The organism is Paraburkholderia panacisoli (assembly GCF_008369935.1).
Classification (GTDB): Bacteria; Pseudomonadota; Gammaproteobacteria; order Burkholderiales; family Burkholderiaceae; genus Paraburkholderia; species Paraburkholderia panacisoli.
Genome location: NZ_VTUZ01000008.1, coordinates 173,015 through 230,120, shown reverse-complemented (window position 1 = coordinate 230,120; position 57,106 = coordinate 173,015). Strand labels below are relative to the sequence as shown.

Annotated in this window: 52 protein-coding genes and 1 pseudogene (2 of these 53 cut by a window edge); 34 read left to right on the top strand and 19 right to left on the bottom strand. The window is 64.5% G+C overall.

Annotation, left to right across the window (positions count from 1 at the left end):
* A protein-coding gene (locus FVF58_RS14725; RefSeq protein ID WP_149670639.1) for an FAD-binding and (Fe-S)-binding domain-containing protein crosses the window boundary here: on the top strand, positions 1-234 show its end. It extends 2,787 nt beyond the left edge of the window; only the last 234 of its 3,021 coding nucleotides appear in the window; its start codon lies off the left edge, out of view; its stop codon occupies positions 232-234.
* A 24-nt stretch (positions 235-258) separates the two neighbouring features.
* Here the strand turns inward: FVF58_RS14725 and FVF58_RS14720 are convergent, their stop codons facing one another.
* Positions 259-1,149 (bottom strand): AraC family transcriptional regulator, encoded by an 891-nt coding sequence (locus FVF58_RS14720; protein ID WP_188130826.1) that lies wholly within the window; start codon positions 1,147-1,149, stop codon positions 259-261.
* A gap of 187 nt (positions 1,150-1,336) precedes the next feature.
* Between FVF58_RS14720 and FVF58_RS14715 the strand changes: the two genes are divergently transcribed.
* From FVF58_RS14715 to FVF58_RS14680, 8 genes are all read left to right on the top strand, one after another.
* A complete protein-coding gene (locus FVF58_RS14715) occupies positions 1,337-2,239 on the top strand; it encodes a DMT family transporter (RefSeq protein ID WP_149670637.1) in 903 nt (300 codons plus the stop codon).
* Positions 2,240-2,836: 597 nt separating this feature from the next.
* A complete protein-coding gene (locus tag FVF58_RS14710) occupies positions 2,837-3,553 on the top strand; it encodes an ABC transporter permease (protein WP_149670636.1) in 717 nt (238 codons plus the stop codon).
* Entirely contained in the window at positions 3,550-4,446 is an 897-nt protein-coding gene (locus FVF58_RS14705) for a glycine betaine ABC transporter substrate-binding protein (RefSeq protein WP_149670635.1), read from the top strand. Before FVF58_RS14710 ends, FVF58_RS14705 begins: the two co-directional genes overlap by 4 nt.
* A 14-nt stretch (positions 4,447-4,460) precedes the next feature.
* Positions 4,461-5,114, top strand: a complete 654-nt coding sequence (locus FVF58_RS14700) for an ABC transporter permease (RefSeq protein ID WP_149670634.1) — start codon at positions 4,461-4,463, stop codon at positions 5,112-5,114.
* Positions 5,111-6,322 carry an osmoprotectant ABC transporter ATP-binding protein OsmV gene (locus FVF58_RS14695; RefSeq protein WP_149670633.1) on the top strand — a complete coding sequence of 404 codons (1,212 nt, stop codon included), beginning with the start codon at positions 5,111-5,113 and terminating at the stop codon, positions 6,320-6,322. The genes FVF58_RS14700 and FVF58_RS14695 overlap by 4 nt, the downstream gene beginning before the upstream one ends.
* Before the next feature lie 393 nt (positions 6,323-6,715).
* Positions 6,716-8,896, top strand: a complete 2,181-nt coding sequence (locus tag FVF58_RS14690; RefSeq protein WP_149670632.1) for an NHL repeat-containing protein — start codon at positions 6,716-6,718, stop codon at positions 8,894-8,896.
* A gap of 106 nt (positions 8,897-9,002) precedes the next feature.
* Positions 9,003-9,260 carry a hypothetical protein gene (locus FVF58_RS14685; RefSeq protein ID WP_149670631.1) on the top strand — a complete coding sequence of 86 codons (258 nt, stop codon included), beginning with the start codon at positions 9,003-9,005 and terminating at the stop codon, positions 9,258-9,260.
* 205 nt (positions 9,261-9,465) lie between these two features.
* Positions 9,466-10,062, top strand: coding sequence for a LysE family translocator (locus FVF58_RS14680; protein ID WP_149670630.1), 597 nt, complete (start codon positions 9,466-9,468; stop codon positions 10,060-10,062).
* A gap of 21 nt (positions 10,063-10,083) precedes the next feature.
* Here the strand turns inward: FVF58_RS14680 and FVF58_RS14675 are convergent, their stop codons facing one another.
* The 9 genes from FVF58_RS14675 to FVF58_RS14635 all read right to left on the bottom strand — a co-directional run bounded on the left by FVF58_RS14675 (position 10,084) and on the right by FVF58_RS14635 (position 20,506).
* The gene (locus FVF58_RS14675; protein WP_149670629.1) at positions 10,084-11,307 is read right to left on the bottom strand and encodes a winged helix-turn-helix domain-containing protein; all 1,224 of its coding nucleotides are present in this window, start codon (positions 11,305-11,307) and stop codon (positions 10,084-10,086) included.
* A gap of 123 nt (positions 11,308-11,430) precedes the next feature.
* A complete protein-coding gene (locus tag FVF58_RS14670) occupies positions 11,431-11,706 on the bottom strand; it encodes a hypothetical protein (RefSeq protein WP_149670628.1) in 276 nt (91 codons plus the stop codon).
* Between the two features lie 251 nt (positions 11,707-11,957).
* Complete coding sequence (locus FVF58_RS14665) at positions 11,958-13,685, bottom strand: FAD-dependent oxidoreductase (protein ID WP_149670627.1); 1,728 nt, start codon at positions 13,683-13,685, stop codon at positions 11,958-11,960.
* Between the two features lie 90 nt (positions 13,686-13,775).
* Positions 13,776-14,768, bottom strand: a complete 993-nt coding sequence (locus FVF58_RS14660; protein ID WP_149670626.1) for a DedA family protein/thiosulfate sulfurtransferase GlpE — start codon at positions 14,766-14,768, stop codon at positions 13,776-13,778.
* Positions 14,769-15,110: 342 nt separating this feature from the next.
* Positions 15,111-15,362 carry a hypothetical protein gene (locus tag FVF58_RS14655; protein ID WP_149670625.1) on the bottom strand — a complete coding sequence of 84 codons (252 nt, stop codon included), beginning with the start codon at positions 15,360-15,362 and terminating at the stop codon, positions 15,111-15,113.
* A 314-nt stretch (positions 15,363-15,676) separates the two neighbouring features.
* Positions 15,677-16,258, bottom strand: coding sequence for a DinB family protein (locus FVF58_RS14650; protein WP_149670624.1), 582 nt, complete (start codon positions 16,256-16,258; stop codon positions 15,677-15,679).
* 344 nt (positions 16,259-16,602) lie between these two features.
* Complete coding sequence (locus FVF58_RS14645) at positions 16,603-18,282, bottom strand: methyl-accepting chemotaxis protein (protein ID WP_246217056.1); 1,680 nt, start codon at positions 18,280-18,282, stop codon at positions 16,603-16,605.
* A 280-nt stretch (positions 18,283-18,562) separates the two neighbouring features.
* Positions 18,563-18,964 carry a RidA family protein gene (locus FVF58_RS14640; protein ID WP_149670623.1) on the bottom strand — a complete coding sequence of 134 codons (402 nt, stop codon included), beginning with the start codon at positions 18,962-18,964 and terminating at the stop codon, positions 18,563-18,565.
* Positions 18,965-19,105: 141 nt separating this feature from the next.
* Entirely contained in the window at positions 19,106-20,506 is a 1,401-nt protein-coding gene (locus tag FVF58_RS14635; RefSeq protein WP_149670622.1) for a GntP family permease, read from the bottom strand.
* 312 nt (positions 20,507-20,818) lie between these two features.
* Between FVF58_RS14635 and FVF58_RS14630 the strand changes: the two genes are divergently transcribed.
* The 7 genes from FVF58_RS14630 (at position 20,819) to FVF58_RS14600 (ending at position 30,279) form a co-directional block, all read left to right on the top strand.
* Complete coding sequence (locus FVF58_RS14630; RefSeq protein WP_149670621.1) at positions 20,819-22,303, top strand: sigma-54 interaction domain-containing protein; 1,485 nt, start codon at positions 20,819-20,821, stop codon at positions 22,301-22,303.
* An 88-nt stretch (positions 22,304-22,391) separates the two neighbouring features.
* Entirely contained in the window at positions 22,392-22,652 is a 261-nt protein-coding gene (locus FVF58_RS14625) for a hypothetical protein (RefSeq protein ID WP_149670620.1), read from the top strand.
* Positions 22,653-23,201: 549 nt separating this feature from the next.
* Positions 23,202-23,405: a hypothetical protein gene (locus FVF58_RS14620; protein WP_149670619.1), complete on the top strand. Its 204-nt coding sequence runs from the start codon at positions 23,202-23,204 to the stop codon at positions 23,403-23,405.
* A gap of 110 nt (positions 23,406-23,515) precedes the next feature.
* The gene (locus FVF58_RS14615) at positions 23,516-24,715 is read left to right on the top strand and encodes a serine hydrolase domain-containing protein (RefSeq protein ID WP_149670618.1); all 1,200 of its coding nucleotides are present in this window, start codon (positions 23,516-23,518) and stop codon (positions 24,713-24,715) included.
* Between the two features lie 130 nt (positions 24,716-24,845).
* A complete protein-coding gene (locus FVF58_RS14610; RefSeq protein WP_149670617.1) occupies positions 24,846-25,142 on the top strand; it encodes an H-NS histone family protein in 297 nt (98 codons plus the stop codon).
* Between the two features lie 804 nt (positions 25,143-25,946).
* On the top strand, positions 25,947-27,548 hold the full coding sequence (locus FVF58_RS14605; protein ID WP_149670616.1) for a peptide chain release factor 3: 1,602 nt from the start codon (positions 25,947-25,949) through the stop codon (positions 27,546-27,548).
* 334 nt (positions 27,549-27,882) lie between these two features.
* Entirely contained in the window at positions 27,883-30,279 is a 2,397-nt protein-coding gene (locus FVF58_RS14600) for a bifunctional acetate--CoA ligase family protein/GNAT family N-acetyltransferase (RefSeq protein WP_149670615.1), read from the top strand.
* A 202-nt stretch (positions 30,280-30,481) separates the two neighbouring features.
* Here the strand turns inward: FVF58_RS14600 and FVF58_RS14595 are convergent, their stop codons facing one another.
* Entirely contained in the window at positions 30,482-31,027 is a 546-nt protein-coding gene (locus FVF58_RS14595; RefSeq protein ID WP_149670614.1) for a hypothetical protein, read from the bottom strand.
* Between the two features lie 129 nt (positions 31,028-31,156).
* Positions 31,157-31,945 (bottom strand): IclR family transcriptional regulator, encoded by a 789-nt coding sequence (locus tag FVF58_RS14590; protein ID WP_149670700.1) that lies wholly within the window; start codon positions 31,943-31,945, stop codon positions 31,157-31,159.
* Between the two features lie 265 nt (positions 31,946-32,210).
* Between FVF58_RS14590 and FVF58_RS14585 the strand changes: the two genes are divergently transcribed.
* From FVF58_RS14585 to FVF58_RS14545, 9 genes are all read left to right on the top strand, one after another.
* Positions 32,211-33,260 carry a sugar ABC transporter substrate-binding protein gene (locus tag FVF58_RS14585; protein ID WP_246217055.1) on the top strand — a complete coding sequence of 350 codons (1,050 nt, stop codon included), beginning with the start codon at positions 32,211-32,213 and terminating at the stop codon, positions 33,258-33,260.
* Complete coding sequence (locus FVF58_RS14580; RefSeq protein WP_149670613.1) at positions 33,257-34,780, top strand: sugar ABC transporter ATP-binding protein; 1,524 nt, start codon at positions 33,257-33,259, stop codon at positions 34,778-34,780. Before FVF58_RS14585 ends, FVF58_RS14580 begins: the two co-directional genes overlap by 4 nt.
* Complete coding sequence (locus FVF58_RS14575; protein ID WP_149670612.1) at positions 34,770-35,825, top strand: ABC transporter permease; 1,056 nt, start codon at positions 34,770-34,772, stop codon at positions 35,823-35,825. The genes FVF58_RS14580 and FVF58_RS14575 overlap by 11 nt, the downstream gene beginning before the upstream one ends.
* A gap of 25 nt (positions 35,826-35,850) precedes the next feature.
* The gene (locus tag FVF58_RS14570; protein WP_149670611.1) at positions 35,851-36,177 is read left to right on the top strand and encodes a UxaA family hydrolase; all 327 of its coding nucleotides are present in this window, start codon (positions 35,851-35,853) and stop codon (positions 36,175-36,177) included.
* A gap of 42 nt (positions 36,178-36,219) precedes the next feature.
* Positions 36,220-37,530, top strand: a complete 1,311-nt coding sequence (locus FVF58_RS14565) for a UxaA family hydrolase (protein WP_149670610.1) — start codon at positions 36,220-36,222, stop codon at positions 37,528-37,530.
* A 143-nt stretch (positions 37,531-37,673) separates the two neighbouring features.
* The gene (locus tag FVF58_RS14560) at positions 37,674-38,714 is read left to right on the top strand and encodes an aldo/keto reductase (RefSeq protein ID WP_149670609.1); all 1,041 of its coding nucleotides are present in this window, start codon (positions 37,674-37,676) and stop codon (positions 38,712-38,714) included.
* A 7-nt stretch (positions 38,715-38,721) separates the two neighbouring features.
* Positions 38,722-39,552, top strand: a complete 831-nt coding sequence (locus FVF58_RS14555) for an amidohydrolase family protein (protein ID WP_149670608.1) — start codon at positions 38,722-38,724, stop codon at positions 39,550-39,552.
* Positions 39,553-39,625: 73 nt separating this feature from the next.
* Positions 39,626-40,369 (top strand): SDR family oxidoreductase, encoded by a 744-nt coding sequence (locus FVF58_RS14550; protein WP_149670607.1) that lies wholly within the window; start codon positions 39,626-39,628, stop codon positions 40,367-40,369.
* 52 nt (positions 40,370-40,421) lie between these two features.
* A complete protein-coding gene (locus FVF58_RS14545) occupies positions 40,422-41,270 on the top strand; it encodes an ureidoglycolate lyase (protein ID WP_149670606.1) in 849 nt (282 codons plus the stop codon).
* Positions 41,271-41,386: 116 nt separating this feature from the next.
* Here FVF58_RS14545 and FVF58_RS14540 read toward each other — a convergent pair whose 3' ends face one another.
* Complete coding sequence (locus FVF58_RS14540; RefSeq protein WP_149670605.1) at positions 41,387-42,739, bottom strand: pyridoxal phosphate-dependent decarboxylase family protein; 1,353 nt, start codon at positions 42,737-42,739, stop codon at positions 41,387-41,389.
* 293 nt (positions 42,740-43,032) lie between these two features.
* Positions 43,033-43,467 (bottom strand): PaaI family thioesterase, encoded by a 435-nt coding sequence (locus tag FVF58_RS14535; protein WP_149670604.1) that lies wholly within the window; start codon positions 43,465-43,467, stop codon positions 43,033-43,035.
* A gap of 264 nt (positions 43,468-43,731) precedes the next feature.
* Here FVF58_RS14535 and FVF58_RS14530 point away from each other — a divergent pair, with 264 nt between their 5' ends.
* On the top strand, positions 43,732-45,354 hold the full coding sequence (locus FVF58_RS14530) for a methyl-accepting chemotaxis protein (protein ID WP_149670603.1): 1,623 nt from the start codon (positions 43,732-43,734) through the stop codon (positions 45,352-45,354).
* A 112-nt stretch (positions 45,355-45,466) separates the two neighbouring features.
* On the opposite strand, the gene FVF58_RS14525 is transcribed toward FVF58_RS14530, so the two are convergent.
* The 3 genes from FVF58_RS14525 to FVF58_RS14510 form a co-directional block, all read right to left on the bottom strand.
* Positions 45,467-45,670, bottom strand: a complete 204-nt coding sequence (locus FVF58_RS14525) for a cold-shock protein (protein ID WP_102632542.1) — start codon at positions 45,668-45,670, stop codon at positions 45,467-45,469.
* A 614-nt stretch (positions 45,671-46,284) separates the two neighbouring features.
* Positions 46,285-46,608 (bottom strand): HNH endonuclease, encoded by a 324-nt coding sequence (locus tag FVF58_RS14515; protein WP_149670698.1) that lies wholly within the window; start codon positions 46,606-46,608, stop codon positions 46,285-46,287.
* A gap of 59 nt (positions 46,609-46,667) precedes the next feature.
* Positions 46,668-47,777 carry an AGE family epimerase/isomerase gene (locus FVF58_RS14510; protein ID WP_149670601.1) on the bottom strand — a complete coding sequence of 370 codons (1,110 nt, stop codon included), beginning with the start codon at positions 47,775-47,777 and terminating at the stop codon, positions 46,668-46,670.
* A 310-nt stretch (positions 47,778-48,087) separates the two neighbouring features.
* Here FVF58_RS14510 and FVF58_RS14505 point away from each other — a divergent pair.
* The 7 genes and pseudogenes from FVF58_RS14505 to FVF58_RS14480 all read left to right on the top strand — a co-directional run bounded on the left by FVF58_RS14505 (position 48,088) and on the right by FVF58_RS14480 (position 53,842).
* Positions 48,088-48,761: pseudogene (locus tag FVF58_RS14505) on the top strand (MgtC/SapB family protein).
* Between the two features lie 132 nt (positions 48,762-48,893).
* Positions 48,894-50,273 (top strand): hypothetical protein, encoded by a 1,380-nt coding sequence (locus FVF58_RS14500; RefSeq protein WP_149670600.1) that lies wholly within the window; start codon positions 48,894-48,896, stop codon positions 50,271-50,273.
* A gap of 197 nt (positions 50,274-50,470) precedes the next feature.
* Complete coding sequence (locus FVF58_RS51420; protein WP_188130816.1) at positions 50,471-50,629, top strand: hypothetical protein; 159 nt, start codon at positions 50,471-50,473, stop codon at positions 50,627-50,629.
* A 457-nt stretch (positions 50,630-51,086) separates the two neighbouring features.
* Complete coding sequence (locus FVF58_RS14495; protein WP_149670599.1) at positions 51,087-51,386, top strand: hypothetical protein; 300 nt, start codon at positions 51,087-51,089, stop codon at positions 51,384-51,386.
* A 112-nt stretch (positions 51,387-51,498) separates the two neighbouring features.
* Positions 51,499-52,458: a 3-hydroxyacyl-CoA dehydrogenase family protein gene (locus FVF58_RS14490; protein WP_149670598.1), complete on the top strand. Its 960-nt coding sequence runs from the start codon at positions 51,499-51,501 to the stop codon at positions 52,456-52,458.
* 182 nt (positions 52,459-52,640) lie between these two features.
* Positions 52,641-53,252: a flavin reductase family protein gene (locus FVF58_RS14485; RefSeq protein WP_149670597.1), complete on the top strand. Its 612-nt coding sequence runs from the start codon at positions 52,641-52,643 to the stop codon at positions 53,250-53,252.
* A 155-nt stretch (positions 53,253-53,407) separates the two neighbouring features.
* The gene (locus tag FVF58_RS14480) at positions 53,408-53,842 is read left to right on the top strand and encodes a cupin domain-containing protein (RefSeq protein ID WP_149670596.1); all 435 of its coding nucleotides are present in this window, start codon (positions 53,408-53,410) and stop codon (positions 53,840-53,842) included.
* An 84-nt stretch (positions 53,843-53,926) separates the two neighbouring features.
* On the opposite strand, the gene FVF58_RS14475 is transcribed toward FVF58_RS14480, so the two are convergent.
* On the bottom strand, positions 53,927-55,411 hold the full coding sequence (locus FVF58_RS14475; protein ID WP_149670595.1) for a polyhydroxyalkanoate depolymerase: 1,485 nt from the start codon (positions 55,409-55,411) through the stop codon (positions 53,927-53,929).
* 218 nt (positions 55,412-55,629) lie between these two features.
* Here FVF58_RS14475 and FVF58_RS14470 point away from each other — a divergent pair, with 218 nt between their 5' ends.
* Positions 55,630-56,283, top strand: coding sequence for a glutathione S-transferase family protein (locus tag FVF58_RS14470; protein ID WP_149670594.1), 654 nt, complete (start codon positions 55,630-55,632; stop codon positions 56,281-56,283).
* Between the two features lie 131 nt (positions 56,284-56,414).
* On the opposite strand, the gene FVF58_RS14465 is transcribed toward FVF58_RS14470, so the two are convergent.
* Positions 56,415-57,106, bottom strand: partial view of a methyl-accepting chemotaxis protein gene (locus tag FVF58_RS14465; RefSeq protein ID WP_149670593.1) — the 3' end only. 1,282 nt of this gene lie beyond the right edge of the window; 692 of the gene's 1,974 nt are visible here — the last part of the coding sequence; its start codon lies off the right edge, out of view; its stop codon occupies positions 56,415-56,417.

Genomic DNA, 57,106 nt, shown 5'->3' with positions numbered 1-57,106 from the left:
GTATCGACGGTGGAATCGTCGTGCTGCGGAATGGCGGGCAGCTTCGGTTACGAAGCCGAGCACTATGCGACTTCGCAGGCGATGGCGGAACTGTCGCTGCTGCCGGCAGTGCGCAAGATCGACGGCAATACAGTGATGGTGGCCGACGGCACCAGTTGCCGGCATCAGATCCACGATGGCGCGGGTGTCGACGCGATCCACGTGGCGCGCGTGCTGGCGATGGCGTTGCAATAATCACGCTGGCGACGCCAGCCGCGCTCAAACGCCGACGATCTGCCGGAACACCGTGGGCGCCACGCCGACACTCTTGCGAAAGCGATGGCTGAAATGGCTGGCGTTCGCATAGCCGCATTGTTCGGCGACTTGCGCGAGAGGCAGCGTCGTCGTGCGCAACAGCGTGCGCGCGCGTTCGAGCCGCTGCTGCGCGATCCACGCGGCGGGCGGCAGGCCGAACGACTCGCGGAACATGCGCGCAAGATGAAACTCCGACAACGCCGCGACGCCGGCCAGCTCGCCGAGCGTGAACGGCTGCGCGAGATGGCTTTCGATGTAATCGCGCAGACGCCGCCGCGTCGCCACCGACAAACCGCCTTTCAACGACACGTCCGTGCGGCGCACGCCTTGCGCGCGCAGCAGCAGGCTCAGCACTTCATGCGCTGTTTCGTTGGTGCGCAGCAGACCGTCGGGACTCTGCCACTCTTCGTTGACGAGCGTTTGGCACAAGCTGGCGATGCGGGCGTCTTCGAAATAGGTGCGATCGGCGAGCGTCAGTTCGCGCGGTTCGCGGTCGAGTTCCTGCACGGCGCGCTGCGTGAAGTGCTCGGGTAGGAAGTACAGATGCATGAAGTGCATGTAGCCGCGCACCCACCAGCGCGATTCGTGTTCGCCAGGCAGCGCGCAAAGCCGCGACGGCGCGCCATAGTGGCCCGGCATTTTCTGACGCTCGGTGCGATAGCCGCCATCCAGATAACACGACAGCGTGTGATGGCCGGGCCGCTCGTAGACGGTCTCGGTTTCTTTCGTGTCGCGCGTCCATAGCGCGATCGCGAGCCCGTCGCCGAGCCACGCGAAGCGGTCCAGATGCGCGTCCGCGCTGCTCAGCGTGTGACACACCGACTGAAGGCCGAACGGCGTTTCGGTAGCGGGCATCACGAGGACGGGCGGGCTGGCGTTCACGGCAAAAGGGCAAACGGCTTCGATGGCTGGATGACCACGAGTATACGTGCGCGCCTGTGCGGCGGATCATCGGCGCGAAAAAGTGCGCAAGCCTGGACAAGTGCGGCGGCTCGCGCGGCCGCACAGTCGAGCTTCCGACTCTGCTGCCGCAACCTCGACTATGAATCTTCTGCTTTATGTCACCACTGTTCTGATCTGGGGCACCACGTGGCTCGCGATCAAATGGCAACTCGGCGCGGTGCCGCCGCCGGTGTCGATTGCGTGGCGCTTCTGGATCGCGGCGCTGTTGCTGTTCGCGCTGCTGCGCATCATGCGCCGCCCGATCTGGCCGCCGCGCGCCGCGTGGCGCTTTCTGTTCGCGCAAGGCTTCACGCTCTTCTGCCTGAACTTCCTATGCTTTTACTACGCCGAGCAGACGGTGCCGAGCGGGCTGGTGGCCGTGGTGTTTTCCAGCGCACCGCTGCTGAACTCGATCAACGGACGCCTCTTCATGGGCCGGCCACTGCAACCCACGGCGATTGCCGGCGCATTGCTGGGCCTCGTCGGTATTCTGTGTCTCTTCGTTCAGCAGATGGCGGGACACCTCGGCGATCGCACTGAGTTGATCGGACTCGGAATCGCGTTTCTCGGCACCCTGTGTTTCTCCACCGGCAGCCTGTTGTCGAGCCGGATGCAGTCGATGGGCTTGCACCCGTTTGTCACCAATAGCTGGGCGATGCTGATCGGCGCCAGCATCCTGACGCTCGGCAGCCTTGTGGCGGGCTTTTCGTTCGCGGTCGAGCCATCGGTACGTTATCTCGGCGCGCTCGCGTATCTCGCGGTGTTCGGCTCGGTGATCGGCTTTACCGCGTATCTGATGCTCGTCGGCCGCATGGGCCCCGAACGGGCCGCGTATTGCACGGTGCTGTTTCCGATCGTGGCGCTGGCGGCATCGACGGTATTCGAAGGTTACCGGTGGTCCGCGTTGGCGGTGGTCGGACTGTTGCTGGTAGTGGCCGGCAATCTGGTGGCGTTCGATTTGACGCGGCGGATTTTTACGCGGCGAACGCTGGCGAAATCTTGATGCAGCACATCTCCGCCGGCGTCGCCTGACGCAACACGCAACCACGAAGAATCGTATGCGGCGGCTGTTTCAGGTGAGGATTTCCGGGAGCCGCCCGCGCACAAAAAACTGCAATGGTGAGCGTTTCCGGGAGCCGATTCTCCCGCCCACGGGCTGCCCGGCTGCCCATAAATTAACCACATGGGTAGACGAACGCCCTGTCCGCCCGTATAATCCTTGCTCCCTAACCGCAAAATCGCAGCCAAATAGGCTAAGTTAGAAGGGGTTGAATGCAAATGAGTGCCACCTTGCATCCAGCCCATCGCCGGTAAAAGACCTGCATTCCGAGGGGCTCCCAAACCCCCGTCGGACAAGCGACCCAGCGCCGCTGTCCACCTCATCGAAGGATCTGGCGCCAGTTTTGCTGACTGGTTAGCCACCGAGGGCACGAGCAGTTCATCGCACCGCCCTCGCGCCGGGCAAACCACACAGTCCCGGCATCACTCGGTTCAACTCGCGGCACCTGCCGCGTCCCGAACTTCCCATTCGCAGCGTCGTTACGACGCCTGTGCGGCGCGGCTGTTTCTGCGCGTCGCCCGAACAAGGAGGCGCATCTTCATGATTCATCGTCCTGCCAGACTGATCGGCAGTCTTGTAGCCATCGGCTTGGTCGTCGCTTTGCTCAGCCACGCGATCGACCCCGGCGCATTGCAGCAATACGCGCCCGATCTCGTCTACTACACGAAACGGCACCTGCTGCTGGTCGGCTACTCGATGGCCCTCGCCCTGCTGGTCGGCATACCGGCCGGCATTTTGCTGAGCCGTCCATCGTTCGCGCGTCACGCCGAACGCTTCATGCAGATCTTCAACATCGGCAACACTATCCCGTCGCTTGCTGTACTGGCCATCGCGCTCGGCATCTTCGGCATCGGCGATATTCCGGCGCTCGTGGCGCTGTTCCTCGCCTCCTTGCTGCCGATCACGCGCAACGCCTACGAAGGCATGAAGAATGTGTCGCCCGCGCTGCGTGAGGCGGCGCGCGGCATCGGCATGACCGGGTGGCAATCGCTGCTGCGCGTCGAGCTGCCCAACGCAATGCCGATCATCATCGGCGGCGTGCGTACCGCGCTCGCGATCAACGTGGGCAGCGCACCGCTCGCGTATCTGATCGGCGCGGACAGTCTCGGCACGCTGATTTTCCCCGGCATCTACCTGAACAATCAGCAGCAGCTTCTGCTCGGCGCCGCGGCGACCGCGATTCTCGCGCTGGTTCTCGACGGCATCGTTTCGGCCGGCAGCCGCTACCTGCTCGCACGACGCGGGGTGACGGCATGATGAATCTGTTCAAACACAGCCGCTGGATCGCCACGGGTGCATTGCTCGTCGCGAGCTTGCACGCGGGCGCATCGACGCTCGTCGTCGGTGGAAAAAATTTCACTGAGCAGTACGTTCTTACTGAGATCACGTCGCAATACCTGAGCTCGAAGGGCTACACGATCGACGCGCGCGCGGGGCTCGGCAGCACGCTCATGCGCAGTGCGCAGGAGAACGGCCAGATCGACGTGGTCTGGGAATACACGGGCACGGCCGCGCTCGTCTACAACAAGATCACCGAGAAGCTGGACGCGAAGACGATGTACGAGCGCGTGAAGGAACTCGACGCGAAACGGGGCCTCGTCTGGCTCGACGCGTCACCGCTGAACGACACCTACGCGCTTGGCTTGCCGCAGCAGTTGGCGCAGCAAACCGGCATTCGCACGATTTCGCAACTCGCCGCGAAGCTCGCGGCCGAGCCGAAAAAGAAGCACGTGTTCGCGATGGATGCGGAGTTCGCCAATCGTGCCGATGGCCTGAAGCCGCTCGAAGCCGCCTACGGCATGGAGTTCAGCCGCGCGGAAACGCGTCAGATGGACCCCGGTCTCGTCTACACCGCGTTGCATAACAACCAGGTGCCGATCGGTCTGATCTACACGACGGACGGCCGCGTGAAGGGCTTCGACATCGTGCCGCTCGAAGACGACCGGCACTATTTCCCCGCATACAACGCCACGCCGGTGGTGCGCAAGGCGATTCTCGACCAGAACCCGCAGCTCGCGGCGCAACTGAACGCGCTCTCCGGCGTCCTGAACAACGACGCGATGCTGGAGATGAACAAGCAGGTCGACATCGACGGCAAGCCGGTGCGCGAAGTCGCGGCGGATTTCCTGCGCACGCACAAGCTGCCCTGAGCGGAGACCTTTCTATGACTGTATTCGACTATCTATCGGCCAACTGGGCCGAACTGCTGCAACTGACCGCGCAACACGTGTGGCTGGTGGGGATCGCGGTGGGTTGCGCGATCATCGTCGGGGTTCCCCTGGGGATCCTGATCAATCGCCACGAGTGGCTGGCCGCGCCGTTGCTGAGCATCGCCACCGTGGTGCTGACCTTGCCGTCGATCGCGCTGTTCGGCCTGATGATTCCGGTGTTCTCGCGCTTCGGCCAGGGCATCGGCGCGGTGCCGGCGATCACCGCCGTGTTTCTCTATTCGCTGCTGCCGATCATGCGCAACACCTACCTCGCGCTGCGCAACGTCGACGCCGGCATCAAGGAAGCCGGCATCGGCATCGGCATGACCGTATGGCAACGGCTGCGCCTCGTCGACTTGCCGCTCGCGGTGCCAGTGATTCTCGGCGGCGTGAGGACGGCCGTGGTGATGAACATCGGCGTGATGACGATCGCCGCGGTGATCGGCGCGGGCGGCCTCGGCACGCTGATCGTCCGCGCGATCGGCCAGAGCAACATGATGAAACTGTTGGTGGGCGCGGTGCTCGTGAGCTTGCTCGCGATCGTCGCCGACCTGCTGCTGCAAGCGCTGCAACGCCTGCTGACACCGAAGGGAGTGCAAAAGACATGATCGAACTCGACAAACTGACAAAGACGTTTACGCAGAAGGACGGCCAGCAGGTCAAGGCGGTCGACTCGGTGAGCCTCACCGTCGGCGCAGGAGAAATCTGCGTGTTCCTCGGGCCGTCCGGTTGCGGCAAGACCACTACGCTGAAGATGATCAACCGTCTGATCACGCCGACCTCGGGCCGCGTGCTGATCAACGGCGAGGACACCTCAGGTCTGAACGAAGTCGAATTGCGCCGGCACATCGGCTATGTGATCCAGCAGATCGGCCTGTTCCCGAACATGACGATCGAGGAGAACATCACGGTCGTGCCGCGTCTGCTCGGCTGGGACAAGAAGCGCTGCCGCGAGCGCGCCGTCGAGCTGATGTCGATGGTCGCGCTCGATCCGAAGCAATACTTGAAGCGCTATCCGCGCGAACTGTCGGGCGGGCAGCAGCAGCGCATCGGCGTGATTCGCGCATTGGCCGCCGATCCGCCCGTGCTGCTGATGGACGAGCCGTTCGGCGCGGTCGACCCGATCAATCGCGAGTCGATTCAGAACGAGTTCTTCCAGATGCAGCGTCAGCTGAACAAGACGGTGATCATGGTGAGTCATGACATCGACGAGGCGATCAAACTGGGCGACCGCGTGGCGGTGTTCCGCCGCGGTCAGCTGGTGCAATACGATCATCCGGACACGCTGCTTGCGCGTCCGCGCGACGAGTTCGTCGGCGCGTTCGTCGGCCAGGACAGCACGCTGAAGCGCCTGTTGCTGGTGAAGGCCGGCGACGCCGCCACGCAGCCGGACACCGCGCGCGCCGATATGCCGGTGGCACGCGCCTTCCAGATGATGGACGACAGCGACAATCGCTATCTGACCATTGTCGACGACAACCAGCAGGCGCTCGGCTATGTGACGCGCCGCGCGGCGCGCGCGGGCCAGGGCGTGTGCGGCGATCATCTCACCGCGTTCAAGGCCAGCGTCAATCCCGACGAGCATCTGCGTATCGTGCTGTCGAAGATGTACCAGTTCAATTCGTCGTGGATGCCGGTACTGGACGGCGATGGCCGTTATATCGGCGAAGTCACGCAGGATTCGATCGCGGATTATCTGAGTTCAGGCCGTTCGCGTGGGCAGGCGGGGCAACCGGCGATCGTGTCGCCTGCGGTTATCGCTGCCGAAGCGGCTGCCGCGCAAGCGGCGCTCGTGGAGCACGCCGAGCATTCGTAACGTTGTCATGCAGTACACGGGCCTTCGCTTCGCTTCGCCATTTCGTTGCGAAGAAGCGGAGGCCCGTTCATTTCGCCAGAGTCACCGCGCTCGCCCAGATCATCCAAAAGCCATTCCCCGTCATACCCCGTAATGCCATGCGCCGGCGCGGTGACATGTCGATTGAATCCGCATATAAAACTCAAACAGCAAGTTATTACCGCGTAATCCTATGCGCATCGTATTAATTGACGTGGCTAAAAGCTTATCAAGGATTTTTTTAGAATTTATTTACGCATTTTCTATGAGAGGATAAAACGTCAACATTGACGTATGCGCATGAACCAGTGTCTGCGCATATCCGTGAAAGCGCGCCTACCATGCGCGCTTCGCGACTCGCAAGGAAATACCGTCGTGAAACTCCTCTCTCGTCTGGGTCTGGCCGTGGTCTTATTCCATAGCCTTATTCCGCTGAATGCGTCCGCGCAATCCCAACTCAGCTACACCACTTCATGGATCGGCAATAGCTTCGGTTTCGGCGACAGCAAATGGATGCAGCAGGATATTCAGGCCATTAGCGTCGGCGCCGACGGCACCGTTTATACCAATGCGCCTTGGGACGAGAGCGGCAGCGAAATTGCCGCCTACCGCGCGGGCGACAAACTCGCGGTGGCCGGTTCGACGCATGGCTGGGGCGCGGCCGGCGGTGACGCGGTCGCGGTGAATCATCAGTACCTGTATGCGGCGATGTCGATCGGCAACGAGAGCAACGCGCTGGTCGGCGCGGACTATCCGCCGGCCAATCAGACCTGGTACGGCATCACGCGCCGCACGCTCGCGAATCTGGCGAGCGGTGCGCCGTTCAGTGGCGGCATCGGCAATAGCGCGAATGCGACGAAGAACAGCTTCCTGGCGCTCGACACGGTGACGACCGGCACCGACGCGAGCATTCGCGGCCTGGCCGCCACCGATGCCGAACTGTACGTGGCCGACACCTACGGCAACCGGATCGTCGTGTTCGACGCGGAGTCGATGCAGCCTTTGCGCTCGTGGAACGTGTCGTCGCCGGGACGCATCGCGGTGGACACCGATTCGACGCTATGGGTGATGAGCGGCATTTCATCCGGAACCCTAACTATTGGGCACTACGCCACCGACGGCACCGCGCTCGGCGCGTTGACATTGCCCGCCGGCACGGTGCCGTCCGATATCGCGGTCGCACCGTCAGGGCAAATACTCGTCGCCGACAATGGGCCGTCGCAGCAGATTCTCGTCTTCAACAAGGACGCCAGCGGTCAGCCGCAGGCCGGCACGGCGATCGGCACGCGCAATGGCCTGTTCCACGCGGTCAAAGGCGTGCCGGGCAACGTGCGCTTCAACGGCATCACGGGTATCGGTGTCGATCCGGCGGGCAATCTGTATGTCGCGCAAAACGGCGAGGGGCCGCGCGCGTTCGGTTCGGCGTCGGTCGGGCAGGGCGCGGTGCTCGAAAGCTACGTGTTCAGCTCGCATGCGTTCAACTGGCGGCTGTACGGCCTGACGTTCGTCGACAGCGCCGCGTTCGATCCGGCCACGCCCAACTCCGTCTACACGGGCTCGAAGCGCTTCACGCTCGATTACAACCAGCCGGTCGGCCACGAATGGTCGTATGCGGCCTTCACGCTGGACCGGTTCGATTATCCCGACGACCCCACGTTTCACGAGCCGCGCGGTGTGCGTGGCGAGCCGATGGTGCGCCGGATCAACGGTCAGCCGTTTCTCTATACGCTCGATCCGGGCGCGCATTATCTGAACGTTTATCGCTTCGACGCGGCGCATGGCGAAATGGCGATTCCATCGGGTCTGCTCGCGCAGAATCCGCTGCCAGGCACGTGGCCCGCCGGCCAGCCGACTTACGGCGAATGGCTGTGGCGCGACAGCAATGGCAACGGCACCGTCGAGGCCAGCGAAATCAGCGGCAATCCTTCGACGGGCAGCACGGTCGGCAACGGCTTCTGGTGGGTCGACACGCCGGGCAACGTGTGGCTTGCGACGCCGTTGAGCGGCATCCGCGAGATGCCATTGCAGGGGCTCGATTCCGCCGGCAATCCGATCTACACGTACGCGAGTTCGACGATGTTCGCGATGCCGCAACCGTTCACGCGGCTCGCGCGGCTCGTCTACATCGCGAAGACCGACACCATGTATCTGTCCGGCTTCACGAGTGCGATTCCGTGGGACGCGACCCACTGGAAGGAAGCGGGCCCCGTGCTCGCGCGCTACGACAACTGGAGTTCCGGCACCCCGACGCAACAGTACGCGATCTCGCTGCCGTGGAATACGCAGAACAATCCGCAGACGACCACGGTCGGCGTCGCGGTGGCGGGCAACTACATTTTCGTCGCGGAGCTGTACACGGCGAAAGTCGATGTGTACGACGCGCGCACCGGCCAGGCGGTCGGCTACATGACGCCGGGCGCGAGCGTCGGCAGCACGAGCGGCTGGGTCGACGTGTACCTCGGCATCAGCGCGGCGCAACGCGCCAACGGCGAGTACGTGGTGCTGCTGGAAGACGACGCTCGCGCGAAAATCCTGATGTATCGCTGGACGCCTTGATGTGCGCCGCGTGCGCGTCGATCACGAATAGACGGCGGCGCACGATCGGTATATAACAAACGTGAAAGGCTTGTTCACGTTGCATCAACCGGAGCGATGTTCGATCATGACGCAAGACGTTTCGCCAAAGCCGCCCACGGGCGACCGGCCCGATCTGGAAAACCTCGACGCAGCGCTCAGTCACGTGGATCAGCAGGTATCGTCCGGCAGCATTGCATCGGGCGCAGCAAAGGGCATTCTGTACAGCCTGATCGAAACGCTCGGCGCGTTAGTGGGCGATCCCGATCTGCCGGAGCACGCGCGTTCGGGCTACGACGGGCTGCTCGAAGCCGCACGCGAATTGCGCGCTAAGCTGGATCGCTGAAGCAAGCGCGCGTCGCCGAGTGTGGGCGGCGCGGTTTGCATCGGCATCAGTGTCGGCATGCGTGCCGATGTGGAGCGCGCGTAGCCGTTGCAAGCGGCGCTTGCGATACATCCGCGCATCAGCCGTCAATTCACTCGCCGCCGCGTGACGGCGATTCCCCTATCTGTGATAAAAGGCGCACTGTGTCCAACATTGCGCCATTTCTATGCTCTCTGCGACTGCAATCGCGTTGCTGGCTGTCGGCATCGTCGTCGTGCTGATTACGCCGGGACCCACCAACACGCTGCTGGCGGCGGCCGGTTTGCGTCATGGCGTGCGGCGCTCGTCGCCGCTGATCGTCGCCGAACTGGCGGGCTATCTAGTGTCGATTTCCGTATGGGGACGCTTTCTCGCGCAGGCGGCGCATGCGCTGCCGTGGTTGCCGTCGCTGCTGCGCGTCGCGGCCGGTCTTTACATCGCCTTTCTGGCCGTCGATATGTGGCGTGCGGCGGTCGCGTTGCCCGATTCCACAAAGCGCACGGGCGGCATGCGCACGCTGTTCGTGGCGACGCTGCTCAATCCGAAAGGGCTGCTGTTCGCGGGCACGATCTTTCCGGCCGTCGCCTTCACGCAGATGCCGGCTTATGTGTTCACGATGCTGGTGTTCGCGTGCCTGGCCGTGCCGATCGCGCTCGCGTGGATCGCGTTCGGGGCGGCGCTCGGCAGCGGCAAGCTGTGGCTCGATCCGGTGAAAATGCAGCGCGGGGCGTCGATTGTGTTGGGCGTGTTTTCGCTGTCGCTTGCGTGGGCGGCGTTGCATTGAGCGCGCGTTTGCGTCGTGTCGTTACGCTTCTACGTTGTTGTCGGCGCTTAGCGCTTCGAGCCAAGCGGGCGGCGCCGATGTGATCGCCAGTTGCGGAGTGCCGTGCCAGTCCGCGCAACGTTGCAATGCGCGGCGCAGATCGCCGGCGAGGCGAGCGCTCAGACGCACGCCCGGCTCGATGTGTAGCGACTTCAGCTCGAACACGCGCTGGGCCCGATGCGCTTTCGCATCCACGCGGCCAACCAGCTTGCCCCGGCTCAGCAGCGGCAACACGAAGTAGCCATATTTGCGTTTGGCCGCGGGCGTATAGCATTCGATTGCATAGTCGAAGTCGAACAGCGCGGCGGCGCGCTTGCGGTCCCACACCACCGGATCGAATGGCGACAGCACCGTCGTGACGGTCGACGCGAGCTTGCCGCTCGCGGCGTCGTCGAGCATCGGCACGAAGTCTCGATGGACGAACGTGTCCTGCTTCCAGCCTTCCACTTGCACCGGAATCAGCTCGCCCGCATCGGCGAGCGCATGCAGTTCGTCGCGGTAGGGGCGGCGTGGCAGCCGGTAGTAATCCGCGACCCAATCGGCGCGCGCGGCGCCGAGCGCGCGGCAGGTGCGGCGCAGCACTTCGGTCGTGACCATGTGGGCCGGCGGCAAATCGCGCGCGTCGTCCCAACCAGGCAACACGCGCTCGGTCAGATCGTAGACGCGGTGGAAATTGCGGCGCTCCGCCACCATCAGTTGCCCGATCGCGAACAGCACTTCAAGGTGACGTTTCTCCGGCTTCCAGTCCCACCAGCCGTTGCTCGCGCCCGTCTCACGGACGAAATCCGCCGAGCGCACCGGACCCGCCGCACGGATATGCGCGAGCAACGTGTCGATGTCCTCGCGATGCCTGGCGTGCCACTCGGTCGCGTATTTCCAGCCCATCCCGCTCGGGTCGAGCATCCGATGACGCAGCAGGCCGTAGTCCTCGATCGGCAGGAAGCAGGCTTCATGTGCCCAGTACTCGAACAGTTTGCCTTCGGCGAGATGTTCGTCGAGCCACTGCTGCGGATACGCGCCGAGCCGGCTGAACAGCACGAGATAAGGGCTGCGCGCGACGACGTGGATCGTGTCGATCTGCAACTGCGTCATGCGGCGGATCGTGTCGAGCACGTCGGCCTTCACGGCCTTGCGGCGCGGCGGCGTCAACAGGCCTTGCGCGGCCAGATGCAGGGTGCGGGCTGCGGATAGCGGCAGAGTCTTCACGCGAGCGTCGGTCAGTGGGTGACGGCGAGTGGGACGGGCACGAGGCCCGACCTCGATTAGCAGCCGCTACTGTAGCGTGAATGGAGAAGATGGACCGGACGCGGCGCGCAGCGCGAGACGTGCTTACCAGCCGCGCCCATGATGCCGTTCCCAACCGCGATGGCGGCCATGGTCGTGATGCCAGCCGCGGCCGCGATAGTAATCGTCGCGGTATCCGTAACCATAGACGGGCTGCGGCGCGTAGACGACCGGCGGCGGCGCGTACACCACGGGTGGTGCGGCGTACACCGGGCCGGGCGTATTGACGAACACGCCGACGTCCACCCGCGCGAGGGCGACAGTCGATGCGCAGGCGGCGGCAAGGCCGAAGGCGGCGAATACGATGGCGCGTTTGATCATGCGTGTCTCCAGTGTCGATCCGGAGTTGGCGTGTTAGCGCTTACTCCGGTCCCGTGCAAAAGGGCTGGCCGTTCGCTGTCGAACGGCTGACGATAATCTTACGAGACAGAAAGGAACGCAGGTGCAACGAGTTGAAGGGGTGTGTAACAGGTGGTTACCCGCCGGGTCATGGGGCCTACTCCCCGGGGCCTAGGGCTCCGAGCGTGGGGCGCTGGCGATCCGAAGGCCCGGCGAGTTGCTTGATGATGGCTTTAGGCGCCCAGCGCGACCGCTTCCCCAGCGGAAGCCGCGAGCAGTTGATGGATCTGCGCGACCACCGCCGCGCCTTCGCCGACCGCCGCCGCCACCCGTTTCGTCGAGCCGGCGCGCGCGTCGCCTATCGCGTACACGCCTTCGACCGTCGTCGCGAGATCGCAGGCGGCCACGCCGTCCGCGCCGGTGCCGGTCAACACGAAGCCCTTGGCGTCGAGTTGCACGCCGCAGGTGCGCAGCCAGTCGGTGTTCGGGTCCGCGCCGGTGAAGAGGAACAGATGCCGCGTGTCGAAATGATCGACGCCATCGGGCAAAGGTTTTTTCAGGCCGACCGATGCGAGCCCGCTCTCGTCGGCTTCGAGCCGGCCGACCTCCGAATTCGGATGCACGAACACATTCGGCAGCGAGCGGATACGGTCGATCAGATAACGCGACATGGTGGCCTCAAAGCCGCTCCGGCGGATCAGCACATGAACCTTGGCCGCGTGCGAGGCCAGATAGACGATCGCCTGGCCGGCCGAATTGCCACCGCCCACCAGCACGACTTCCTGACGCTTGCACAGCTTGGCTTCGACTGGCGACGCCCAGTAGTAGACGCCGCGTCCGTCGAAGCGGTCGAGGCCTTCGAGCGCGGGCCGCCGGTAGACCGCGCCGCTCGCGATCACGATGGTGCGGGAAGTGATCTGCCCGCCGCACTTGAGTTCCAGCCGATACGGCGACTCCGCGCACTTCAGCGCCGTCACGTGAACCGGAATCGCGACGTGCGCGCCGAACTTCTGCGCCTGCACGAACGCGCGGCCCGCCAGCGCCTGGCCGGAGATGCCGGTCGGGAAGCCGAGGTAGTTTTCGATCCGCGAACTGGCGCCCGCCTGGCCGCCCGGCGCGCGGCTGTCGAGCACGATGACCGACAGTCCTTCCGACGCCGCGTACACCGCGGTCGCGAGTCCCGCGGGTCCGGCGCCGACGATCGCGACGTCGTAGACATGCGAATCGTCGAGATCGGGCAGCAGGCCGAGGCAGGTGGCGAGTTCCGGCGTGCTCGGATGACGCAGCACCGAGCCGTCCGGGCAGATCACGAGCGGCATGTCTTCCTGCTGTGCGGCGAACTGCTCGATCAGACGCAGCGCGTCTTCGTCGCGCTCGTCGATCACGGAATGAGGATGGCCGTTGCGCGACAGAAAGCCTTGCAGCATCACGAGCTGCGCGTCGCTGCTGTTGCCAATCAGGATCGGCCCGCCCGCGCCCTTTTCGATCAGCGACACGCGCCGCAGGATCAGCGCGCGCATGATGCGCTCGCCGAGTTCGGCTTCGGCGACGATCAGCGCACGCAGCCCGGTGGGCGGAATCAGCAGCGCTTCCACCGCACTGAGCGCCATGCCGTTCACCAGTGCGGGCCGTCCCGACAACTGACCGACCTCGGCAAGAAAATGCCCCGCGCCGTGTTCGTTGATCAGGACTTCGCGTCCAATGCCGTCGCGCTGATAGATCTTCACGCGTCCTTCAAGCAGTACGAACATGCCGGGCCCGGTATGACCCGTCTCGAACAGCAATTCGCCGGCCTTCCAGTGGCCGATCTCGCCGAACCGGCGCAGGCGGGCGATTTCCGCGCTGGTGAGCGCGGGGAACATCTGATGCATGCGCGTCGAGAGAGACGAAAACGGCGCGTCGGCGACAACTGTCTGCTGTCCTTCAACTTCCTGAGTCGAAACTTCCTGAGTCGAAAGCATTGAACCGCTCCTTCGGTGTTCATTGATGGATTGAACGGGAGGCGAAGCGGCGCGGCGCACGAGGCGCACTGATGCAGATGCGCTGCCGCGCTATACGGCCTTCGGCGCGATGTCGTCGACCGCGACTTCCGGCGGCGGCATGTGGGCCAGCGCTTCGACTGGCTTGCCCTTGTCACGCCAGGCTTCCATGCCGCCGCGCAGCGGCAGCACGTCGGAGAAGCCGGCCTCGTTCAGTTGCTTGGCCATCCATGCCGCGGAAATTTCATTCGGGCAGGAACAGTAGATCACCAGTTTCTGATCGTGCGGATAGGTTGCGACGATTTCGTCGAGTTGCCGCTCATCGGCGAATTGCGAGCCCGGAATCACGTACGGATCGAGCTTGCGCTTCTCCTGCGACCGGATGTCGAACAGCACCGGCGATTTGCCCGCCGCGAACAGCTTCGCGAGTTCCTCCACTTCGATGCGCGCGGACGCGAGCTTCGAAATCAACTGACGGCGCCGGAACCACCGATACCCCGCGTACAACAGCAGTAGCGCGACCGCCACGAGCGCGGCAGTGCGGCCGAGTCGCCCGGCAATCGCGAACAGCATGTCGATCTGCCGCGCGAACAAGGCCCCGATAATCAAGCCCGTGCCGGACCACAACGCGGCGCCGATGCTGTCGTAGGTGAGAAAAGTGCGGTAGCGGGTGCCCATGGCGCCGGCCATTGGAATCGACACGATCGACAGGCCCGGCACGAACTTGGCCACGGCCAGCACGCGCACGCCCCAACGGCCGAAAAAGCGCTCGGTCTTTTTCACGCAGGTGTCACGCGAGAGCGACAGGCGGCAAATCGTCTTCAACGTGTTGCCGCCGTACATGCGACCGGCGAGATACCACGCACTGTCGCCGATCAGCGTGGCGAAGATCGACAGAATCAGTACCGGCAGCAATTGCGTGCCGACCGAGCCGGGATGCATTGCCGCCATCGCGCCGAACAGCACGAGCGACGGCATCGCCGGCACGGGTAGCCCGATTGAGGCGGCCAGCACGTTGGCGAAGACGAGCGCCGGCCCATATTGCTCGACGAGATCATGTAGCATTGGCTTAAAACCGCGGCCCTTTCGGGCGCGGCACGGGTAGCAAAAGCAAAGGAGAATGCAAGGATTATGGACGCATTTTCAAGACGTGCAAACGGCTTGAAAAGGTGCCCGATATTCGGGCGGTAAAAGCGCTATTGCGGCACGTTGAATGATTCAAAGCGCGGATTAGTGTCGCAAGTGAAACAAACAGAAAAAGATTGAAACCCGCCCGGCATGCAAGCACGCGAACCATGCCCATTGGAGCGCTGCGAACGTCGCGTGCCCGTATCCCGCCACTCTTAGCAGTCAGAGCCGGTAAAACATGCGGCATTCGCGCGCGAGCGCAATACCGCATGCGTTATTTCATTGACGATGATTGTGCTGTTCGCCCGGCAATTCAGCGCCATGCGCACGAATCGCGGCAATCAGCTCGGCAGGCGTGATTTCGTAACGCACCTCGCGGTGTATGCCCGCTTTGCGCTCGTCGACCTCGATCAGAAGAATGCCTTTGCCGTCTTCTGTCGATTCGAGGCGCAGCGAGCGGAGTTCGCGCGCCGTTGCTTCGTCGTATTCGGTGAGCAGGGCCATTGACCCGGAGGACCCGGTAGTGCGCATCGAAGTTGTCCTTGTTCCGTTGTTGATCGAACCATTGTACGGGCAGGCTGGCGCGCCGTCTTTCACGCGATTGCCGCGCGTTGCATGTGGCCTGCGCGCCCGCCCGCCTGACAAGGATGCCGCCGCCCGCATATTGTCCCGAACGTCGCCCGGCGCGGTTCGCCGGGCAGTGCGTGCCGTGACATCCCAAGCGTTGCAACCAGTTTAACGCGACTCCCCGCCACGACGGATGCATTTTTCGTGCCCCGTGGCACCGCGGCTCTTCTCCCTGGCTGTCATGTTGCTGACGCACGTTCCGGTTAAGAGCGCGCGGCTTAGCGCGGCGCGCTCATGCGCTCCAGCTCGCGTAGTTCGGCGGTGCGCAGCGGCGCGTCGGCGGCGAGAAAAAACTCGTCGAGCTGTGGCGGGGCGGCCGTGGTGCCGCTCAGCATCGCGTGGACCTGGCCGCGATGATGAATCTGATGGACGAACATATGTGGCAGTACGCTGCCGACGGCTTCATGCTGAATGCCGACTAATGGGCCGCGGTCGATCTGGACGTCGCGTTGCAGATCGCCGTCGGCGAGCGACTCGCAGAAGGTGATGAGCCGCTGGTCGCTCCGCGCTTGTGCATCCCACAAGTCGGCTGCGCGCGAATAGGGCAACTCGTCGTCAAAAATGGTGAGCCCCTCGCCGCCGCCGGTCAGCGCGTCGAAGTAATACCGGTCCACCAGCAGGATGTGATTCAAAGTGAGCTGCAGCGATGGGAAGAAGCTCACCCGGCGCTCGGCGAACGCGTCGTCGGTCAACGTGAGGCACGCCCGGTAGAGGCGCAGATTCGACCACGCGTTGTTGCGCGCCATCGCGACGAAGTGCGCGGCAAGCGGGTTGGCGCGCGGAGAGTCGGAAGGGGTCACGTCGGCCTCCTGGCGTTGTAGTCAGCATAGGGCGCAGTCCTCAAGTGTGAGCGCGCTGGCGGCGCGCGGCAACCGCGTGGACGACGGCTCCCGTATTGGCTCACCTTTGCCGGGTTATTCCGCCGCAACGCAAACTCGGCTCGCGAGCCCGACAGGCCCCGGCTTCAATCATCCGTGGACGCACAACCATGCAGGCAAAAAAATAGCCCGTCCGGAAAGGGACGGGCTGCTAAACGCCGTTGTTACTCGGGTCAAACTGCCCATCCAACCGGTGGGCGCTGACGGTTGCATCCTCACGCGCCAATAGTCGGCTGTCGAGGTGGGAGTAATGCCGATCTATCAGATCAATGTGGCTTCTTCCTGCTCGGCGGCAGGTGTGCTGGCGTGAAGTGCGGGCGCCGCGCGGTTCGCCGCGTCGGACCCGACGTGCGCTGCTCGCCGCTCGCACCGCGCGGCGCGGACGCGGCCTCGGCGACCGTGAACAGACGCACCGCTGCATCAAGCACGTCGGCCTGTTCCGCGAGACGTTGCGCGGTGGCCGCCGCCTGCTCGACGAGCGCGGCGTTCTGCTGGGTCGCGCCGTCCAGATGCGAGACCGCCTGATTGACCTGGCGAATCCCCTCGGCCTGTTCGCTGCTCGCGTTCGCCACTTCGACGATGATCGACGATACGCGGCCCACCGCCTCGTCGATCGCGCGCATCTGCGATGTGGTGCGTGCGACCAGCTCGGTGCCCGCGGCGACTTCGCTCGCGCTCGCCTCGACCACCGATTTGATTTCCTTCGACGACGCCGCGCAACGTTGCGCGAGCATCCGCACCTCGCTCGCGACGACCGCGAACGAGCGGCCCGCTTCGCCCGCGCGCGCCGCTTCGACGGCGGCGTTCAGCGCGAGGATGTTGGTCTGGAAGGCGATGCCGTCGATCACGCCGGTGATGTCCGCGATCCGCCGCGACGCCGCCGTGATGCCGGCCATGGTCTGCTCGACCTGGCCCGCGATCTTGCCGCCTTCGGCCGCCGCCGCCTGGGCGTCGCGCGCCAGGTCGAGCGCGCGCACGCTCGCATCGGCGTTGGCTTGAACGGTGGTGGTCAGTTCGTCCATGGTGGCGGCGGTCTCTTCGAGCGACGCCGCCTGCAATTCGGTGCGGCGCGCGAGATCCACGTTGCCGCTGGAGATTTCGCGCGCGTTGTCGAGCATGCCGGTGATCTGCGTGCGCACGTCATAGACGATGGCCGCGAGATTCGCCTTCAGCTGGTTCAACGCCTGCAGCACGTCGCCGAGGTCGTCGTGACGGGCGATCTCCAGATCGGTGGTCAGATCGCCAGCGGCGAGACGGGTCGCGAAGCCCGACATGTCGTCGATCGGCGCGGCGAGCTGGCGCGTCAGCACTCGCCACGACACGACGCTGATCGTCGCGGCGACGCCGAACGCAATCCAGAACGGCGCGGGCGGAGTGCCTTGCCATGCGGCGAGACCGGTCAGCAGCAACGCCAGCGGCGTGAGCGCGTAGCCGGCCGCTGCGCGCGTCGCAACCGGCAGACGCATTAGCGCCTGCAGACGTCCGCGCAAGCCGGTGCGCACCACCACGCCGTTGCGCAGCATCAGGCCGCGCGACTCGCCCGTGCGCATGCGCGCATACAGCGATTCGGCGACGCGCACCGCATCGCGTTGCGGCTTCACGCGCACGCTGAGGTAGCCCACCACCGCGCCTTTCTCGACCACCGGCGTGACGTTCGCGCGTACCCAGTAGTGATCGCCGTTCTTGCGGCGGTTCTTGACGAGGGCGGTCCACGGGCGGCCTGCGCGGATCGTCGCCCACAAGTCGGCGAACGCTTCGCGCGGCATGTCCGGGTGACGGATCAGGTTGTGCGGCTGGCCGATCAGCTCGTCGCGCGTAAAACCGGACACGGCAATGAAGGCCGGATTGCAGTATTGGATGCGGCCGGTCAGATCGGTCGCGGAAACAAGCATGTGGGACGACGGGAATTCGTACTCGTGCCCAGTGACAGGCTGGTTGTTGCGCATGGCTTTCCTTGCAGATGCTGTCGCGCGTGGGCGCGGTGCTGACTTGTTCGCAAGGAATAACGGCAATTAACCCCGCAGTCTTTAGGGTCTCCCAGTAAACCACTCAGGATTGTGAGGCGTCTCGCCGTTAATGCAGGGTTGTGTTCGATGGGGCCGGGTTGCCTTGGCGCGTAAGGGTGCCGGACGAGTCCCGCGCGAGTCTGCCGGTGTTGGCCTTCGGCGCGCGCGTGGACGCCGATGATTCGCCGCGCCGACGTGCCGCGACGCGTGGCGGATCAGGTCAACCCGGCCGCTTCGCGACGAAGTCGATCTCGACCAGCGCATCGCGCGCGAGCGCGGTCACGCCGATGCAGGTTCTGGCGGGCAGCGCGTCGGCGGGAAAGTAAGCGCGGTAGATGGCGTTCATCGCGGCATAGTCGCGCTTGAACTCGGTCAGGAAGATGCGCACGGCGACCACGTGCTGCAAGCCCATGTCGAGGCCTTGCAGCACCAGCACCAGGTTGTCCATCACGCGCTGCGTTTGCGCGACGACGCCGTCCGGCAAGGGTGCACTGTCGTCGGTGGGCGAGGTCGGCATCTGGCCGGTCAGGAAGACCCAGCCGTCGGCTTCGGCGGCGTGGGAGAACGGCCCGACGGGTGTCGGGGCCTGCGGAATCATCCAGAAGCTAGGGCTTGAGCTCATCGGAAAGGTCGGCGCGTTTCGATTGTCGAAACGCTACGCTAACCGATCAAAACTCATGAGGGGGAGTCGAGTGGATGTTCGAGGTGCGGATTCAGGCAAGCAGCCGCACAGCGCAGTGCGGCTCGCCTCGCCTCGCCTCGATTAAACCAGCCCAGTCGCGTAGTACACCGCGATCACGAAGAACACCGCCAACGTCTTGATCACCGTCACCGCGAAGATGTCGCGATACGACTGGCGGTGCGTCAACCCGGTGACCGCCAGCAGCGTGATCACCGCGCCGTTGTGCGGCAGCGTGTCCATGCCGCCGCTCGCCATCGCGACCACGCGGTGCAGCACTTCGAGCGGAATATGCGCCGCTTCGGCACCCTTGATGAACACGTCGGACATGGCCGCGAGCGCAATGCTCATGCCGCCCGACGCCGAGCCCGTAATGCCCGCGAGCGTGCTGACCGAAACGGCCGCATTGACGAGCGGATTGGGAATGCTCTTCAACGCGTCGCTGACCACGAGGAAGCCGGGCAAAGCCGCGATCACGCCGCCAAAGCCGTATTCCGACGCGGTGTTCAACGACGCCAGCAGCGCGCCCGCCACCGCAGCCTTGGTGCCGACCGCAAAGCGCGAGCTGACGCGGCCGAACGCGGTCAACATGACCATCATGATGCCGAGCAGCAGCGCGCCTTGCACGGCCCAGATCGCGACCACGCTCTTGACCGTGGTTTCGACCGGCGCATGGAGGCCCGGCAGGATGTCCGGCGTGATCGTGAAGGTCGGGCCGTACCAGGTGGGAATCCAGCGGGTCAGCAGGAAGTTCGCCACACCCACCACCACCAGCGGCGCGACGGCCAGCAACGGATGCGGCAGTTGCTTCGATTCGACGCGCTCCGGCTCGTTGACGAGTTCCGTGCCGTAGCCCTCGCCGGTCGCCATCGCGGCGCGGCGGCGCCATTCCAGATATGACAGACCCACCACGATGATGAACAGCGAGCCGATCACGCCGAGCGTGGGCGCGGCCCACGAGGTGGTCTTGAAGAAGGTGGTCGGGATGATGTTCTGGATCTGCGGGGTGCCGGGCAGCGAATCCATCGTGAACGAGAACGCGCCGAGCGCGATGGCGCCGGGCATCAGGCGCTTCGGAATATTGCTCTGGCGGTACAGCTCGGCGGCGAACGGATAGACCGCGAACACCACCACGAACAGCGACACGCCGCCGTACGTGAGCAGTGCGCACACCGCGACGATCACCGCATTCGCACGCGAACGGCCGATATAGCGGATTGCAGCCGCGACGATCGACTCCGAGAAGCCGGATAGTTCGATCACCTTGCCGAACACGGCGCCCAGCAGGAACACCGGGAAGTACAGCTTCACGAAGCCGACCATCTTGTCCATGAAGATGCCGGTAAAGACCGGCGCGACAGCGGCCGGTTCGGTCGCGAGGACGGCGGCGAGCGCGGCAATGGGCGCGAACAGAATGACGCTGTAGCCGCGATACGCGACAAACATCAGAAACGCCAGCGCGGCGAGGACGATGACAAAGGACATTGAGTCTCCAAAGCTTGGTTGTTCTACATGTACGCCGTCCTGACGGTGCGACGGCACGGCGCCGCGGGAACGCAGGTTTCGTGCCACGCCCGCTGCCACGGCCGATGCATTGATCAGATGGCCGAAGCGGGAAGCGCAGTTCGGCCGATTGTACCCAAACGTCTCCGAAACGGGACGTATATCACCCCAAGATAAGCCTAACCAAGGTTAAACCCTTATCAGCAGGGCTTGCTGGCGTTCTCTCCGATGAGATAAGCTTGTCTACAAAATGAGACAAGCACAATTAGAACGATACCCGGAGACAGCGACAGCATGATGAACGACTGGGCGGGCCTGCCCGCCACCTACGACGACGTACTACGCCGGGCGATGGATTCGCTCTTTCGCACCTTCGAAAATTTCAGCGAAGGCACGTTCATCGTCGATGCCGATGCGCGCGTCGTCTGGATCAACAAGCGTTACGCGGCGCGCTTCGGCTTTTCGGACCCGCAGCAGGCGATCGGCCGCGATTGCGAAGCGGTGATTCCCAACAGCCTGATGCGCGAGGTCGTCATCACCGGCAAGCCGATCCTGCTCGACATCATGGAGACGGACCGCGAACCGCTGGTCGTCACGCGTTTGCCGCTGAAAGACGACGCCGGGGCGACGGTCGGCGCGGTCGGCTTCGCGCTGTTCGACGAGCTGAAGGCGCTCACGCCGCTCTTTTCCCACTACTCGCGCGTGCAGGAAGAACTGATCGCGACGCGCAAATCGCTCGCGCAGGCGCGCCGCGCCCGCTACACGTTCGGCAGCTTCGTCGGCACGAGCGCGACCTGTCTCGAAGTGAAGCGTCAGGCGCGCCGCGCGGCGCAGCTCGAATCGCCGGTGCTGCTGCTCGGCGAAACCGGCACCGGCAAGGAGTTGCTTGCGCACGCGATTCACGGCGGCTCGGCGCGCGCGAATCAGCCGCTCGTGACCGTCAACGTCGCGGCGATCCCCGAGACCTTGCTCGAAGTCGAATTCTTCGGCGCCGCGCCCGGCGCATACACCGGCGCGGATCGCAAAGGCCGCGTCGGCAAATTCGAACTGGCGAACGGCGGCACGCTCTTTCTCGACGAGATCGGCGATATGCCGTTGGCGTTGCAGGGCAAGCTGCTGCGGGTGTTGCAGGACAAGGAGTTCGAACCGCTCGGCTCGAACCGGATCGTGCGCGCCGACGTGCGGATCATCGCCGCGACTTCGGCCGATCTGCCGGCGCTGGCCTCGGCGGGACGCTTTCGCGCGGACCTGTTCTACCGGCTGAACGTGCTGACGATCCATGCGCCGCCGTTGCGCGAGCGCTCATCGGACATCGAAGCGCTGGCCTACGCGATCCTCGAGGACCTGTCGACGCAAGCGCGCGGCGGCAGCCACTTCGAATTGCAGGACGACGCACTGCGGTTGCTGTGCTCGTATGCGTGGCCGGGCAACGTACGCGAGTTGCGCAACACGCTGGAGCGGGCCGTGATGCTCTCCGACAGCGAACGGATCGACGCGCGGACCCTGGCGCCGTTCATCGGTTCGGCGCAGCCGGGCGGGCAGCGGCTTCAAGTGACCGAGGTGGCCGCGCCAACCCAAACGCAGTCGCAAGCACCGGGCTTGACCGCCGGTATGCCCGAGCCGGCATCGTGGAGCGACGCGATGGCCGCGTTCGAAAAGCGTTTCCTGAGCGACGCGTTGCGCGCCAACGGCGGCCGCGTGATCGACACCGCCAGCCAGATCGGCATGGGCCGCGCGACGCTCTACAAGAAAATCGCGGCCTACGGCATCGAGGTATGAGGAGGTCCGGCGCCGTCGAGTGACGTAGTGCAATTACCCCGTGGCACAATCTCGTGATCGAAAAACAAGACGTGATCGGGGCTTTCCAATGAAACGCAGTCTTTCCTCCTTTGCGCGCCGGGCCAGCGCCACGCTGGCGGTCGGCGCTTTGTCACTGCTGGGTGCGTGCAGCAGCAGCGCGCCGCTGTTTCTGCCGGATGGCCGCGCCACCACGCTGGTTCAATGTCCGGTGGGCTCCGACTCCTGTTCGCAGCAGGCCAGCGCAAGTTGCGGCGGCGCGTTCGACGTGGTGCGCCAGTCCCGCGAGAGCGGCACGCTCAACCTGATTTACGCGTGCCGCGCGAAATAGAAAGAATCAAGCCGGCGCCGGCGCAATGCCGGCGCGATTGTGCACCGCATATTCCCATTCGTGTCGCCAACCCTCGGTAATTAATGCGGTTGGCTGCGTCATATGACGCGCATTATTTACTATGATCAAGAAATTACTCGGCGGGCATAGTTCAGTCATGGAAATTTCGCATGGTTGTCATAAAAATCTGTGCCTAATACGCATCCAGCAACCGGCTATTATGCGTAGTGAGTTTTGCTCGCAACTTTTTAGCGGCTGGCCGAATATACGTTTTTGCAGCCGCTATACTAAATAGCCGCTTAATCGCTGCCTGATGCGGGTCGCCGCCTAGAGTCCGTGCGGAACCTAACGGAACGCGGAGGTCGCCGGCAGTATTCTGTTCTCCACGGTTCGGGGTTTAACAAACAAGCACGTTTTTCCGATTTGTCGACGAGGGTAAAGAGTCGAGAAATATTTTCCGCTTTCAATTCATGCTGCCGCGTCTACCGCGGCACGTTCCATGCTTGCGATTTACGGTTCGAAATTAATTCAAAGATTCCGGGGATAGCAATGAATCATCAGCAACTCGAAAGAGATATTGAACATCTGGAACGTGTTATTTCCCATATTTCCGCTGAAGACGGCATTCCGTTGTCCTATTGGCGCAGCCGTATCGACGTCGTTTCCGGCGCGGTCCGGGTGCCGGCGCAAGCCAGCCGGATCAAACGGCTGAATGCCGCGCTGTCGGCGCTGGAAATGCGGCAGAAAGCCTGAACGCCGCGGCAGCGGAATCGCCAAACGCCCCTCGCGGCTGGCTCCGGCCAGCTCGCCGCGAGCGGCCGGACCTTTTCCCGTCACTGAGCTTCGACTGACCCAGGACACTCATGCAACCAGCAGGACTTTCCGCGACGCGGTTGGCAGCGTTGAACAACGCGATGCAAGGCTATGTGGAGCGCGGCGAAGTCGCGGGCGTCGTGTCGATGGTGTGGCGGCGCGGCGAAATCGGCTATTTCGAGGCGCTCGGTCTGCGCGACGAAGCCCGGCAACTGCCGATGGAGCGTGACACGCTGTTTCGCATCGCATCGATGACCAAGCCGGTGACCAGCGCCGCGATCCTGATGCTGATCGAAGAGGACCGCCTCGCGTTCGACACGCCGATCTCCCTGTGGCTGCCCGAACTGGCCGCGCCGCGCGTGCTGCGCGACCCCGCCGGCCCGCTCGACGACACCGAGCCGGCCAAAGGGCCGCTCACCGTGCTCGATCTGCTCACGCACCGCGCCGGATTCGCTTACCACTTCACCGCAACCGGGCCGCTGGCCGAAGCCTACGCGGCCGCTTTCAACGGCTTCGAAGCGCACGGGGATAGCGGCGCATGGCTCGCGCGCATCGCGGGTTTGCCGCTGATGTTCCAGCCCGGCTCGCGCTGGCACTACGGCATCGCCACCGACGTGCTCGGCGTGCTGATCGAGCGCGTGAGCCGCATGCCGCTCGGCGAGTTTTTCCGCACGCGCATTTTCGAGCCGCTCGGCATGCGCGATACCGCCTTCTGGGTGCCCGACGCGCAACTTGCGCGGCTTGCCACCGCGTATGGCGTCGAGCCCGGCACGCAGCGTCGTGTGGTCGAGGATCATCCGTCGGCGAGCCGCTGGGCGAATCCGGCGCGCTTTCAGAGCGGTGGCGGCGGGCTCGTTTCCACCGCGCAGGACTACCTGCAATTCGCGCAATTGTTGCTCGGACGCGGGCGCGTCGGCGAGAGGCGTTTGCTGTCGCATCGCTCGGTCGATCTGATGCGCTCCAACTTTTTGACGCGCGACCAGCGTCGCGTGCCCGCTTTCGGGCACGTGGTGTGGGCGGGCCAGGGCTTCGGGCTGGGCTTGTCCGTGGTCGACGATCCCGCCCAGCAACTGGCGCTCGGCTATCGCTCGCTAGGCTCGTTCGGCTGGCCGGGCGCGTACGGCACCAGCTGGTTCGCCGATCCGGTGGAAGACTTGATCGGTCTGATGCTGATCCAGCGGCGCGGCGTCGAACCGTTTCCGATGTCGGTCGACTTCGAACGCCGCGTGTACGATTCCATTGACGACTGAGTGAACTGATCGCCTCCACCGGGCCGACGCGCGCACAGCCGGCGCGGTACGATTGCAGGTCTTTCTGTTCGGCACTTTTTTCATCTGATAGTGTCCGCACTGCAATTCGTCAATCGATGGGAGCACCGCCATGGCCTCGTACAAACAGTTGACCGCCGAGCTCGAAAAGCTCCACCAGGAAGTCGCCGCGGCCCGCGAGAAAGAGATTGCGCAAGCGATCGCCGACATCAAGCAGAAGGTCGCCGAATACGACCTGACCGCCGAGGAACTCGGTTTCAAGACCGAACGCAAGCCGGCGCGCAAGGCGACCTCGACGTCGGTCGCGAGGTATCGCAATCCGAAGACCGGCGAGACCTGGAGCGGTCGCGGCCGCTCGCCCGCGTGGCTTGCCGGGAAGAATCGCGAACGCTTCCTGATCGAAATGTGAAGGGCGCGGTTGTGCGCTAGCGCGCTTAACATGCAGCGCTTTCGATGCGCCGGATTTCCTGAAGTGAGGCGGTGTGTGTTTAATCTCGCACCGTTGCGAGGGTCCCGAAAACCCTCACCTTTGACACGCGCCTGCCTGCGGACAGTGGGTTTTTCGGCACGACGCGCGAAGGGTTCGACTGCTTCGGTGAGCCAGGTTTTATTGTGCGACGCACCGCCCGGCATGATTGCCGCTAACGCCTTTCGTGACGCTCGGCTCATTCCCCGAGAGGCCCGTGATCCTTGACTGGCGGGCGTTTCAGGCTCCACGAAAAACTACGTCGGGCATCGTCTGGATCTTTCCCATTGCCTTGACAATTGTTCATCGCGCCGCCCGAATTCCAGATCGCAGGTGCGTGAACAGTGCTTGCTGAGCTTCACCTTTTGCCACGACCTGTCACCCATCGTCGGAAGTCCTGAAAACCCTCACCTTTGCGTGTGCCGCTCACACGCCGCGCCCTGTGCGTGAACAAGTTCACCATTGAATTCGCCCACCGCCCAGCCGGGCGGGAACCTTCGCGGCTGGTGCCGTTTCCCCTAGGGTTGCCGCGGGCGTGTATCATTCGTTCCCTGCGCTGTTCTGCGCTGGCGATTCCCGTATTGTCGAACGTTTGTTCGTGACCTGTTTCCGACGCGGCGAGGTTCGCCAGTCGATGTGGGTTCCGGCCCGACTCCCGCAGCTCACGCCGCCGCGCAAGGCGCGGCATACCGGCCGCCACACGCCGCCGGGAACCGCCCGAACCCCTATCTGTGACCGCCAGACCCGATGTCAGTCTCCGAACTCAAACGCCGCCGCACGTTCGCGGTCATCTCTCACCCGGACGCGGGTAAGACCACGCTCACCGAAAAACTGCTGCTGTTCTCGGGCGCGATTCAGATCGCGGGCACCGTGAAGGGCCGCAAGAGCAATCGCTATGCGACGTCCGACTGGATGGAGATCGAAAAGCAGCGCGGCATTTCCGTCGCCAGCTCGGTGATGCAGTTCGAGTACGGCAACGCCGTCATCAACCTGCTCGACACGCCGGGTCACGAAGACTTCTCCGAAGACACCTATCGCGTGCTGACCGCGGTCGACGCCGCCGTGATGGTGATCGACGGCGCCAACGGCGTCGAAGCGCAAACGCTGAAGCTGCTCGAAGTCTGCCGCAGCCGCAAGACGCCGATCGTCACCTTCATCAACAAGCTCGACCGCGAAGTCCGCGAGCCGCTCGACCTGCTCGACGAAATCGAGCAGCATCTGGGCGTCGCCGCAGTGCCGTTTACCTGGCCGATCGGCATGGGCAAGGAATTCCAGGGCGTCTACGACATCCAGCGCGATCAGGTACGCGTGTTCCGTGCCGGCCAGGATACGGCGGGCGGTGCGGTGGAAACGCTGCAGGCCCTGAGCGACGAGGAAGGCGAACGCCGTTTCGGTCATAGCTGGACGAAGGCCAAGGAAGAGATTGACCTGATCACCGGCGCGACGCCTGACTTCGACCGCGAGCAGTTCCTTGCCGGCCAGCAGTCGCCGGTGCTGTTCGGCTCGGCGATCAACAACTTCGGCGTGAAGGAAATTCTCGACGCGCTGGTCGACCTGGCGCCGCCGCCGTCGATGCGCATGACCGTGCAGCGTCCGGTGATGCCGGACGAGCCGAAGTTCACCGGCGTCGTGTTCAAGGTGCAGGCGAACATGGACCTCGCGCACCGCGACCGCGTGGCGTTCATTCGCGTGTGCTCGGGGCGCTTCGAGCGCGGCATGGCCGTGAAGGTCACGCGCTCCAGCAAGACCTTCCGCGCCAACAACGTGGTGACGTTCCTGTCGCAGCGTCGTGAGACCGTGAGCGAGGCGTATCCCGGCGACATCATCGGTATTCCGAATCACGGCACGCTGAGTCTGGGCGACACGCTGACCGAAGGCGAGGCGCTGCAATTCGTCGGTTTGCCGTTCTTCGCGCCGGAAATTTTCCAGACCGTCGAAGTGGTCGATCCGATGCGAGCGAAGCAACTCGGCGAAGCGCTTAAGCAACTCGGCGAAGAGGGCGCGATCCAGGTGTTCCGTCCGGAAGGCGGCGGGCTGACGATTCTCGGCGCGGTCGGGCAGTTGCAGTTCGAAGTGGTGTCGCACCGTTTGTCGACCGAGTACAAGGTCGACGTGCGGATGGCGCCGGCGCGTTACCGGATGTCGCGCTGGGTTACTTGCGAGGACGCCGGCGAATTGCGCCGCTTCACCGATTCGTACGCGGCGCGCATCGCGCTCGACGCTTCGGATGCGCCGACTTATCTGGCTTCGCACGTGTCCGAGATCGAAGTCGCGCAGAAGGCGTGGCCGAAGATCGTGTTCAACGAACTGCGCGAGCATTCGGGTGCGCCGTTCAAGAAGGCGATGTAACGTCCAGCGTTCCTGTTACCTGTCAGTTAAAAAGCCGCATCAGTGCAAACTGACGCGGCCTTTTTTCTACCCGATGCGCGCGTTTTACGCGTGGCGCGCCGACGCACGCCGTTACCCGATCTTCAGCGGCGCCGGACCTGGGTCACGGTGATCTGACGAAAGCCCGATGAGAAAAGTATCTCGACTGTGCGCGGCGCATCGAGCGCAGCCGGTCCGCTGTTGGACGTTTTCACGACCCGCAGGCAAGCGCGCCGCGCAAACGCCTGACTTCGCCTATGCTGACTGTGACGCGCGCCGCGTGCCCGGCGCGTCTTCCTCACTCCGCGGAGCGCCCGTGACCGTACGCAATCTCGACGCCTTGTTTCGACCCCGATCCGTCGCCGTGATCGGCGCCTCCGAACGACCGGACAGCACCGGCGCGATGGTCTGGGCGCGCGTGCTGGAGGGCGGCTTCGACGGCCCATTGTGGCCGGTCAACCCGAAGTACGAGAAGCTCGGCGCGCACGCCGTGATCGGCGACGCTGGCGATCTGCCGCAAGCGCCGAGCGTCGCGCTGATTTGCACGCCGCCTGCCACGTGGCCGGGGATCGTCCATAAGCTCGGGGGCCTGGGCACGCGGGCGGCGATCATCGTCGGCGAGGCGCGCAGCGATGACGATCGTCTCGCGTTGCGGCACACGCTGTCGGCGGCGCGGCCGCATCTGCTGCGCATTGTCGGGCCGGGCAGCCTCGGCGTGGTGTCGCCCGCGCTGCACGCGCATCTGGGCGCGCCGTCGTGCACGGTCAAGGCCGGCGGCGTCGCGTGGGTGTCGCAGTCGAATGCGCTGACCAATGCGGTGCTCGGCTGGGCGCACGCGCGCGGGCTCGGTTTTTCGCATGCTGTGGCGCTCGGCGACGAGGCCGACGTGGACGCCGGCGACGTGCTCGACTATCTGGCCAGCGATCCCGGCACGCGCGCCATTCTGCTCGAACTCGATACGGTGCGGGCAGCGCGCAAGTTCATGTCGGCGGCACGTGCGGCGGCGCGCAACAAGCCGGTGCTGGCGCTGCGCTCCGGGCGCGCGGACCCCGTCGATGGCCTCTACACCGCCGCGTTCCGGCGCGCGGGCATGGTGCGCGTCGATGCGCTCGACGATCTGCTCGACGAAGTGGAAACGCTCGGCGTCGGGCGCGTGGCGGCGGGCGCGTCGGCGACGCTGATCACCAGCGACCGCGGCCTCGCCACGCTCGCCTGCGACGCATTCGCCGCCGCCGGCGGCATGCTCGCGCCGTGGCCCGCCGAAGCGTCGGACGCGTTGCAGCAGGCGCTGCCGCACGCGGTCGGCGGCAATCCGCTGCAACTCGGCGACGACGCGCGTCCCGAGCATTTCGGCACCGCGCTCAAACTGCTCGCCGAGCATCGCAGCACCGGCACCGCGTTCGTGGTCCATGCGTCGACGCACGGCGCGCCAGTTGGCGAGGTCGCGCAGGCCCTGATTGCGAATCAGCGTTTCGCGTATCGCGGCTTGCTCGCGTGTTTCTTCGGCGGCCTCGATGCCGCCACGCGCGATGCGCTGCATGCGCAGGGCATTCCGGTTCATACGACGCCACAGCGCCTTGCGCGCGCGTTCGCGCGGCTGGTCGATTACCGGATGGGCCGCGAGTTGCTGATGCAAACGCCGGAAGGATTGCCGGCGCAGGTCCCCGAAGCGATCGACGTCGCTCAGGCGCAGATTTGCGCCGCGGTGGCCGGTGGCGAGCGCGAGCTGGCTGGGGAAGCGGCGGCGCGGTTTCTTGAGAGCTTTGGGCTGCGGGTTGAAACGCCGGAAGGCAACGCCGGATCGTCCGGAAACCCGATAGTGGATATCGCCATCGAGCTTCACGACGACGACAACTTCGGGCCCGTGTTCCACTTCACTGTGCCGTCGGCCGATGGCATATCCGAGGCGCTGCGCGTCTACGGCCTGCCGCCGCTGAACCCCATACTCGCGCGCGACCTGGTCTTGCGCTCGCCCTACGCTAGGCAGGCCGCGCCGGAGCCGGCGCTGGCCGCGCTGACGGCGCTCTCTCAGGTGGTCTGTGAGGTCAGGCAGATCGGCGGCCTGTCGTTGTCGTTGCGGGTCTACAGCGATCACGTGACGGTGGTCGATCCCGTGCTGAATCTCACGGCGCAGCGCAGCCGCCTCGCGATCGTGCCGTATCCGCGCCGCTTCGAAGAGACGCTCGACTGGCAAGGCGTGCGGGTGACGGTGCGGCCGATCCGTCCGGAAGACGAGGCCGCGCATCATGACTTCGTCGAAGCGATGACGCCCGAGGATTTGCGTTTGCGCTTTTTCGGCTCGGTGGGGAGCTTCGATCACTCGCAGCTCGCGCGCATGACGCAGATCGACTACGACCGCGAAATGGCGCTGATCGCGACGGTGACGAGCGAAGAGGGGTTCACGCGGACCATGGGCGTGGTGCGCGCCGTCGCCGATCCCGACAACGAAACCGCTGAATTCGCGGTGGCGGTGCGCTCGGACCAGAAAGGCCGGCGACTTGGTCGATTGTTGTTGGACCGGATCATCCACTATGCGCGGGCGCGCGGCATTCATTGGCTGGTCGGCGAGGCGTTGCGTGAGAACACGCCGATGATTTCGCTTGCCAAAGCCAGCGGCTTTACGATCACTCGGACCGAGGACCCCGGCGTGGTTGGGTTTCGTATGGCGCTGGATGAGGCGCGCGAGGGCGGCGCGCAGGCTCCGCGCGCGTAAAGGGCGGTACCAGAGACGGATCATTGCCGCGCCATCCAGGACGCAACTAACCGCCTAAAACAGCGGCAGCGCGGAAAGACTGACGCGCCGCTTGAACGGCTGAGAGGCGTGAGAGATCTCTCACGCCGCAAGAAGTCCGAACGGCTTCTCGTTTCGCAAGAAGCCTTAACGGCCTCTCACGCTAAAAAAACAAACCCCAACCTCAAGCCGCCAGCTTCGTCGCAGCCTCATCGACCTGCGCGCGCGTCACCGCCAACTCCTCGAGCCAAGGCTGCGCATACACCGCGCCGGTCTCTCGCTCCAGACGCGCGATCGTCATCGCGCAACGGCTCGCATCCTTGAGCGTCGCGATGAACGGCTTCACCGACTGCCCCGCCTTGAATGCATCGAACAGCGGCACGCGAATATCGTCTGGCAGCGCGCGGGTCGTCCACTGGTACGGCTTGCCGTTGAACGTGAACGACGGCGGCAGCACGCGCTCTTTCTTCGCGGCCGGAATCAGGCCGTAAGTGCGCGCGGCCTCGCCGATCTGCTCCGGCGAAAACAGCTCGTCCGGGCTGATGTCGAATTGCTGGATGAAGGTTTCGATGCTTTGCATCGCCGCAGCGCGGTCGTCGCGGCGCTTTTGCGCGTGAGCGACGATGTCGCGCAGTTCGTCGGCTTCTTCAGGTGTGATCGTGAAGCTCGACTGCTTCTGCTGGAGTTCGGAAAAACGCTGGAATTCGGAATCGGTCAGAAGTTTCGCCATTGCTTATCGATGGGCGCGCATGAGCGAACTCATGCGGCGTAGATTTGAGAGGGCCGCCATTCTAAACCATGTGCGCAGGCGCTCGTCTTTCGACGGCCCCCGCGTCAGCCCATTTTTCAGCAATCCACGTCAGGCGGCTTGCTCGCGAAACATCGACAGCGCCTGCACCGTCTCGCGCAGCAACGCGGTGGCCGCTTCGAGCGTCGGCGCGACGTATTCATCGATGCGCCGCAGGTACGGGCAGGTGAGCACCGCGATCGCCTGGCCGGACGGCCCCTGGATCGGAAACGTGACATCGGTCACGCCGAACGTCTGCTGGCTGTCCTTCTGCGAAAAACCTGCCGCGCGAATCCGCTCGCACGCCTGCTCCAGCGCGTCGCGGTCGATCGTGACCTCGCCCTTCACCTTCGTATGCTCGGCCAGCATCTGCTGACGCTGCTCGATGCTCTGAAACGCCAGCATCACGCGGCCCGAGCCCGTGTCGATCAAGCCGACCCGCGAGCCGAGCCGCACCGACATGCCCCACGTGCCCGGCCCGTCCACCTGAGCGATCACCAGCAGGTTGCCCCGGTCGTACACCACGAGGTGACACGACTGCTCGGCGGCATCGGCAAAGCGCTGCATCAGCGGCAGCGCTTCGGCGATCAGACGGCTCATCGGCGGATGACGATGCGCGAGCGCATACAGCTTCAGGCTCAGCGAATAGCGATCGCCCGCCGCCGAGCGCACCACGTATTGCCGCGCGACCAGACGCTGGAGCATCCGGTACATCTCGCTCGCATTGCGGCCCAGCAGCTTGGTGATTTCGGCGCGCGTCAGTCCTTCTTTCTGCTCGGCGAGCAGTTCGAGGATGTCGAGGCCTTTGTCGAGCGCGGGAGCCCGGTAACGGTCGTCGTCGTGTTTGTCTTCGGCTTCCATCGTCAGCGAGGTTCCGTGTGGATTTTTCATTATCTGGCGGGTGAATGTAAGTGCGTGGCGAATCTTCAGCAAGGAGACATTGGTCCAGGGAAAACACGGGGGTCTGCTGCAGTGCGGATCCCTTGACTTCAAAAAGTTCGTATATGAATAATACGTTCATTGGTGAATGAACGCACACCAATACTTGATAAGAAAGCGCAGGACGAAGTGCCGGCATCCATGACCGGTTCACGCAGTTCAACAACGCATAGCAGGAGACAACCCCATGTCGTTCGTCAATCGGCCGTACCCGGCCCACCGTCTGTTCCGTCGTTCCCTGTTCACTGTCGCGGCCGCTGCATGTGTCGCGGGCGTTGCCGTGAGCGGCGCCGCGCAAGCCGCCGACGCCGGCAAGATCGGCCTCGATCTGCCGCTGCTCACCTCGCCGTTCTGGCAGTCGTACAACAACTACCTGCCGACGTATGCGAAGGACATGAGCCTCGACATCCTCGCGCCGGTCAATTCGAACGGCGATCCGGTCCAGCAGATCACCGACATGAACAACCTGCTGAACCTCGGTTCGAAGGGCATCGTGGTCGGGCCGCTGGATTCGGCGGCGATCAGCCGCGCGCTCGACGCCGCCGCGGCCAAGAACGTGCCGGTGGTCGCCGTGGATGTCGCGCCGACGCAAGGCAAGGTCGCGATGGTCGTGCGCGCCGACAACCGCGCTTACGGCGACAAGGCGTGCAAATACATCGGCGAACACGTGAAGTCGGGCAAGGTCGTGCAGATCATGGGCGATCTGGCATCGGTGAACGGACGCGACCGGTCAGAGGCGTTCCGCGCGTGTCTGAAGGGCTATCCGGGGTTGTCGCTGCTGGAAATTCCGGCGAGCTGGAAGGGTGACGTGGCGGCCACCGCGCTCGATAGCCTGCTGACTGCGAATCCCGACGTGAAAGCGATCTACATGCAGGCGGGCGGCGTGTATCTTTCACCGACGCTGCAAACCTTGCGGCGCAAGCAGATGCTGTTTCCCGCCGGCGATGCGAAGCATGTCGTGATCGTGAGTAACGACGGCATTCCTCAGGAGTTCGACGCGATCCGCCGTGGCGACATCGACGCAACCGTGTCGCAGCCCGCCGATTCGTACGCGAAATACGGCCTGTTCTACATCAAGGCCGCGTTGGCCGGGCAAACCTTCAAGCCGGGCCCGACCGATCACGGCAGCAACATCATCCAGCTCGCACCCGGGGTGCTCGAAGACCAGCTGCCTGCGCCGCTCGTGACGAAGTCGAACGTCGATGACAAAGCGTTGTGGGGCAACACGGTCAAATGAGCGAGCCGACGTCATCCGTGCCGCCGGTCGTGGAAGCGTTTGAAGTCACCAAACGCTTCGGCTCGACGCCCGCGCTGAAAGACGTGAGCATCCGCGTGATGCCCGGCGAGTCGCATGCGCTCGTCGGGCGCAACGGCGCGGGCAAGTCGACGCTGGTGTCGATTCTCACCGGCCTGCGCAAGCCCGATACCGGCGAGGTGCGCTTCGGCGGCGTACCCGCACCGTCGATCGCGGACCGCGACGGGTGGCGCGAGCGCGTCGCCTGCGTGTATCAGCACTCGACGATCATCCGCGAGTTGAGCGTCGCGGAGAATCTGTTCATCAACCGGCAGCCGGTGCGCGGCGGCATGATCGATTGGCAGGCGATGCGCCGCGACGCCCGCGCGTTGCTCGACCACTGGAAGATCGACGTGCGCGAGGACGCGCGCGCCGGCGATCTGACGGTGGAAGCGCGGCAACTGGTGGAGATCGCGCGGGCGCTGTCGTACGGCGCGCGCTTCATCATCCTCGACGAGCCGACCGCGCAACTCGACGGCGATGAGATCAAGCGCCTGTTCCGGCGCATCAGCGAGCTGCAGCGCGAAGGCGTGACCTTCCTGTTCATCTCGCATCATCTTCAGGAGGTCTACGAGATTTGCCAGACGGTGACGGTGCTGCGCGACGCGCGGCATATCGTCAGCGCGCCGGTGTCCGCGCTGCCGCGCGAGCAGCTGATCGAAGCGATGACCGGCGAACGCGGCGGCCTCGCCGTCGCCGACGCGGCTGCGCGCGACGCGTTGCCCGCCGATACCGCGATTGCACTGCAAGTCGACAACCTGGCCGGCGCCGATTACGAAGGCGTGTCGTTCACCGTCAGGCGCGGCGAAGTCGTCGGCTTGACGGGTGCGACGAGCAGCGGCCGCACCAGCGTCGCCGAAGCGATCGCCGGTTTGCGCGCTGCGAAACGCGGCGCGGTCAGTGTCGACGGCGTCGCGTTGCCGCCCGGCGACGTGCCTGCGGCACTGGCGCACGGCATCGGCTGCGTGCCGAAGGACCGGCATCACGAAGGGCTCGTACTGACGCAATCGGTCGCGGAGAACGCGTCGATGACGATCGCGCGTCTGCTCGGCAAGTTCGGCATCGCGCCGCCCGCGAAGAAGCGCGCGTTCGGCCAGAAGATGATCGACGCGCTCGGCATCGTCGCGCAAGGTCCGGAGCACGTCGTCTCGGGACTGTCTGGCGGCAATCAGCAGAAGGTCGTGATGGCGCGCGCGCTGGCCACCGACCCCAACGTGCTCGTGCTGATCGACCCCACCGCGGGCGTCGACGTGAAATCGAAAGAAGCGTTGCTCTCCGTCGTGGATCGCGTGCGCGAAGAGGGCAAGGCCGTGCTGGTCGTGTCCGGCGAACTCGACGATCTGCGCACCTGTGACCGCGTGCTGGTCATGTTTCGTGGCCGTGTCGCGGCCGAATTTCCGGCGGGTTGGCAGGACCACGACCTGATCGCATCCGTTGAAGGAGTCAGTCTTCATGAAGAATAGTGTGCCCAGCCCCGCATTCAGCGCGGCGCAAGGCCAAGCGCAACCGCACGCCGCCGCACCGGCGCCACGTGGCAAGCGCGCCCGCTCCGAACTCGCCCGCCTGCGCGATCTGGCCTTGCTGCCCGCGCTGGCCCTGCTGATCGTGATCGGCGCGTTCGTCAGCCCGAGCTTTCTGACGCGGGCCAATCTGATCAGCGTGCTCGGCGCATCGGCGGCGCTCGCGCTGGTCGTGCTCGCGGAATCGCTGATCGTGCTGACCGGCAAGTTCGATTTGTCGCTCGAATCCACAGTCGGCATCGCGCCCGCCGTGGGCGCGATGCTGGTGATGCCGGCGGCCTCCGCGGGCTTCGGCATGCAATGGCCGGCGGCGGTCGGGCTGGTCGCCATCGTGGCGGTGGGCGCGCTGATCGGCTTTATCAACGGCTTTCTCGTGGTGCGTTTGCGGCTGAACGCGTTCATCGTCACGCTTGCCATGCTGATCGTGCTGCGCGGCATGCTGGTCGGCGCGACCAAGGGCGGCACGCTGTTCGACATGCCGCCGTCGTTCTTCACGCTCGCCACCACCATCGTGTTCGGCTTGCCCTTGTCGGTATGGCTCGCGGCGGCGGCGTTCGCGATCGCCGCCTTCGTGCTGCGCTATCACCGCCTGGGCCGCGCGCTGTATGCGATCGGCGGCAATCCGGAAGCGGCGCGCGCGGCCGGGATTCGCGTCGAGCGCATCACGTGGGGCGTGTTCGTGCTCGGCAGCATGCTGGCGTCGCTGGGCGGACTGATCGTGACCGGCTATGTCGGCGCGATCAACGCGAATCAGGGCAACGGCATGATCTTCACGGTGTTCGCGGCCGCAGTGATCGGCGGCATCTCGCTCGACGGCGGCAAGGGCACGATGCTCGGCGCGCTCTCCGGCGTGCTGCTGCTCGGCGTCGTGCAGAACCTGCTGACGCTCGCCCAGGTGCCGTCGTTCTGGATTCAGGCGATCTACGGCGCGATCATTCTCGGCTCGCTGATGGTCGCGCGCCTCGCGAGCGGCGAAGGCCAGAACTAATGTCCACGCATCACGGAGACCTCACTTGACCAGCCGTCCATTGCAAACCGACCCGCGCCTGATCCTGCTCAGTCCCGCCGACAACTGCCTGATCGCGGCGGCGCGGCTCGATGCGGGCACGCAGGTCGAGATCGAAGGCGAGCGCGTGACGCTGACCAAAACCATCGACCTCGGTCACAAGGTGGCGCGTCACGAACTCGCGAAAGACGACAAGGTGCTGCGCTACGGCGCGGTGATCGGCCACGTGACCGCAGCGGTCGCGCGCGGCGCGCATCTGCATACGCACAACCTCGAAAGCGACTACTTGCCGACCTATACGCACGACGCGGGTCACGAGTTCGTCCACCACTGACACGCGCACAATCACGCGGCCTCGTGCCGCGCTGGAACGATCATGACTGACACATCCGTAGCAACCGCCGCGCGGCAGCCGATGCTGCAAGGGTATCTGCGCAGCGACGGCCGCAAGGGCATCCGCAATGTGGTCGCAGTGGCCTATCTGGTCGAGTGTGCGCATCACGTGGCGCGCGAGATCGTCGGGCAGTTTCGCGAGCCGCTCGACGCATTCGACGACCCGTTGGCCGAACGCGAGCCGCCGGTGCATCTGATCGGCTTTCCCGGCTGCTATCCGAACGGCTATGCGGAAAAAATGCTGGAGCGGCTCACCACGCATCCGAACGTGGGCGCGGTGCTGTTCGTGTCGCTCGGCTGCGAGAGCATGAACAAGCACTATCTGGTGGACGTGGTGCGCGCGAGCGGCCGTCCCGTCGAAGTGCTGACGATCCAGGAAAAGGGCGGCACGCGCAGCACGATTCAATACGGCGTCGACTGGATTCGCGGCGCGCGCGCACAACTCGCCGCGCAGCGCAAAGTGCCGATGGCGCTGAGCGAACTGGTGATCGGCACGGTTTGCGGCGGCTCGGACGGCACCAGCGGCATCACCGCGAACCCGGCCGTGGGCCGCGCGTTCGATCATCTGATCGACGCGGGCGCGACATGCATCTTCGAGGAAACCGGCGAACTGGTGGGCTGCGAATTCCATATGAAGACACGCGCGGCGCGGCCGGAACTCGGCGATGAGATCGTTGCGTGCGTCGCGAAGGCTGCGCGCTATTACTCGATCCTCGGACACGGCAGCTTTGCGGTCGGCAACGCGGACGGCGGCCTCACCACGCAGGAAGAGAAATCGCTGGGCGCGTATGCGAAGAGCGGCGCGTCGCCGATCGTCGGCATCATCAAACCCGGTGACGTTCCGCCGACCGGTGGCCTCTATCTGCTCGACGTGGTGCCGGACGGCGAACCGCGCTTCGGCTTTCCGAACATCAGCGACAACGCGGAGATCGGCGAGCTGATCGCGTGCGGCGCGCACTTGATCCTGTTCACGACCGGACGCGGCTCGGTGGTCGGCTCGGCGATCTCGCCGGTCATCAAGGTGTGCGCGAATCCGGCCACGTACCGCAACCTCGCCGGCGACATGGATGTCGACGCCGGCCGGATTCTCGAAGGCCGTGGCACGCTCGACGAAGTGGGCCGCGAAGTGTTCGAGCAAACGGTGGCGGTGTCGCGCGGCACGGCGTCCAAATCGGAAACGCTCGGGCATCAGGAATTCATTCTGACTTACAAGACGTTCGAGCCGGTTGGGCCCGCGTGCTTGCCGTCGAGCGGCGCGCAGGCGGCACGCGTTTTCGCGATCGAGCCGCAGTGAGTTGCATCGGGCGCAGGGTGCGCGCTCGTTTTCAGCAGGCTATGGACGCGGTGGGCAAGTCCCGGCCGCGCATGGTAAAAACACAAATGGGATTGGAGTAAGCGCTAAAGCGCCAACTCCAATCGACAAAGGAGACGCACTCAATGACGGCAACGATCGTTTCGAAGATCGGCCAGCGGCGCAGCATTGGCCGCAGCGCTTTGCAGGTGAGCGGATTGGGTCTCGGCACGGCGCCGTTGGGCGGCCTGTACCGCGATCTGTCCGATGAAGAGGCTTTTGCGACCGTCGCCGCCGCGTGGGACGCCGGCGTGCGCTACTTCGACACCGCGCCGCACTACGGCAACACAAAAGCCGAGCATCGTCTGGGCGACGCATTGCGCCGCTATCCGCGTGGCGACTATGTGCTGTCCACCAAGGTTGGGCGCCGCTTCGTGCCGCGCACCACGCCGTTCGACAACAGCGAAGGCTGGCAAAACCCGCTGCCCTTCGAAGCGATCTACGACTACTCGCACGACGGCATCATCCGCTCGTTCGAAGACAGTCAGCAGCGCATGGGCCTCGTCGAAATCGACATTCTGCTGGTACACGACATTGGCCGTCTCACGCACGGCGACCAGCATCCCCACTACTGGCGGCAGCTGACCGAAGGCGGCGGTTTCCGCGCGCTCGACCGCTTGCGCTCGACCGGCGCGATCAAGGCGGTCGGCCTCGGCGTCAACGAAGGCGCGGTCATTCTCGACGCAATGGCCGAGTTCGATATTGATTGCGCGTTGCTCGCGGGCCGTTATACGCTCCTCGAACAGAGCACGCTCGACGACCTGTTGCCGGCCTGCGAAGCGCGCGGCGTCAGCATTCTGTTAGGCGGCGCGTTCAACTCAGGCATTCTCGCGCGCGGCGTCGAGGGCGATCTGAAATTCAACTACGGCGCCGCGCCGCCCGAAGTGATCGAGCGTGTTGCGCGTCTTGAAGCGGTGTGCCGCGCGCATGGCGTGCCGCTGGCCGCCGCCGCATTGCAGTTTCCGTATGCGCATCCGGCGGTCGCCACCGTGCTGACCGGCGCGCGCAGTGCCGACGAAATGCGCGAGAACGTCGCGTCGTTCGGGCAGCCCATCCCCGTGGACCTGTGGTCCGCGTTGCGTGACGAAGGCCTGCTCGACGCGCGCGCGCCCGCGCCAGAGGATTGATTCGACGATGTTCATCGACGCCCACCAGCACTACTGGGACCCCGCGCGAGGCGACTACGAGTGGCTCACGCCGAAACTGAAAATCCTCTATCGGCCGTTCGGCCCGGCGGATCTCAAGCCGTTGCGCGAGACAGCGGGCATCGAGCGGACGGTGGTCGTGCAGGCCGCGCCCACCCTCGACGAAACGCGTTACCTGCTGGACCTCGCGCGCCATGAACCGTCGATAGCGGGCGTGGTCGGTTGGGTGCCCTTGCTGTTGCCCACGGCGCCCACCGTGATCGAGGCGCTCGCGCGCGAGCCGAAGTTCAAGGGCGTGCGGCCGATGCTCCAGGATCTGCCGGACGATGCCTGGATCGCGAACCCCGATCTCGCACCGGCTATCGAAGCGCTGATCGCGCACGACCTCGCGTTCGACGCGTTGATATACACGCGGCACGTCGAGCATTTCGAAACCTTCGCCACGCGTTTTCCCACACTGCGCATCGTCGTCGATCACGGCGCGAAGCCGCCGATCCGTGACGGCGGCGCGGGCTACCAGACCTGGCTCGATGCGATCACGCGCATGGCCGCTCTGCCGCAAGTGCATTGCAAGCTGTCGGGCCTCGCCACCGAAGCATCGCCTGGCTGGACCGAGGATACGTTGCGGCCCTATGTCGACCATCTGCTGACGTCGTTCGGTCCGGCGCGCCTGATGTGGGGCAGCGACTGGCCCGTGCTCGATCTGAACGGCGACTATCTGCTCTGGCATTCGGTGGCGACCACCTTGCTGGCGTCGTTGAGCGACGCCGAGCGCGACGCGGTTTTCGGCGACAACGCCGCCGCGTTTTACCGCCTTTGATTTCTGGAAGAGTCAGCAGGCCACAAGCAGCCTATAAGCAGCCTACAAGCAGCCCATTCAAATGGAGTCGTAGATGACACAAAGACTGGCCGGCAAAACGGCCCTGATCACCGCGGCAGGACAAGGCATCGGTCTCGCCACCGCGGAACTCTTTGCACGCGAAGGCGCGCGCGTGATCGCCACGGACATCCGCATCGACGGACTGGCCGGCAAGCCGGTCGACGCGCGCAAGCTCGACGTGTGCGACAACGCTGCGATCCAGGCGCTGGCCGCGGAGATCGGCGCGATCGATGTGCTGTTCAACTGCGCGGGCTTCGTGCATGCCGGCTCGATTCTCGAATGCAGCGAAGAGGATTGGGACTTTGCGTTCGACCTGAACGCGAAGGCGATGTACCGTATGATCCGCGCGTTCCTGCCGGCGATGCTGGAGAAGGGCGGCGGCTCGATCATCAATATGTCGTCGGCGGCGTCGAGCGTGAAGGGCGTGCCGAACCGCTTTGCCTATGGCGCTTCGAAGGCTGCGGTGATCGGGCTGACCAAGGCCGTTGCCGCCGACTTCGTCACGCGTGGTGTACGCTGTAACGCGATCTGCCCGGGCACGGTCTCGTCGCCGTCGCTCGAACAGCGGATCGCCGCGCAGGCCCAGGCACAAGGCGCGACGCTGGACGCCGTGCAAGCAGCGTTCGTTGCGCGTCAGCCGATGGGCCGCGTCGGCAAGCCCGAGGAGATCGCGGCGTTGGCGCTGTATCTCGCGTCCGACGAATCGTCGTTCACCACGGGCCAGGCGCATGTGATCGACGGCGGCTGGTCGAACTGACGCGCACCGATTTGCGAACCGAACATTACTGAACGTAAAGGGAAGTACAACGATGAAACTGCTTCGTTATGGGCCGAAAGGCCAGGAAAAGCCGGGCATGCTCGACGCGCAAGGCAAGATTCGCGATCTGTCGAAGGTGATCGGCGATATTGACGGCGCCGCGCTGACCGACGAAGGTCTCGCCAAACTGCGCGCGCTCGATCCGACGTCGCTGCCGCTGGTCGAAGGCAATCCGCGCATGGGCCCGTGTGTCGGCAAGATCGGCAAGTTCATCTGCATCGGGCTGAATTACGCGGACCACGCGGCGGAGTCGAACCTGCCGGTGCCGGCCGAGCCTGTCATCTTCAACAAGTGGACGAGCGCCATTTGCGGCCCGAACGACGACGTCGAAATTCCGCGCGGCTCGAAGAAGACCGATTGGGAAGTCGAACTGGGCGTGGTGATCGGCAAGCCGGCGAAATATATCGACGAAGCCAACGCGCTCGACTATGTCGCCGGTTACTGCGTGATCAACGACGTGTCGGAACGCGAATGGCAGATCGAACGCGGCGGCACCTGGGACAAGGGCAAGGGCTTCGACACCTTCGGCCCGATCGGCCCGTGGGTCGTCACGCGCGATGAAGTCGCCGATCCGCAGAACCTGAACCTGTGGCTCGAAGTGGACGGCCATCGCTACCAGAACGGCAACACGAAGACGATGGTGTTCGGCGTTGCGAAACTGGTTTCGTATGTGTCGCAGTGCATGAGCCTGCAACCGGGCGACGTGATCTCCACCGGCACGCCGCCGGGCGTCGGCATGGGCGTGAAGCCGAATCCGGTGTTCCTGAAGCCGGGTCAGACGGTTCGCCTCGGTATCGAAGGTCTCGGCGAGCAGACGCAGAAGACGTACGCGGCGGAGTAACGCAGCGCAGTCACGCAGTGGAGTCGCTCTCGCGCTTCGTAAACTGCGTTGCCGATGTGAAAGGCCGTTCCCGCGCGAGGCGGGAACGGCCTTGTTGTTTCCGGTGCTGCGATCTTTCAGACGCGCTGTTGCGCAAGCAGCCGCGCAAGCAGTTCGACGAGTCGGTCAACGTGCTCGTCTTGCGTGCGCCACGACGACACGCTGATGCGAAACGCGGGCCGTCCTTGCCAGACCGTGCCGCCGAACCACGTTTCGCCGGATGCCTGGGCCGCTTCACGAACCGCGACGGTCTGCGCATCGGTTCTGGCGCGCACCAGCACCTGATTCAGCACGACGCGATTCAGCACTTCGAAACCTGCGGCACGCAAGCCATCGGCAATTCGCGACGCCTGCGCGCAATGCCGGTCGACCATCTGCTGCACGCCGCTGCGCCCTAGCGAACGCAACGCTGCCCAGATCGGAATGCCGCGCGGACGGCGCGAAAACTCCAGGGTCAGATTCTTCTGCGCGTCGTGTGCGCCGCTCAAGTAGACCGCGTCGCTGTTCATTGCCGCCGACACCGACCGCGCGTCGCGGCAGATTGCCATGGCGCCGTCATATGGCGTGTTGAGCCATTTGTGGCCGTCGGTGGTCCAGCTGTCGGCGCCGTCGATGCCCTCCGTCAGCGCCCGTTTCGACGACGCCCGCGCCCACAGGCCGAACGCACCATCCACGTGGACCCATGCGCCTGCCGCTTGGGCGCGCGGAATCAATGCGGCGAAGGGATCGAATTCGCCGGTGTTCACTTCGCCCGCCTGCACGCAGAAGATCGTCATGTCGTCGAGGGGCGGCAATTGGGCGGGATCGATGCGGCCATGCTCGTCAACGGGCGCGGCGATCACGCGCTTCATGCCGAAGCCGAGCACACGCAACGCCTTCTTCACCGTGATGTGCGCCATTTCGGAGATGACGACGCGCACCGGCGGCGCGCCGTCCAGACCGTCGTTGTCGAAATCCCAACCCTTGCGTTCCAGCAGCGCGCGCCGGGCCGCCGCAATGCAGACGAGCGTGCAAGCCGTCGCGCTGGTGCCGAAGCCGATCGCCGCTTCACGCGGCAGATCGAGCGCGTCGAGCACCCAGCGCGCCGCGATCTTCTCGAGGGTCGCGGCGACCGGCGAGTTGTCGAAGGTCGATGCGCACTGGTCCCAGGCACCCATCAGGCGTTCGGCCGCCGCGGCCGCCGGCAGCACCGCGCCGATCACGAAGCCGTAATAGCGCGGATCGTTCGACGCCACGGTTGCCGGCGAGCCGCTTTCGTCGAGCAGGCGCAGCACGTCGGCGGGGGCGTGGCCGTGCAGCGGCAACGCTTCGTCGAAGGCCGCGAGTTGCGCGAGCGCGGGCGCGTCCGGAAACACCCGGCGTGTGCCGATGCCGGCAAGGTAAGCGTGCGCGCGCCGGTCCGCGTCGGCGGCGAGAGCGAGTTCGTCCATGTGGTTCCTTGGGGTGTCGAGAGATTGATGGCGCGGTGGACTGTAAACCTTGCGCGCAGAGATTGGCCAGCTCGCCGCTGAGCCTGTTCGATTCTGCGTCGAGGCCTTTCCTCATGAAGCAAGGGAAGCAGCCGGTCCACAGTGCGCGCACGCGACCTGCGCCAGCCAGCATGCGCAGCCGGCGCGTGGCGGATGGCGGCGCACGCAATCCCCAGCTTTTCGGTGCTGAAAGTGCAGCCCACGCCGACCGTGCCGATATCGGCGTGATCTACCTGGAAGTGGCAGCGGTGTCGTCAACTCGCCGGTTCGTGCTCGCCGTTTTCGCCGATCCGGTTGACCGTGCCTTGCGCGACCGCGACGAGTCTTTCGCGATTGCCTTCCATCACATAGATGTTGCATTGGCAGGTCGCCTGGTGCCGCCCCGCGTAGACGACCTTCGCGCGGGCAATCAGCGTGCCGTTCATCACCGGGCGCAGATAGTTGATCTTGTATTCGCCGGTCACGACTTTCGGCCCGAGCGACAGCGCGCCCGCGAACGTCAGCGCATTGTCGGCCAGATAGCTGAGCACGCCGCCATGCACGAAGCCATGCTGCTGCCGCAGCTCGTCGCGGATCGGCAGGCTCAAGGTGAGCTCGCTGGTGCCCGTGTGCATCAACTCTGCGCCTAGCAGCATGCTGAACGGCTGGGCATGCAGTGCGCCGCGCGCCCGGTCGAGAAGGTCGGTCATCGTGATTCCTTCGGGCAAGGCCCGCGGTGGCATCCGCACGGTGTGCGTTGAAGTCCCTACCCACTCTAGGAAGCGTGGATGCGCCGCGTCAAGGTGATTCGGAAAATTGTGCGTCGCATTGTTGCGCGAAACGATCTCAATAATGACGTTGACCGATGAAAAGCGCGCGTAAGCCGATTTTTGATGAAATTGATCTCAAGCTAGGCACGATCCTGCCGTTAACCCTTATGCAGTTCCCGTCATTCTTTGCTTTAGGTGTTCTCGATGTTCAGCAAGATCAAGGTCGCATCCGGCCTGTTATGTGTTCTGGCCGCGTTCTGCGTCTTCCAGCTCGTCACGGTGGGTCTCGGCTTCTGGTCGCTCACCCGCACCCATGACGACGTGGGCGATCTGACGAACATTGCTTTGCAACAGGTGGACGCGGTCAACGAAACAACCCAGCGGTTGATGGACGCGCGCATCAACCTGTCGCGCGCCGGCACGCGCATGGTGCGGGGCGGCGCGGAGCCGACGGACATCGTGCAGCACGCGCGCGAGCAGCTGACGGCCGCCGATCAATCGTTCGCCGCGTTCATGAGCGCGCAGAAGACCAGTGACGAAAACAGCGCGCGCGCCACGGCGCTTGCGGAGCGCTATAAAAAGCTGCACGACGCGCTCGCCGAACTCGTGCAGTTTCTCGACTCGAACAACCTCCAGGCCTTCCTCGATCAGCCGACCCAGTCGCTCCAGGACGCCTATCTCGGCGAGTCGCACAACTTCGTGCAATTCGGCGCCGCCGCGAGCCGCGCGTCGCTCGATTCGATCGACGCCCGCATGGCGACGTTTCGCGTCGTCAGCGTCGTGATCCTGCTGGCGCTGGTGGGCGGCACGCTCGCGGTCCACGCGGCGTTGCGCCGGGGCGTGGTGGCGCCGCTGGAGGAAGCGGGCCGTCACTTCGACCGGATCGCGCAAGGACGCCTCGATCAGCCGATCGCCGTGCGCGGCACCAACGAGATCGGCCGGCTGTACTCGGGCCTCGCGAAAATGCAGGCGAGCGTCGCGCGCACCGTGCAGAGCGTGCGCGAATCCGCCGACTCGATCCACCTCGGCGCTGATGAAATCGCCACCGGCAACGCCGATCTGTCGGCGCGTACCGAAAACCAGGCGGCGTCGCTCGAAGAAACCGCGTCGAGCATGGAGGAGCTGACGGCGACCGTGCGCCAGAACGCCGATCACGCCCGCCAGGCCAGCGCGCTTGCAGAGACCGCGCTCGAAGCGACGTCGCGCGGCAGCGAAGTGGTCAACGAGGTGGTCGACAAGATGCGCGGCATTGCGCAAAGCTCGGACAAGATCGCCGAGATCATTTCGGTGATCGACGGCATTGCGTTCCAGACCAACATCCTTGCGCTGAACGCGGCCGTCGAGGCGGCGCGCGCGGGCGAACAGGGTCGTGGCTTCGCGGTGGTGGCGGGCGAAGTGCGCGGCCTCGCGCAGCGCAGCGCGCAGTCGGCGAAGGAAATCAAGACCTTGATCAGCGAATCGGTCGCGGAGATTCAGGGCGGCTCGACGCTGGTCGAGCATGCTGGCGAAGCAATGAGCAACGTGTCCGCCTCCATTTCGCGCGTCACGCAGATGATGGCGGAAATCAGCGCGTCGTCGCTCGAGCAGAGCACGGGCATCGAGCAGGTCAACCAGGCGGTGGTGCAGATGGATGAGATGACGCAGCAGAATGCAGCGCTCGTCGAACAGGCCGCGGCGGCGGCGGCCTCGCTGCATCAACAGACGCAGCAATTGAAACAGGCGGTTTCCGTGTTCGAAATTTCTGAAACTGTGTTGCGCACGCAACAACTCGATGAAATGCGCGCCCCTATTATGGAATTCGGCTCATCCGGAATGCGCGCGATTTAAACTAGGCAGGCGCTCAAAAGCAAGGCATCTTGCCAAAGAAAATGGCCCGCGAAAGCGGGCCATTTTGCATTAGACGCAAGCGCCTAAGGGTGCCTCAAAGTACCTTGGGTACTTAGGCCGGCTGGATGTTTGCAGCCTGCTTGCCCTTCGGGCCTTGCTTAACTTCGAACGACACCTTCTGGTTTTCCTGCAGGGACTTGAAGCCGCTGCCTTGAACTTCCGAAAAGTGTGCGAACAGGTCTTCGCCGCCGTCGTCCGGCGTGATGAAGCCAAAGCCCTTTGCATCGTTAAACCACTTCACAGTACCTGTTGCCATTTTTGATCCAGTAAATGTTGTGTATTGCATTCGCGACCGCTATTTCTCAACTCGAGATCGAGCGCGAAGGGAGAGTTGTATCACGTCTTAATGACGGACGCCAACCAAGCCGTATCCGGGTATTCCCAGGTTTCGGCCTTTTTGAGCCCTCCGAAAGCATTTGGAAGCATTTGGAAGAGCGGTCCGGCCGGTAGGGTAAACTGCGTGTATTACTTTTCCAGGAAAAACATTGACACATTATCTGCAAGAAGAACTTACGTCGTTCTGGAGTCGTTTGACCCCCTATCTCGCGATATTGGAGTCTAAATCCCCTCAGGAGGGCGCCCCGGACCCGGTCGGCCGAATTACCGTCGATACCGAAGACCGTCAGGCTTTCGCCCTTCATACGACCGATCGGAAGCCGCACGGCGATACATCGGACATTCCCACCGGACAAAGCGCAACTTATATGCGTTCCAAATCTTCCGACGCCGGTTGGGGACCCTGGCAGCGCGAAGCATATTGATCGACCGGGTGTCGGCTTTGATGCCGGCTCGGGTTTGTGAGACCGTCGGCGGCGTTCTGCGGGCCTCGCGATCGGTTCCGTTGCTTACCATTTTCTGGACATTCGGCGCTCAGCCTTTCCTCGCGCTGCGGCGGGTTCGCTCGTAAAAATCATTCGGCTTGGTGCGAACCCAGCGCACGAAGGTGCGGACCGCCTCGTCGGTCAGCAGCGCCTGGACCGTCGAATAGCGCTGTGCCAGTTCGTTTTCCGAAAACAGCGCGTGGAGCTGGCGGTGGCAGATGCGGTGCAACGCCGCGACGTCCTTACCGCCTTTCGTTTTCGGCACCCAGTGGTGCAGGTCGCGCTGGCTCGGCGGAATCGGCCGGCCGCATAGCGGGCAGATTTCTTCCGCAGGCGGTGCTTGATACCATGGTTCGGCGAGTTTCCTGGTCATGGCCGGGACAGGCGATCGCGGACAGTCGCGCTGCGCGCCGCGTAACGGCGCGCAGCCGCTCAAGCCGGCAACGCGGCGTAGGCGGTGGCGAGGTGATAAGGGGTGGTGGACGGCATGTCGGCGCGCACCACCTCGCCGGTCGGCGTCTTGCACTCGAACCAGCCTTGCGGATGCAGAAAGCGTTGCTGGAACAGTTCGATTTGCCGGGGCACCGCCGCGCGCGCGGCCGGGTCGTCCTGACAGGCCAATGCGCGCAGATATTCCGTTTGTGCCCAGATCCGCTGCGTGGCGTCCTTGATCGCGCCGGTTTCGTCGAGCGATGCGCAAACGCCGCCGCTTTCCTGGTCCACGCCGTGCCGCTGCGCAAAGGCAAACGCGCGCGTCATCGCTTCTTTCAGGCCCGTGCCTTCGAACAGACCGCCCGCCTGCCTGACCAGCCAGAACCACTCGAACTGGTGCCCCGGTTCCAGGCGATTGTCGCTCGTGCCAATCGGCAATTCGGCGATGCAGCCGGTCGGCGCATGCACGAAGTGATGCGCGACCGCGCCGGCCAGACGGCGCAATGCCGCGCCGAACACGTTGTCGCGCGTGGCTTCGCAGGCGGCCAGCCAAGCCTCGGTCAGATGCATCAGTGGATTCTGGACCGGCGTGCCGGTGACACTGCCGAAGTCCGCCGTGAGCGCGGCGTTGAACAGATCGCCGTCGGCCGCGAAGTTCGACTGGATCAGCGCCGACGTGTTGTGCACGAGCGTCAGCGCATCGCGGTCGCCGGAACGCTGCGCGTATTGCGCGCACGCGAACACGACGAACGCATGCGTGTACAGGTCTTTGGTGGTGTCGAGCGGCGCGCCTTGCGCGTCCACGCTGTAGAACCATCCGCCGTGGATTGTGTCCTGAAAGGTATGCCTGAGTGAATCGAACAACACCTTTGCATGCTCCGTGTCGCCGGCTTGCGCGAACACGAACAGTTGCCGCGCGCAGGCCATCGCCCGGTAGCGCTCGGCGGGCAGCGGGGCGTGGTCCTCGGCGCTGACCGCTTCGTAGGGCAGCTTCAGCGCGGTGTTGAAGCCCGGGCCGCGCCAGATGGGCAGCACGACGCCCGTGAAGTGATCGCGCAATGCGGTGGCAAGCGCGATCGTCGAAGCGGCGGCAGGGTTCATGCTTGGCATAGTCAGGTTGGTCAAACTCGGGAGTGGCAAAGCGTCCACGGACTCGGTCCGAAGTCTGCGCCGTAGCGTGACTCCACGGCACGGAGCGGCGCAGCCGCGGGCCAACGCGCTGGAAAGCAACGGATGCTAACTGGTTTGCACGCCGACGGCATCGGCATTCGCATGGGCATGGGCGCTGCGACTGTCAACGCAATCGGCTCGGCGGCGTGCGGCTTAGCATAAAGCAAACGGCCCCCGCCGACACGCCGGCACACGTGCGGAACGCCCTTCAAATCATTACCGACAAGGAGGAAAAAACAATGCTGGGGATATCGAACTCATCTCCCGACTGGTGCTGGCCGCGGCGCTCGGCAGCGTTATCGGCTTCGAGCGCGAGCGGCTCTCGTGGGTGGCGGGGCTGCGCACGCACAGGCTGGTCTGCGTCGGCTCGGCACTCATCATGATCGTGTCGGTTTATGGTTTCGCCGAAGTGCTGACCGGCGAACACGTTGTGCTCGACCGTCGCGGATGGCCGCTCAGGTGGTGTCGGGCGTCGGCTTTCTCGGCGCGGGCTCGATCCTGCTGCGCGGCGAGATCGTGCGCGGGCTGACCACGGCGGCAAGCCTGTGGTCGGTCGCCGCGATCGGCCTTGCGGTCGGCGGCGGGCTGTACGCGGCGTCGATCGCGGCGACCATCATCATTCTGATCATCCTCGCCGGCATCAAGCCGCTCGAACGGCGCTTCATCACGGTCAAGCAACGGCGCCAGCTGACGATGACCGTCGAGCGCGGCAGCGTGACGTTTCACTCGCTGCACGACGAACTCGGCGCCGCGAGTCCGCGCGTCAAACAATTCGTGATGCAGCAAAGCGACGACTCGCCCGAGTGCGACGAAGTCATGCTGACCTTGCATCGCGTGTCGAACACGGAATACGAGGCGATCTGTGCGCGCTTGCGTCAACTGCACGGCGTCAAGCAGTTCCGGCAGGGCGAGATGTCGTCTTAAAAAGGGGAAAATCCGCGGCGATGCCTTCGGCGGGTGTGGGCGACCATGCGACAATGCGGTCTCGAAAAATTCCAACGGCATTGACGAGCGGAGCTCGGCGCCCGCCTTGCGGCGACGACCGCTTTTTTCTCTATGGCAGATTCCGTAGCATCCACACAGTCCCAGCCTCGCCGAGCCGCTTCGAAGAAGCGGCGTCAGGCCACCGTCTCCACGGAAACCGAAAACAAGCTGGCGCGCGCGGCGCGCTCGGCGCAACGCCTCGCGCAACTGAGCGGTGCGTCGCGCGACGACAGCACGCTCGACCTGTTCCCCGACGATCCCACCCGCGCCACGCTGGAAGCGATGGACATCGACATCCGGCAAGGCACGCTGCATGGCTTCGAATTGCCCGATGTGGTGCTGGCGGCGGTGGGCGCGATCGATGCCGGCGACGGCATGTCGCTCGACGCGAAGGGCGCGCGCCGCGCACCGCGTGCCGTCAGGGCAGATGAGCCGGCGCCGGTGAATCCGGAATTAAGCGGGCTTGAGATCGAGGTGCCGGCGCCTGTGGCTGCCGCTGCTGGCGGACTGGGTTTGGCGGAGGTGAAGTCGGGGATCGAGGTGGCCGCCGAGGCGGACTCCCAATTGGCTGCGGAAGAGAAGGAAAAACCGGCTGCCGCGACGCGCGATTCGGCTGCGGCCCTCACGCCTGCGATGGCGGCCGCAACCGTCGCACGCAGCGTGACCGCGCTGCGTCAGGCGGCCGAACCGGGCGCGCAGGCCGATTCGGCGGATGCAGCGGCAACTGGCGGCAGCAAGCCGCCGCAACGCTTTGCCGCGACGTTCGCGAAGGCGGCGACGGCTTCACGGGAGGCGGCTGCTGCTGAAGGCGACGCGGCGAACAAGCATGCTGGTGGCGCTTCGGCGCAAGCGGGCGCTGGGTTTGCCGGGTCGGTCGAGCAAGCCGAGCTGAAGGCGGGTGCGCAGGCGTCGGCCAATACGTCGGCATCCACAGCCGCCGCCAACCCCAACGCGGCGTTCGCCGCGCCGTGGCGAGAAGCCCAGCGCGCGGAAGCGGCTGCGGCCGCGCTGCGCGCCGCGCCGGAACTCGATCGCGCACGGGCAACCGCCTTCGCCGATACCGTCGACGCGTTATATGGCGTGATCGCCGATCAGCGCCGCGCCGCGACGGATCATTCGCGCCGCATGAAATGGATGCTGTCGATTGTGGTGGGTGCGCTGCTGGTCACGGTTGCGATCGGCATTACGCAGACCCTGCTGCTGATGCGTCTGACGCGGGAAACCACGGCCCAGCAGCACCGCATCGAACAGATGATGCAGAACCAGCAGGCCGCCATGGCCAGCCTGGTCGATAGCCGTGTCGCGATGGCCAACGCGGCAGCGGCCGATGCTGCTTCCGCGGCCGCTACGCCGCCGGCCGCGCCGCAGCCGCCAGCCGCGACGCCGGCTCATGGGAAGCGCAATTCACGAGCAAAGCATGGGCATAGGGTGAAAGCGGTTACCTCGACCTGATCACCGATCACCCATTCGACCCCGGAATTCGAAAAAAGGGACGTTGTTATGGTGCAACGCACCATAACGAGAAACGGCTGCGACCTCACGCCACACCCGAAAAATTGCTGCATTGCACTAGCTTTTGCCTAGGGAAAACCCTATACTTCTTCTTAAGGGAAAACCCTAGCCATTGCAGTAACTAACCGGGAGTCGCCATGAGCTTCATTTTTGCACTGTTCCAAAAGGTCAGCGACCTCTTTGCGTCGCCCCATCTGCCGCTGGATTCGGACTACTCGTACGCAGCGCGTAGCCGCGAAGCGGAGCGCGTGCGCCGATCGCAATCCACGTTGTTCGGCGTCAAGCTGAGCGACTAAACGCCAGGCAGGACCATCCCGAGCGCGGAACACCGTGCACGGCGCGCACTTCGGGTGCGCACAGCATGATTGAAGCCGCACTACGCGAAATGCGTAGTGCGGCTTTTTGTTTCTGAAGAATGCCGGTTTGCTTTGGCCGCGTGACGCGACGTCGTCGCTTGCCAAATATTTCTCCGCCGAAATGAATGTAACGGCGGCTGACGCCGCGCCGACGTTTACTGCGGCCGATCTCCCGCGCATGGCTTGATAAATGGGCGTCGACCGCGAAAACGCAGCCTCGTCATCCGGCCCTTTCTGTGAAATGCCCGCTTACAAGTGCTCACGTCTTCATGCGGTTTGCGTCGCTAAAGTTGGTCCCAAGCGTACGGCGTCTGGGTCGACCCCGAAATCGCAGTTCGAAGGTGAAGGCCGAACGAACACGGACGCTGGCTTTGAACAACTTTGATGGGAGGTCACTATGAAAACCTTTAACAAGACATCGCGTTCTATCATCGCAACGCTCATCGCAGGCGGCGCATTGCTCGCCGGCGGCAGCGCCTTCGCCCAGGAACGGGTGATCGTCGAAAATGGTCATGGACCGGTCGCGTACGGTCAGCCGCACATGATGCCGGTGGGCGTGTCGATCAATATCGGCTGGCATGGTGATCGTTACTACGACGGCCACCGCTACTGGGATCACGACCAGTGGATGCGCAATCACCCGCACGACCGTGATCCGCACCGTCACGACGACCACCGCGAGCCGCATCGCGATTGATGCGCGCATGACGGCGCCGCACGCCGCGGCTTGAAGTTGTCCACAAAGCCGGTCCTTCCTCGCGGAAGACCGGCTTTGTCACGTTCGGCCTTGTGAACCGGTGCGCTGCGCTATGCTTCCGGGCTTTCATCGACGGCAGCAGGAGAGCGGCGTGGACAACGCAACCGTAACGATAGGCGTAGTAGGCACGGGATTGATGGGCGTCGGCATTGCGACGCAAAGCGCGCTGCACGGATACCGGACGATCGTCCACGACGTCGATCCGGCGCGGCTCGCGAGCGTCGCGCCGAAAGCGCAAGCCGTGCTCGACGAATTGATCGACGCCGGACGTATCGACGAGACAGCCAGTCGGGCGGCGCTCGCGCGCATTGAAACCCATGCGCAACTGGATGTGATGGCGTCGGCGCAATTCGTGATCGAGGCAATTCCCGAGGTGCTCGAACTGAAGCATCGCCTATATGCGGCGCTGGCCGGGCTGCTGGCCGACGACGCGATTCTCGCGAGCAACACCAGCGGTTTTCCTCCCGATAAGTTGGCCACGCCACTGCGCGCAAAAGAGCGCTTTCTGATCGCGCATTTCTGGAACCCGCCGCACATGATTCCGCTCGTCGAAGTCGTGCCGGGCATGGCGACTGCGCCGGAAGTGACGCAGCGAACCGCCGCGTTGATGAGCGCGATCGGCATGGAGCCGGTCGTGCTGGCGAAGGCGATTCCGGGTTTCGTCGGCAACCGCTTGCAGTTCGCGGTGTTGCGCGAGGCGTTGAACATCGTTCGTTCCGGCGCGGCGACGCCGGACGTGATCGATCGGGTGATGAAGGCGTCGCTGGGGCGCCGCTGGGGGATTGTCGGTCCGCTCGAAGGCGCGGACATGGGCGGGCTCGACACCTTCCTCGACATCTCCTCGCATCTGATGCCTGAACTCGCGAAAGATGAAGACGTGCTGGACCTGTTGCGTCAGCAGGTCGGCGCAGGGCGCGTCGGCGTGCGCAGCGGCGCCGGTTTCTACGACTGGGACGAAGCGCATTTCGCGCAGGTCAGAGAAGGGCGCAAACGAGTGATCAGCCGCGGTTGATCCAGGGCCGTGAACCTGCATGAGCATGAATCAGCGTGGCGAATGCGCTCGCTTCACGCGATGTTGCGCAGAAGCAGAGGGCAACGCCTGATGCGCGGCGGCGCGAGCCGCGCTCGGCAACGCCCGCCACGCTGCGGTATAACTAGCCCTTCGCATCACCCCGTCAACCCCAACCTCATCCCATGGCCCACTACTTCTACGACCCCCTTGCCGGTCACGGCCTGCCGCACGACCCGTTCAAGGCCATCGTCGCGCCGCGTCTGATCGGCTGGATTTCCTCGCGCGATACGCAAGGCACGTTGAATCTCGCGCCGTATAGTTTCTTCGGCGCGTTCGCCAGCTTTCCGCCGATCATCGGTTTCTCCAGCGAGGGCCGTAAAGACAGCGTCGCCAATATCGAAGCCACCGGCGAGTTCGTCTGGAATCTCGCGACCCGGCCGCTCGCCGAGCAGATGAACCGTTCGTCGGCGCCGGTCGCGCCGCACGTCGACGAATTCGAACTCGCGGGTCTCACGGCTGCGCCGGGCCGCAACGTCGCCGTGCCGCACGTCGCCGAATCCCCAGCCGCGCTCGAATGCAAGCTGTTGCAGGTCGTGCGCCTGCATACGCTCGACGGCGAGCCGATGGACAACTATTTGTCGCTCGGCCAGGTGGTCGGCGTTCACATCAACGAGGCCTATCTGAAAGACGGGCTGTTCGACACGCACGCCGCGCAGCCGATCATGCGCGCGGGCTATCGCGCCGACTACGCGCAAATCGGCGAGATGTTCCAGATGTTTCGCCCGACCGCCTGAACACCGTCGGTTCGAGCGACGCGGCGCCGCTCAATGCGGCGCGACACATGCCGCAACGCGCCCACGAGGAGTGAGGCCAGCGCTTCAATACTGGCCTGCTTGATGCTTGCAATCGACGCTCCAAAGCGTCGTTTCAACTCTCCTGGAGCGCGATCATGTCCACCGAATTCGCCACGCAATTCAGCCATGTCCGTCCGCAAGACACGTCCTACGTGGATCAGGGCTTACGCGACTTTTTCCTCTATCGCGATCTGGGCATCGCACAGGCGACCGGCGGCAAGGTGCTCGCGCAACTCGTGAAGGCGAATCACGCACCAGAGCAAGGCACCGGCTGGCACCGTCATGAGGCCGACTTCCACATCGTGATCATGCTGAAGGGCTGGGCGCGCTTCATGTACGGCGACAAGGAGACGCTCGTCGCCGCCGGCGATTGCGTGCATCAGGCGCCGGGCATCGTCCACTATCTGTTCGATTACTCGGAGGACATGGAGTACATCGAGATCGTTGCGCCGGCCGATTTCAAATCGATCGAAGTCGAAGGCCCGTGCGAAGTACCGGCCGTGAAGCCGTGGAAGAGCGTCGCGGTTTGATTGGAGTGCGAAACGCAGAGGTGCGCGGCGTGCACGGTCCGCACGCCGCGCGCCAGACAAGCTCGGTGAAGTGAACAAGCCCTACTAAGCTGCCGGTGGCCGTCTGCGAGGCGGTCGCGCCGCAGACGGTTTTGCAGCGGCGGTGGAACTATCTTTGGCAGCAGTGCTAGTGCTAGCGCCATTCGCCCCGCCCCCCGCCGCCGACTGTGCATCCACGCCCACTTCCACTTCGACCACCGCCGTGGCAACCGGCGCCGCCGCCGTGATCTCCGCAGCGGTCGCGGCAGACACCGGCACCGGCTGGATCGTGCGTGCCCGGGAGCTCACCAGCACCGCGCGCGGCTCGTTGTCGTAGATCACGGCGCGTACGCGCGGATAAATCTGCTGCTCCCAGCGCTGGCCGTTGAACACACCGTAGTGGCCCACGCCGGTCTGCACATGATGCGTCTTCAGATACGGCCGCAGTTTCGCGCACATGTCCTGCGCGGCGAGCGTCTGCCCGACGGCGCAGATGTCGTCTTTCTCGCCTTCCACGGTAAGCAACGCGGTCCGGCGAATCTTCGATGGATCCACCGGACGCCCTTGCACTTCGAGCGTATTCAACGGCAGCGCATGCCGCTGGAAAATCGTGTCGACGGTCTCCAGGTAGAAGTCGGCCGTCAGATCCATCGTCGCGAAGTATTCTTCGTAGAACGAGTGAATCGTGTCGGCTTTCGCCGGGTCGCCCTTGGCGCGCTCGTAATGCATCGTCTCGAACGAGTCGACATGGCGTGCAAGGTTCATCGACATGAACGCGGTCAACTGCACAAAGCCCGGATACACGCGCCGATGCGCGCCCGCGAAGCCGAACGGCACCGCGCTGATCAGATTCTGCTCGAACCACTCGAGCGGCTTGCTCTTCGCCAGTTCGTTGACGCGCGTCGGATTGATGCGCGTATCGAGCGGCCCGGCCATCAGCGTCATGCTGGCCGGCTGGCAGGGATGATCGTCGGCGGCCATCAGCGCGACCGCGGCCAGGGCGGCTACGGTCGGCTGACACACCGCGAGCAGATGCGAGCCGGGCCCGATGCGCTCCGTGAAGTCGATCACGTGCTGGACGAATTCGTCAAAGCCGAAGCGGCCCTGGCTCAGCGGCACGTCGCGCGGGTTGTGCCAGTCGGTGATGTACACGTCGTGTTCGGCGAGCATCGTGAGCACGGTGCCGCGCAGCAGGGTCGCGAAGTGGCCGGACATCGGCGCGAGGATCAGCACGCGCGGCTGCGGTGCTGAAGGCGCGGTGTCCTTACGGAAATGCAGGAGCGAACAGAACGGCGTGTGCGCTGCGATTTCTTCGATCACGGCCACCTGCTTGCCTTCGGTCACTACGCTGCCGATGTCGAACGGCGGCCGCACGGGCGTAAGTCCGGCAAGCATCAAGAGTTCGCAGGCCGCACGTAGCGAGCGGCCGTGCGGCGAGTCGCCGAACGCGGGCCACGCGTCGAGCGAGTGATTCATCAGGGCCGCGCCGTGCCGCAAAGGCAGCATCACGTCGGCGCACGCCTGGTAGGCGGAATATGCGAACAGGTTCATAACCTTCGCACGAATGCAGAAAGGGAAGGAGCCCGAATAGAGGCAAGTCATGTGCCAAGCGAGCTTGCGGGTTGCCCGGCAGTTGCCGTCCGTTGGCATGGCATTTGCGCGCATCGACACAACGGGCAGAAGTTGCCGCGCTTTGGTGCGTGCGCGCACGGCGGCGTGCATACCATTCAGCAGGTGGCGGTCGAACGCACCACCTGGAGGAGAAACGTATGGCGAATACCACGCTTACTATCAGTAGCAAGAATTATTCGTCGTGGTCACTGCGCGGCTGGCTGCTGGCCAAATTCAGCGGCTTGCCGTTTGACGAGATCGTGATGCCGATCGACGACCCCGCGGCGCGCGCCGAACTTCTGCTGCTGTCGCCGTCGATTCTGGTGCCGTGCCTCGTGCACGACGGCATCAAGGTCTGGGACACGCTGGCGATCGCCGAGTATCTGAACGAAGTGAGGCCGCAAGCCGTGTTGTTGCCGAAAGACATTCCCGCGCGCGCGCATTGCCGCTCGATTTGCGGCGAGATGCACTCGGGTTTCAGCTCACTGCGCTCGGCGTTGCCGATGAACCTCAAGGCGCACTTTCCGGGCTTCAAGGTATGGGCGCGCGCGCAATCGGATATCGACCGGATCGTGACGATCTGGGGCGAATGCCTGAAGCAGTATGGCGGGCCATTTCTGTTCGGCGAGCGCACCGCGGCGGATGCGATGTATGCGCCGGTGGTGACGCGTTTCGTGACCTATGACGTGAAGCTCGATCCGGAAATCGTCGAGTATGGGCAGCGGATCATGGCGCTGCCGGAAATGCAGCAGTGGATCGCGGACGCGCAGCAGGAGGTGGAAGAGATCGACGAACTGGACGTGGAGTTTTAACAGGGTTTCGCCGGGCGCGCTGCGGCTGCGTGAACCCGTGATGACTGCAAAGACGGCGATGACGGCGGCGTAGCCGGCGCGCGAACGCCCCCCGCGCCGCGCGTCACGCTATGGAAGCTTGAACCCGCAACTCACTCGCGGCCGCCCTCGAGCTTGAACACGCTGACCACCTGCGCCAACCGCGCGGCCTGCTCGCGCAACTCGGCCGCCGCCCGTTCCGCTTCGCCGACGATCGTCGCGTTCTGCTGGGTGGCCTCGCCAATCTGCGTGACGGCCAAATTGACCTGTTCGATGCCGCCCGACTGTTCGCGCGACGCCACGTTGATCTCGCTCATGATCGCGCGGACCTGGCCGACCTGGGCCACGATGCCCTGCATCGTCGAACTGGCTTCCTCGGCGATCCGCAAGCCGCTTTCGACGGTCGCCGTGGAACCCGTGATCAGACTCTCGATCTCCTTCACCGCAGCCGCGCTGCGTTGCGCGAGCGCGCGCACCTCCGAAGCCACCACCGCAAAGCCCTTGCCGTGCTCGCCCGCGCGCGCGGCTTCGACGGCTGCGTTCAGCGCGAGGATGTTGGTCTGAAACGCGATGCCTTCGATCACCGTGGTGATCTCGGCGATCTTCTGCGACGAGCGGCTGATCTCGCCCATCGTCGACACCACGCGCTCGACCGCGCGGCCGCCTTCGAGTGCGGCATCGGCGGCGTGCGTGACGAGCGTGTTGGCTTGCGTCGCGTGATCGGCGTTCTGCTGCACGGTCGAGGTGATCTGTTCCATGCTGGCCGCCGTTTCCTCGAGGCTGCTCGCCTGTGTGGCGATCCGCG

Coding starts and splice junctions, on each gene's coding strand:
- FVF58_RS14545 (WP_149670606.1), top strand. CDS start 40,422: ATGAAACTGCTTCGTTATGGGCCGAAAGGCCAGGAAAAGCCGGGCATG.
- FVF58_RS14585 (WP_246217055.1), top strand. CDS start 32,211: ATGTCGTTCGTCAATCGGCCGTACCCGGCCCACCGTCTGTTCCGTCGT.
- FVF58_RS14555 (WP_149670608.1), top strand. CDS start 38,722: ATGTTCATCGACGCCCACCAGCACTACTGGGACCCCGCGCGAGGCGAC.
- FVF58_RS14665 (WP_149670627.1), bottom strand. CDS start 13,685: ATGCTTTCGACTCAGGAAGTTTCGACTCAGGAAGTTGAAGGACAGCAG.
- FVF58_RS14670 (WP_149670628.1), bottom strand. CDS start 11,706: ATGATCAAACGCGCCATCGTATTCGCCGCCTTCGGCCTTGCCGCCGCC.
- FVF58_RS14655 (WP_149670625.1), bottom strand. CDS start 15,362: ATGCGCACTACCGGGTCCTCCGGGTCAATGGCCCTGCTCACCGAATAC.
- FVF58_RS14720 (WP_188130826.1), bottom strand. CDS start 1,149: ATGCCCGCTACCGAAACGCCGTTCGGCCTTCAGTCGGTGTGTCACACG.
- FVF58_RS14475 (WP_149670595.1), bottom strand. CDS start 55,411: ATGAACCTGTTCGCATATTCCGCCTACCAGGCGTGCGCCGACGTGATG.
- FVF58_RS14715 (WP_149670637.1), top strand. CDS start 1,337: ATGAATCTTCTGCTTTATGTCACCACTGTTCTGATCTGGGGCACCACG.
- FVF58_RS14660 (WP_149670626.1), bottom strand. CDS start 14,768: ATGCTACATGATCTCGTCGAGCAATATGGGCCGGCGCTCGTCTTCGCC.
- FVF58_RS14510 (WP_149670601.1), bottom strand. CDS start 47,777: ATGCCAAGCATGAACCCTGCCGCCGCTTCGACGATCGCGCTTGCCACC.
- FVF58_RS14580 (WP_149670613.1), top strand. CDS start 33,257: ATGAGCGAGCCGACGTCATCCGTGCCGCCGGTCGTGGAAGCGTTTGAA.
- FVF58_RS14530 (WP_149670603.1), top strand. CDS start 43,732: ATGTTCAGCAAGATCAAGGTCGCATCCGGCCTGTTATGTGTTCTGGCC.
- FVF58_RS14535 (WP_149670604.1), bottom strand. CDS start 43,467: ATGACCGACCTTCTCGACCGGGCGCGCGGCGCACTGCATGCCCAGCCG.
- FVF58_RS14630 (WP_149670621.1), top strand. CDS start 20,819: ATGATGAACGACTGGGCGGGCCTGCCCGCCACCTACGACGACGTACTA.
- FVF58_RS14680 (WP_149670630.1), top strand. CDS start 9,466: ATGCTCTCTGCGACTGCAATCGCGTTGCTGGCTGTCGGCATCGTCGTC.
- FVF58_RS14515 (WP_149670698.1), bottom strand. CDS start 46,608: ATGACCAGGAAACTCGCCGAACCATGGTATCAAGCACCGCCTGCGGAA.
- FVF58_RS14620 (WP_149670619.1), top strand. CDS start 23,202: ATGAATCATCAGCAACTCGAAAGAGATATTGAACATCTGGAACGTGTT.
- FVF58_RS14480 (WP_149670596.1), top strand. CDS start 53,408: ATGTCCACCGAATTCGCCACGCAATTCAGCCATGTCCGTCCGCAAGAC.
- FVF58_RS14705 (WP_149670635.1), top strand. CDS start 3,550: ATGATGAATCTGTTCAAACACAGCCGCTGGATCGCCACGGGTGCATTG.
- FVF58_RS14695 (WP_149670633.1), top strand. CDS start 5,111: ATGATCGAACTCGACAAACTGACAAAGACGTTTACGCAGAAGGACGGC.
- FVF58_RS51420 (WP_188130816.1), top strand. CDS start 50,471: ATGAGCTTCATTTTTGCACTGTTCCAAAAGGTCAGCGACCTCTTTGCG.
- FVF58_RS14550 (WP_149670607.1), top strand. CDS start 39,626: ATGACACAAAGACTGGCCGGCAAAACGGCCCTGATCACCGCGGCAGGA.
- FVF58_RS14590 (WP_149670700.1), bottom strand. CDS start 31,945: ATGGAAGCCGAAGACAAACACGACGACGACCGTTACCGGGCTCCCGCG.
- FVF58_RS14490 (WP_149670598.1), top strand. CDS start 51,499: ATGCTTCCGGGCTTTCATCGACGGCAGCAGGAGAGCGGCGTGGACAAC.
- FVF58_RS14540 (WP_149670605.1), bottom strand. CDS start 42,739: ATGGACGAACTCGCTCTCGCCGCCGACGCGGACCGGCGCGCGCACGCT.
- FVF58_RS14635 (WP_149670622.1), bottom strand. CDS start 20,506: ATGTCCTTTGTCATCGTCCTCGCCGCGCTGGCGTTTCTGATGTTTGTC.
- FVF58_RS14615 (WP_149670618.1), top strand. CDS start 23,516: ATGCAACCAGCAGGACTTTCCGCGACGCGGTTGGCAGCGTTGAACAAC.
- FVF58_RS14575 (WP_149670612.1), top strand. CDS start 34,770: ATGAAGAATAGTGTGCCCAGCCCCGCATTCAGCGCGGCGCAAGGCCAA.
- FVF58_RS14625 (WP_149670620.1), top strand. CDS start 22,392: ATGAAACGCAGTCTTTCCTCCTTTGCGCGCCGGGCCAGCGCCACGCTG.
- FVF58_RS14500 (WP_149670600.1), top strand. CDS start 48,894: ATGGCAGATTCCGTAGCATCCACACAGTCCCAGCCTCGCCGAGCCGCT.
- FVF58_RS14485 (WP_149670597.1), top strand. CDS start 52,641: ATGGCCCACTACTTCTACGACCCCCTTGCCGGTCACGGCCTGCCGCAC.
- FVF58_RS14565 (WP_149670610.1), top strand. CDS start 36,220: ATGACTGACACATCCGTAGCAACCGCCGCGCGGCAGCCGATGCTGCAA.
- FVF58_RS14640 (WP_149670623.1), bottom strand. CDS start 18,964: ATGAGCTCAAGCCCTAGCTTCTGGATGATTCCGCAGGCCCCGACACCC.
- FVF58_RS14525 (WP_102632542.1), bottom strand. CDS start 45,670: ATGGCAACAGGTACTGTGAAGTGGTTTAACGATGCAAAGGGCTTTGGC.
- FVF58_RS14595 (WP_149670614.1), bottom strand. CDS start 31,027: ATGGCGAAACTTCTGACCGATTCCGAATTCCAGCGTTTTTCCGAACTC.
- FVF58_RS14645 (WP_246217056.1), bottom strand. CDS start 18,282: ATGCGCAACAACCAGCCTGTCACTGGGCACGAGTACGAATTCCCGTCG.
- FVF58_RS14685 (WP_149670631.1), top strand. CDS start 9,003: ATGACGCAAGACGTTTCGCCAAAGCCGCCCACGGGCGACCGGCCCGAT.
- FVF58_RS14495 (WP_149670599.1), top strand. CDS start 51,087: ATGAAAACCTTTAACAAGACATCGCGTTCTATCATCGCAACGCTCATC.
- FVF58_RS14610 (WP_149670617.1), top strand. CDS start 24,846: ATGGCCTCGTACAAACAGTTGACCGCCGAGCTCGAAAAGCTCCACCAG.
- FVF58_RS14470 (WP_149670594.1), top strand. CDS start 55,630: ATGGCGAATACCACGCTTACTATCAGTAGCAAGAATTATTCGTCGTGG.
- FVF58_RS14605 (WP_149670616.1), top strand. CDS start 25,947: ATGTCAGTCTCCGAACTCAAACGCCGCCGCACGTTCGCGGTCATCTCT.
- FVF58_RS14710 (WP_149670636.1), top strand. CDS start 2,837: ATGATTCATCGTCCTGCCAGACTGATCGGCAGTCTTGTAGCCATCGGC.
- FVF58_RS14700 (WP_149670634.1), top strand. CDS start 4,461: ATGACTGTATTCGACTATCTATCGGCCAACTGGGCCGAACTGCTGCAA.
- FVF58_RS14560 (WP_149670609.1), top strand. CDS start 37,674: ATGACGGCAACGATCGTTTCGAAGATCGGCCAGCGGCGCAGCATTGGC.